Below are 57,671 nucleotides of genomic sequence, written 5' to 3' on the forward strand. Positions count from 1 at the left end.
GACGCCGGACCTGGTAGTGGATGAGCCGAAAGTGGTGGCTCAACCTGTTATCGGTTTGGCCGCGAATGTCGTGGCCGCGCTTGGCGGTGTGGATAACCTCAAGTCGCAACAGCCGGTGGCACTGACCCGGGTGCGGGTGGAGTTGCGGGATATGACGCGAATGGATCGGCAGGCGTTGACGGTGGCAGGGGTGCCGGGAGTGATGATGCTGGAGGATGGAGTGGTTCATCTGATCACCGGCCTTCAGCCATAACCGGACCTTTGTGGTGAGGGGGCTTGCCTGTGGCGAGGGAGCTTGCTCCCGCTGGGCTGCTGAGCGGATCGTTCCCACGCTCCGCGTGGGAATGCCTCAAGGGACGCTCCACGTTCCAGCCACACCGCCGCTGTCGAGCCAGACACCGATGTGACGCAGAGCGTCACGGGCTGCATTCCCACGCAGAGCGTGGGAACGATCATTCAGCAACGTTAGTCCGAAGGTCGAGTCCGCAACCGCCGCCCCATCACATCCAGCACATCGCACCCATCCCGTAACGGAATGGAGTGGGAATGATGGGATGCCCGGCACTGCCCGGCACTGACTAGAGTGCAGCGCTAGATTCGGAGGAGCGCAGGAAGGGGTTTAGCCAATGCCAGTCAGTTATGCTGACTGGCATTTTTTTGGGTGGAAAGCTCCGAAGCACGAGCTGTCGTTTTCAATGAGCGGCAAAGGCTGGCGTAGGTATTAGAGAAACTGCGATCGAATCAAATCCGTATCGAACGGCGTTGTCCCTTGATCAGGCGCAAACACCGCCTGTGCTTGCTGGGGCGAAGCCACTCGTTCCCCCCGTGCTCGTACATGTAAATCGAACAGAGTTTCCAAATCTGGCCGTGGTGTATGCACCAAAGCCCGCAGCATCAACGATATCCCACTGAGGTTGTTCTGGACGTTGTTCCACCGCGGAGATGAAGTGAGCCCCAGATCGGCCCAAATCATGCGTCGTTCCTGCAAGTCCATAACGAATGGCAGACAGATCCCTGTGTCGGATGCGATATCGATACGGTCGAACACGGATCGCGGCTCGAATACCTCACCCGACGCCGCGTCGGTGCGGGCCATCCAGCCAGCGAAGCATTCTGGGAGATCGCAGTACGGCTGCTCGGTGAATGAGTTGATAGACGTGACGACATAGCGGATACCTTTCTCGACGAGGACATCAAGGTCGAGGTCGATGAACTCCGAAGCCCCGTGGGGCGCGTCGATGATGTCGCCGCTGTGGCAGCCACCGAAACCCTTCAGATTGTAGTACGCGACCGTTTGTGTGAACACGAAGTTGGCGTCGAAAAATGCGGCGGACAAGTCGATGTCCGTGCGTTCACGACCGTTCTTCCACCACAGGAACAGGCGAATGAAACGTGTGTCAGGCATAGGCAACCGACTGCCCCGCACCAGCGTACGTAGCGACTTCGATGAGGCGCGCTGCGCCAGCGGCACCCTGTATTCGCGTAATACTGGATCGATGAAACAGCGGCCTAGTGGCGGCAGCGACGCAAAACGCATTACGAGGGCGTCCTCGCAGATTCGGGCTGCACGAGCCAACACGTCGGGTGTGAGAGGTTCGCGTCGATCCTTGATGCCATAGACTTTGGCAAATGCACCTTTCGGTGTGAATGCCCGCAGGGGCAGGGGGCGCGGTGCACGTACTTGGGCCAGCAACTGCAGCAGGACAGGCGAGGACACTTGTGTTGCAACAGCCTCGAACGCATCGAGAACCGACTCTGGTTCCGTCGCGCGCCGCAGGGTCGCGTCCAGCCGTCGTGCGAACTCACCAGGACGGCTCTGTAGTACGGGCGTAAGCTTGGCGATGTCACGCTGGGCAAGCAATGTTTCGACACGTGAACCAAATGAGGCTGGCGGTTCGTTGCGACGCGCTGCCGTGATGGCGGCTAGCGCTCGTGGGTACTTATCGGCGTAGTCGCCCGGATGCAGTACTTCAGCCAGGCGTTTCCAGCGCTCAGCATGTCGCAGCACGTCTTCTGCAGCGTTGGGTATGTGGTCGAGTAGGCGCAACAGCAGACGGCGCATCGAGCGCTTCATCGCTGTGAAACGTGTCGAAGCTGTCGTCAGTGACACGTCTCCTCCATTCAGCGCGACCGCGAGTCGTAGCACGTCAGTCGCCGTTTCGACGTTTCGCTCCAGGAATGCGTCCACCCCTACATCGCTGGCGACATGCAGGATAAGTGCGCCGCCAAGCTGTGCACGGATCTCCCGGAACGGGACGGCCTCAGGCAGCAGACGGAACACATCGCTTTTGTACTCTCGGACAAACCAGACGACATCGGCAGTTTCCTCTTCGGAGAGCGAGGTGCGCGATGAAACCAGCGGCTCGAGTAGTGACTCGAACTCAGAGACGCTTCCCGGTTCGATAACGCGGGATATGAAGTTGCCTTCAAGCATCGCAGGTCGAGAGTGTTCAGTCGGTGGTAAACGCCAAAGCGTGAGGTAGTGCATGACGGCGTTAAGGTACAATTCCGCCTCTGATGCCGTCAGTACTTGCTCCGGAAAGTCAGGATAAAACGGCCGGTGGTGCACATGAGCGCCAGTCTCCCGCCGAAGCACTCCGACAATGTCGCGCAGCCAGTGCTTGAGTTCTGTCGCTGACAACATGCCGATTCGCTCGATCAGAGGCTCTGATAGTACGCATCGGAACGCCGCGACTTCCCGGACAGCCGACGCGACCTGAGCGCGCGTGGCACCGCCAGTGCCCATCGGGACGTGAACTTTGGTACGACGACGCAGGAACAGCTCCTGATTCATGCTTGATTTTCTCCCTTGGCCGCCGTCGTGGACGAGCTGCAGCATCGTGTCTACAGCCGATGTAAAAACGCCTGCAAGAAGCAGGCGCGGTGTGGAGAGCGGAACCCCTAGGTCATCAGAGGTTTAGAAGGAAGGTGTTCCATAGCCACGAAGGCATTCTACGGTAGGTTTTCCCTGTTTGTCCGGTTGCTGCGCATCCCAACGGTAACAAGCTGCTTCACCGGAAGAATAGGGGGCTGATGAGCGACAAGTCGCTGGTCCACCGACCAGACGAGTGGCGGCATGATTGGGCAAGTGTGCCCTGCGGTCGGCGAAGTGCCGGCGTTGTTTATTGTCGCGGCGGTATTGGCGTTTTTTACGCCGTGCGGTGAAAGCGCGCACTGACTGCTCGACCAGTCCTCTTTTTCGAACACACGGTGGACAATCCCCACACGTTTTTTCATTCAGGATTTCTTACTGTTTCTCATCCGCAGGTGTATCGTATTCGCCTTTTGCAGGCCTCGCGCCTGTGGCTGATACGTGAGGTAGTTGAGTTCATGTCCTTTACCCGTCGCCAAATCCTCGGTGGCCTGGCCGGTCTTGTTGTCGTTGGTGTCGGAGCCGGTGGCGCGTCGCGTTACTGGTTGGGCAAAATGGCCGACGCTGATGCCGGCCACGACTATGAGCTGATCGCCGCACCGTTGGACGTCGAACTGGTGGCCGGGCACAAGACTCCTGCCTGGGCCTTTGGCCCATCGGCGCCGGGCACTGAGTTGCGCGTGCGTCAGGGCGAATGGCTGCGGGTGCGCTTCATCAATCACCTGCCGGTGGCGACCACCATTCACTGGCACGGCATCCGCCTGCCGCTGGAAATGGACGGCGTGCCGTACGTCTCGCAATTGCCGGTGCTGCCGGGCGAGTACTTCGACTATAAATTCCGCGTGCCTGACGCCGGCAGCTACTGGTATCACCCACACGTGAACAGCAGCGAAGAGCTCGGTCGCGGGCTTGTCGGCCCGTTGATTATCGAAGAGCGCGAGCCCACCGGTTTCAAATACGAAAAGACCTTGAGCCTCAAGAGCTGGCACGTCGATGAAGAGGGCGCTTTCGTAGCGTTCAGCATTCCTCGTGAAGCGGCCCGTGGCGGCACGGCGGGGGGCTTGTCGACCATCAACGGCGTCTCACAAGCAGTGATCGACTTGCCCGCCGGGCAGATCACTCGCGTACGGTTGCTCAACCTCGACAACACGCTGACGTACCGCCTCAATATCCCCGGCGTCGAAGCGCAGATCTACGCGCTGGACGGTAATCCGATTGAACCGCGCCCACTGGGCAAGGAATACTGGCTGGGTCCTGGCATGCGCATTTGCCTGGCGATCAAGGCACCGCCGGCTGGCGAAGAGTTATCCCTGCGCAATGGCCCGGTACGTCTGGGCACCTTCCGTTCAGTGGCGAACACCGATGCGCCAACCGAGTGGCCGCTAGCGCTGCCCGCCAACCCGGTGGCCGAGCCGGACCTGGCCAATGCCCAGAAACTCAACTTCAATTTTGAATGGGTAGGCTCGGTGTCGGTCAATGTCGAAAACGGCAAGCCGCCAAGCCTGTGGCAGATCAACGGCAAGGCCTGGGACATCACCGACAAGACCTGCGCCGATCGACCGATTGCCAAGCTCGAAAAGGGCAAAAGCTATATTTTCGAATTGAAGAACATGACTCAGTATCAACACCCGATCCACCTGCATGGCATGAGCTTCAAGGTCATTGCCTCGAACCGGCACAAGGTCATCCCGTACTTCACCGACACGTACCTGTTGGGCAAGAACGAGCGTGCGCAAGTGGCGCTGGTGGCGGATAACCCTGGGGTCTGGATGTTCCACTGCCATGTGATCGACCACATGGAAACCGGCCTGATGGCCGCCATCGAGGTAGCGTGATGCGTCAGATTCGCCCCGCAGCGATTATCGACCGCAGCCGTGATCGCGATTTCATGCGCGAAGCCCTGGCCCTGGCCGCTCAAGGCGCGGCGCTGGGTGAAGTGCCGGTGGGCGCGGTGCTGGTGCAGGACGGTGAAATCATCGGGCGCGGTTTCAATTGCCCGATCAGCGGCAACGACCCCAGCGCCCACGCCGAGATGGTCGCGATTCGCGCCGCCGCCCAGGCCGCCAGCAACTATCGCCTGCCGGGCAGCACGCTCTACGTGACCCTGGAGCCGTGCAGCATGTGTGCCGGGCTGATCGTGCATTCGCGGATTGCGCGGGTGGTGTATGGCGCGCTGGAGCCCAAGGCCGGGATTGTGCAGAGCCAGGGGCAGTTCTTTACCCAGGGCTTTTTGAATCATCGGGTGTTGTACGAGGGCGGGGTGTTGGCGGAGGAATGCAGCGCGGTGTTGACTGAGTTCTTCAAGGCGCGCCGAGCAAAACCTTCAGAGTAAACACCGATACCTGTGGGAGCGGGCTTGCCCGCGATAGCGGTGGTTCAGTCGACATCAATGTTTGATTTGCCGACGCCATCGCGGCCCGCTCCCACAGATTTATCTGGTGTCTGGGAGAGGCTACTTGCGGGCGACGATGACGGCACGCATCGGCGCTGGCAGCCCTTCGATCGTTTTGCTGTGATCTTCCGGGTCAAGGAAGTCGCTTAACGACTGATACTTCATCCACTCCGTCCCGCGCTGCTCCTCGACCGTGGTCACGCTCACATCCACGCAACGCACATTGCTGAACCCGGCGCGGCGCAGCCACAGTTCCAGCGCGGGCACTGATGGCAGGAACCACACGTTACGCATCTGCGCGTAACGGTCTTCGGGCACCAACACCTGCTGCTGATCGCCTTCGATCACCAGCGTCTCGAGCACCAGTTCACCGCCCTTGACCAGGCAATCTTTCAGCGCCAGCAAATGCTCGATCGGTGAGCGGCGGTGATAGAACACGCCCATGGAAAACACCGTGTCGAAGCCTTCCAGATTGGGAGGAAGATCCTCAAAGGGAAACGGCAAGTGCCAGGCATTGGGCTCGGACAGGTAACGTTGGACCGCCTGGAACTGGCAGAAGAACAGCCAGTTCGGGTCGACGCCGATCACACTGTCGGCACCGGCGCCGAGCATGCGCCACATGTAATAACCGTTGCCGCAGCCGACATCGAGGATGCGTTTGCCTTTCAGGTCCAGGTGCGGAGCTACCCGGGACCACTTCCAGTCCGAACGCCATTCAGTGTCGACATGCACGCCGAACAGGTCGAACGGGCCTTTGCGCCATGGCGATAAACCCATCAGCGCGGTGCGCATTTGCGCGCGGGTCTCAAAGTCGCAATCGGTGTCCAGTTTCAAGCCATTCAACAAGTCGACTTCGCTTGGCTGAATCTTCGGCAGCGCGTCCAGCGCACTCTGCCAGCGCTCGAGATCGCCGTGACCTTTTTCCATTTTCTTGTCGAGTTGCGCTTGCAGGGTGTTGGCCCATTCGGCCAGCGGAGTACCGGCCAGACGGCGGGCGAGGGGGGACAGATCAATCATGGCAAGGCAATCAACGAGGCAAAGTTAAGACACTGGAACCACGGCACGACTTTCGAGAACCCGGCGGCCAGCAGGCGTTCGCGGTGTTCTTCGAGGCTGTCGGGCTTCATGACATTTTCGATGGCGCTGCGCTTCTGGGCGATTTCCAGTTCGCTGTAGCCGTTGGCGCGTTTGAAGGCCACGTGCAGGTCGGTGAGCAGCGCGTGTTCTTCGGGGTCGTTGAAGCGCAGCTTCTCCGAGAGGATCAGCGCGCCACCGGGCAACAACGATTGGCGGATGCGCGAGAGCAGCGCGGTGCGCTGGTCCGGGGCGATGAATTGCAGAGTGAAGTTCAGCGCCACCACCGAGGCCGGCTGGAATTCCAGGGCAAGGATGTCGCCTTCAATCACTTCCACCGGCAGTAACTCCTGGAACATCGAGTCCTGGCCGTTGAGGTATTCGCGGCAACGCTCGACCATGGCTGCGGAGTTATCCACAGCGATGACGCGGCAACCGTCGGTGCGCACGTGACGGCGCAACGCTTGAGTCACGGCGCCCAGGGACGAGCCCAGGTCGTAGAGCACGCTGTTGGGCTGGGCGAACTGCGCGGCGAGCACGCCGAGGTTTTCCACGATGGTCGGATAACCCGGCACCGAGCGCTTGATCATGTCCGGGAACACCCGAACCACGTCCTCGTTAAAGGCGAAGTCAGGCACCTGGGTCAAAGGCTGGGCGAAAAGGCGATCGGATTCTTTGCTCACGGCGGTTCCAGCGGCGTAGGTGGAAAAGGCTGGCATTTTAGCCAAATTGACGGGGGGATGCGCGGGTTGTCTGATAAAGCGCCGGAGTGACCTCGGCCAAAAGGGAGAAACACCGTTATGGCGAGGGAGCTTGCTCCCGCTCGGCTGCGTAGCAGTCGTAATACCGGCTGATTGGGCGGGTCTGATAAAACTCGTTGAATGGGTTTGGGGCCGCTTCGCAGCCCAGCGGGAGCAAGCTCCCTCGCCACAGGATTCAGCGCGATTTTGGGTTGAACGCCGACGCCGCAATCCCCCATTGCCCCAGCCAATAGCTGAGGATGATCACGTAAGGCGCGGCATGGAATGGCATCACAAACCGGTTAATGCCAATCACACTGTCAGAAAACACAAGCGCCAGCGCGCCCGCCGCCGCCAGCAGCGCCGAGCGTTTGGGCACGTCAGTGCCGAGTCGGGCCAGGGCGCGCCAGAGCATGGCGCTGATGGCCAGCCCGTAGACGATCACCGGGATCAGCAGCGGTCCCAAACCATTGGAAATCAGAATCCCCAGCAGCACCGCACCCACGCTCAACGCGAGGATCAACGGCAGCAGCGCCAGACGCCGACAATCGCTCAAATAAGCCTTCAGATACGCCAAATGCGCGACCAAAAACGCCCCAAGGCCAAACACGAACAAATCCCCCGGCCATGCCAACAACACGTCGCCGACCAGGGAGAAAATCAAACCCAGGCTGATCCAGCGTCGATAGTCACTGGGCGGTGCATCGTGCAACCAGCCGAGCAGGGCCAACACTGGCAACGGTTTGACCAGCAAGCACAGCAACGCGGCATGCACGCTCAGGCCATACAGAAAGGTCACCGCGCCCATCAGCGCCAGAATCAGCCAGCCCACAATCAGTTAACCGCGATAGCGCAGTCGAAGGTTTTTACCGCCGGTACTTCGGGTGCCCACGGCAGTGAATAAGTCAGCCGCAAGCGGCCAGTGCCGCTGGCAAAGGCCTGGAAGCGCCAGGTTGAGATGCCGGCGCTGCCAACAATCCCGGCATCTTCCGGGTTGCTATAGACCTCGGGGCTGAGCGCACGCAACACGCCACCAGCCGAGTCCTGAATCGCCCAGCGGTAACCCGTGGTCGGGTTGCTTGGCAGGGTCAGGATCAGGTTTTGCCCGTTGTTCAGTTGCACCGGGCATTCGCTTTGTTTTTCCACGGTCACGTTCTGTTTCGATTGCGTGGCGCAAGCGCTCAGCAGGGCGAGGGCGAGGGGGATCAACAGGCGGGTGGGGGACATAAGATCAGTGGCTCCGGCATTTACGACGAACGGCGAGCATAACTGAAGATGAGACAAAGTGTGACAGCCAGACCGGGATGGCCATGAGGGATGCTGTCGTCAGTACCGACGTCATCGCGGGCAAGTCCACTCCCACAGGGATTGCGATAAACCTGTGGGAGCGGGCTTGCCCGCGATGGCGGCCGTGCAGGCACTACATAACTATCAGAACAATATCTTCGCCACATCCGCAAAGCGCTTGGCAAAGTGCACGGTAATCCCTTCTTTCAGATAATCCGGTAACTCTTCAAAGCTTCCACGGTTGGGATCCGGCAGGATCAACTCGAAAATCTTCTGCCGCCGCGCTGCAATCACCTTCTCGCGCACGCCACCAATCGGCAGTACATGCCCGGTCAGCGTCAGTTCACCGGTCATGGCCACGCCTTTTTTCGGCGACTGGTTGCGGGCGAGCGAGAGCAGGGCGCTGGCCATGGTCACGCCGGCGCTCGGGCCGTCTTTCGGTGTGGCGCCTTCCGGTACGTGGAGGTGAACGAAGGCTTCGTCGAAGAACGTCGGATCACCGCCAAATTGCTTCAGATTGGAGCTGACGTAGCTGTAGGCAATTTCTGCCGATTCCTTCATCACTTCTCCCAGTTGCCCGGTGAGTTTGAAGCCACGGTTGAGGGTGTGAATGCGCGTGGCTTCGATCGGCAGCGTCGCGCCGCCCATGCTGGTCCAGGCCAGCCCGGTGATCACGCCAATGCCGGACAGCACTTGCTCGTTGCGGAATACCGGTCGGCCGAGTGAGGCTTCCAGGTCTTTCGGGCCGAGTTTGATCACTGCTTTCGGCTCGTCGAGCAGCTTCATCACGGCCTTGCGCACCAGTTTGCCGAGGTTTTTTTCCAGCTGCCGCACCCCGGCTTCCCGGGCGTAGCCGTCGATCAAGGCTTTCAATGCGTTGTCGCTGATGCTCAGGCTGCCCTTGGATACGCCGGCTTTCTCAAGCTGTTTCGGCCACAGGTGACGCTTGGCGATCGCGACTTTCTCTTCGGTGATGTAGCCCGACAGGCGAATCACTTCCATCCGGTCCAGCAACGGGCCGGGTATTGAATCCAGGGTGTTGGCGGTGCAGACGAACAGCACTTTCGACAGGTCCAGGCGCAAATCCAGGTAGTGGTCGAGGAATTCGACGTTCTGTTCCGGATCAAGGGTTTCCAGCAACGCCGAAGCGGGGTCGCCCTGGTAGCTCTGGCCCATTTTGTCGATCTCGTCGAGCATGATCACCGGGTTCATCACTTCGACGTCTTTCAACGCGTGGACGAGTTTGCCCGGTTGTGCGCCGATGTAAGTGCGGCGGTGGCCCTTGATCTCGGCTTCGTCGCGCATGCCGCCGACGCTGAAGCGATAGAACGGCCGGCCCAGGGTTTCGGCGATGGATTTACCGACACTGGTCTTGCCCACGCCCGGCGGGCCCACCAGCAACACGATGGAGCCGCTGATCTCGCCTTTATAAGCGCCGACAGCGAGGAATTCGAGGATGCGGTCCTTGATGTCGTCGAGGCCGGCGTGGTGTTTGTCCAGCACCTTGCGTGCGTGTTTGAGGTCGAGTTTGTCCTCGCCGTACACGCCCCATGGCACCGAGGTCGCCCAGTCGAGGTAGTTGCGGGTCACCGCGTACTCCGGTGAACCGGTCTCGAGGACCGACAGTTTATTCATTTCCTCTTCGATGCGTTTCTGCGCCTGAGGCGGCAACACCTTGCCCGTCAGACGTTGCTCGAATTGCTCGATGTCGGCGCTGCGGTCGTCTTTGGTCAGGCCCAGCTCTTGCTGGATGACCTTGAGCTGTTCCTTGAGGAAGAACTCGCGCTGATGCTCGCCGATCTTGCGGTTAACTTCGGCGGAAATTTCTTTCTGCAGGCGCGCGACTTCGACTTCCTTGCGCAGCATCGGCAGGACTTTTTCCATGCGCTTGAGCATCGGCACGCAGTCGAGCACTTCTTGCAGCTCGCTGCCCGTGGCCGAGGTCAGCGCGGCGGCGAAGTCGGTCAGCGGCGACGGGTCGTTGGGGCTGAAGCGGTTGAGGTAGTTCTTCAGCTCTTCGCTGTACAGGGGGTTGAGCGGCAGCAGTTCCTTGATCGCATTGATCAGCGCCATGCCGTAGGCCTTGACCTCGTCGGTCGGCTCGGTGGGCTGATGCGGGTATTCGACTTCTACCAGGTACGGCGGGCGATGGTGTTTGAGCCAGGTTTTGATGCGTACGCGGGTCAGGCCCTGGGCGACGAATTGCAGTTTGCCGTTTTCGCGACTGGCGTGGTGGACTTTGACCAGGGTGCCGTATTCCGGCAGGGCTTTGGTGTCGAAGTGGCGCGGGTCTTCCTGGGGAGCGTCCATGAAGAACAGGGCCAGGGAGTGATGATCGGATTGGCTGACCAGTTCGAGGGTTTCGGCCCACGGCTCTTCGTTGACGATGACCGGCAGTACTTGCGCCGGGAAGAAGGGCCGGTTGTGAATCGGGATGATGTAGACCTTGTCCGGCAGGTTCTGGCCAGGCAGGGCGAGGCCTTTGCCGGTGGAGTGGTGTTCGACGTTGTCTGTTTCGGCGTATTCGCTCGTGTCTTCGGGGAATTCTTGCTGGTCGGTCATGGGGCACCTGCGCAATAGGGTATGGGTCTTAGATGGGGCAGGTGGGGGGTGGTTTCAATGGCTCTGGATATTTCAGCATGTGTGTTCAGGGTTTTGACAGGTCTTGGCGGCCTTAGGGCCGACCATGCTTTGGTTGGGTTGTGTACATATCCGTTGCTGCGGTAACGGCGGCTTATGGTTTCGCCCTTACGGCGAGTCCCTTTTGGCAAACGCCCCAAAAGGAACCAAAAGGTCTCGCCCCAAGCGTACGGCCCCTCGCTAAGGCTCGGCGTTCCTTCGCTCCGGTATCCATCTGGGGGCATCGCCCTACGGTTGGCTTCGCTTCAACCTACATGCGATGAGTTCGACTGCGTCGAACGGCGCTGCGCGCCAATCCCCAGATGAACACCTCCACTCAGCCTCCCGAAGGGGCGGGCAGATCAAGATCAAAAGCCAGATCAAAAGCGGCAGGCGAGCTAACGCTCGACCTGTTGAGTGGCGAGGGGCGGGTGTACGCCGCTCCACTGTGGGAGCGGGCTTGCTCGCGAAGGCGGCCTGACAGCCGGCCAATTTCTCTCAGACATACGCCGCCCCATTTGTAGGAGCGAGGCTTGCCCGCGAAGGCGGCCTGACAGCCAACCAATCTCTCGCAGATGCACACGGTTCAATTGTGGGAGCGAGCCTGCTCGCGATGGCGGCGTGTCAGGCGATCTCAATGTTGAATGTCAGACCGTCTTCGCGGGCAAGCCTCGCTCCTACAGGGGATTAGCTGTGTGGCGCAGGTTTTGAGATGGCAACGTTATTCAGCATCCGGTTTACCGCCAGTTCTGCCAGCATGACGATTTGTTGAATCGCCATTGCCGTGTGCCGGTGCGGCCCCTCCAGATACCCTGCAAAATCACTCGCCATCACACTGGCCTGGGCCAATGACTCACAGGTATGAACCAACAGGTCTTCGTCTTTGATATCCGGCGCAACCATATACATCGTGCTCGGTTTGCGGGCCACGGGGGATTTGAGGGCGGACGGATTGAGGTAGTGATCGAGCGCGCGGTTAGCGGCGTCGTGGAATTTTTTTGAATCGTTGGATTCGTAGGGCGAAACGTTCTCGGTTTCAGGGGGATTCGGTGTTTCTTTGAACATGATGAAGCTCCAAGTAAGTAATGGAGCTGCCACTGATCGCCGCGACGCGATGGAGGGTGGCAGCTGTACGCAGGTTCGCGGACCGAGCTACTTGGAAACTCGGCATACCCGAAGGTATCCCGCGCACAGCCACCATGAGACCAAACGACAGGAACGTCGATTGGGGCCGGTGATTATGCACCAAGTAAGCTAATTCAGGCCGCGACGCCCGGTCGCTGATTTGCAGCGACCCCCAAAGCCTATACACCGCTCTTCCGAGCGACAACCGTCAAAACCTGTCGGAAAGTTCTCAAAAAATCACCACATCTGTAGGACCTGCGCGGATATCTCTGACGACCACAATCAACTGTAGGAGCGAACTGTGACGAGGGGGCTTGCCCCCGTTGGGCTACGAAATAGCCCCAAAATCACTGATGTACCAAAGATCTGGTGAGTGCTACGCACTCAAATGGGGCAAGCCCCCTCGCCACAGTTCGCTCCTACAGGGATTTTGGATATGGCGGGGATTGCCCACAAAAAAAGGCGACCCCCTCACAGGAGTCGCCTTTGTTTTAACTGCCGCTACCGCTTATTCCGACAGTTTGTACGCAATCACATAGTCACCTTGCTTGGTGCCCAGCGATCCGTGACCGCCAGCAACAACGAGCACGTATTGCTTGCCGTCTTTGCCGGTGTAGGTCATCGGTGTGGTTTGCGCGCCGGCTGGCAGGCGGCCTTCCCACAGTTGCTTGCCGTTTTTCACATCGTAGGCGCGCAGGTACTGGTCGAGGGTGCCGCTCAGGAAGGCCACGCCACTGGCAGTGGTGAAGGCCCCGCCCAGGCTCGGTACGCCCATGCTCAGAGGGATTGGAACCGGCGAGCTGTCGCGCACGGTGCCGTTCTTGTGCATCCAGATGGTTTTGTTGGTGGTCAAATCGACCGCGGCCACGTAACCCCAGGCCGGTGCCTGGCATGGCAGGCCCATTGGCGACAGCAGAGCTTCGAGGATCACGCCGTAAGGCGCGCCTTTGTTTGGTTGCACGCCTTCGGTTTCGCTGACGCGAGGGCCTTGTTTGGCGATTTCGGCGGCCGGGATCAGTTTCGATTTGAACGCCATGTAGCTCGGGTTCACGAAAGCAATTTGACGAACCGGGTCAACCGACATGCCGCCCCAGTCGAACACGCCGAAGTTACCGGGATAAACGATCGAGCCTTGCAGCGATGGCGGGGTGAACATGCCGTCGTAACGCAGGGACTTGAAGTCGATCCGGCACAGCATCTGATCGAACGGGGTCACGCCCCACATGTCGCGTTCCTTGAGGGTCGGCGGCACGAAGTTCAGGTCGGACATCGGTTGAGTCGGCGAAGTGTGGTCGCCTTCCACTGCGCCTTGCGGCACCGGGATTTCCTTGATCGGCACGATCGGCTGACCATTGCTGCGGTCCAGCACGTAGATGCTGCCTTGCTTGGTGGACGCGAGCACCGCCGGTTTCACACCGTCTGCGGTTTTCAGGTCCATCAGGGTTGGCTGGCCACCGACGTCCATGTCCCACAGGTCATGGTGAGTGAACTGGAAGTGCCAGCGCACTTTGCCGGTGGCGATGTCCAGAGCGGTCAGGCCGGCGGCGTGCAGTTCCGATTCAGGGGTGCGCGCGCCACCGAACTGATCCGGGGTCTGGTTGCCCATCGGCAGGTAGATCATGCCGAGTTTTTCGTCGACGCTGAAGATGGACCACATGTTCGGCGAGTTGCGGGTGTAGACCTTGCCTTCGGCAATCGGCGTGGTGTCGTCCGGGTTGCCGCTGTCCCAGTTCCACACCAGTTTGCCGGTGTGCACGTCGAACGCGCGGATCACACCGCTTGGCTCGTCGATCGAAACGTTGTCGGTCACGTGGCCGCCAATCACCACCAGGTCTTTGGTGACCGCCGGTGGCGAAGTGGAGTAGTAACCGCCAGCGGTGAATTCACCGATGTTAGTCGTCAGGTCAACCTGGCCACCGTTGCCGAAGTCTTCGCACATTTTGCCGGTGTCGGCGTTCAGGGCGATCAGACGGGTGTCGGCAGTCGGCAGGAAGATCCGGCGCGGGCAGACGCTGGTCACTGGCGCGTTGGCCGTGCCGGTCGGGCTCTGCTCGGGGGCATAGGCTGCGTCATCGTGATAGGTCACGCCACGGCAGGTCATGTGCGCCCAACCCTTGAAGTTCGCCGCGTTCTGCGTGGAGAGCTTCGGATCGAAACGCCAGAGTTCCTTGCCAGTGTCTGGGTCCAGCGCGATCACCTGGCTGTGCGGCGTGCAGACATAGAGCATGCCGTTGGCTTTGAGCGGGGTGTTTTCGGCGGTGGTTTCGCCCGGGTCGTTCGGGCCAGGCAGGTCGCCGGTGCGGTAGGTCCAGGCGGGCACCAGTTTGCTGACGTTCTGCGGCGTGATCTGCGCCAGTGGCGAGTAACGATCGCCATGGGCGCTGCGGCCGTAGGAGTTCCAGTCACCATCGGGCATGGCCGGAGCGGTGTTGGTCATGCCAGGCACGGCGTCACGATCCAGTTCGCCTTTGATTTCACCCGGGTTGGTGAACAGGCTGGCCAGCGCGGCGATACCGGCGATGACCACCGCAGCGCTCAGTACACCGGTGCCGATCGGGTTGAATTCGCCGGTACGCAATGGGCGACGAAACCATGGCAGCAGCATGACGATACCAAGGGCAAAGAGCAGCGCCAGACGTGGCACCAGTTGCCACCAGTCCAGGCCGACTTCCCACAGTGCCCAGACCGTACTGGCGAACAGCACCACCGCATACAGGCTCAGCGCCGCATAACGGTCGGCCAGCAGCAGCCCCCCGGTCAGCATCAGGCCGATACCGGCCAGCAGGTAATACAGCGAGCCGCCGAGCATGCTCAGCTTGATCCCCCCGGCCAGCAAGGCCAGGCCCATTAGTAGAAGCACGATACCGAGCAAGCTCGGCAGCAGACGGCTTCGACTGAAAGCACCATCAGCGCTCATAGTGTGGTTCTCCGTGACGTTTTAAGTAGTCCCGCGCAAGTTCACTGTAGATGACGATCTGGCGCGGGCATGGTTCAGTTAAGAAAGGTGCGCGGTTAATGCAATCCCTGTGGGAGCTGGCTTGCCTGCGATGACGGTGTGTCAGTTGGCAAAAGTATCGGCTGACCCACCTCCATCGCAGGCAAGCCAGCTCCCACAGGTGTTGTGGTTTTAATTAGAAAGACGACTGGATCTTGATTCCGCCAATCAGCGCGTCATCGACCTTGTCCACGCCACCGGGGTGGCGGATGTATTGCAGGTTCGGGCGCACGGTCAGCCAGTTCGTGACGTGCACTCCGTAATAGAGTTCGGCGCTGTATTCGGTGTCTTGCGGCGGCAGGAACGACGGATCGTCGTAGTCGAAGACGGCGCGGGCCTGATTGGTGGCCTCGGCGTTCTTGCGGTAGGCCGGGTTGACGTGGACACGGGCCAGGGCAAAACCGATGTCGTCCCTGGCGCGGGCATCGAACAAGCCTTTGTAGACGACGCCAGCCTGGACGTAGTTGTCGATGGCGTTGGTCTTTTTGTCGTGCATCGTGCCGTTGGCGAACACGCTCAGGCCCCGAGAGTTGTCACTGGCGCGGCTGGTCAGCTGCTGCTGCACGCCTAGCCACACGCCGTGCTTGCTCGATGCGCTGCGATAAGCCTCGCCGCTGAGGGCTGCCGGCTGGCCGTTGCTGTCCTTGTAGACGTCGGTGGCCTTGGCATTGCTGTAGTAATAGCCGGCACGGTATTCACCCGGCAGGCCATTGAATTTTGGAGTCCAGACCAGTTCCACCGGCAGGATCGCGCCCTGCGTGCCGCTGCCGCTGAGCTTGAAGCCGTTGTCGCGATCAAGGTTGGACGGGTTTTGCTCGTAAGCCCCGACTTGCGCGTAGAGCTCCGGCGTCAGGTGATATTTGACGCGCATCGCCCACTGGCTGACCGGCCAGTTGTACCAGATGTCGCCAACCCAGTTGCCGACCTGGGAGCCGCAAAACGCCAGGTTCTGGAAGTCGCAGGGAAAGCTATTGAAGTCTTCGCCCTCGCCGAAGCGGCCGACTTTGATATCGAGCTTCTGATCGAAGAATTTCTGCTGATACCACATCTGCGTCAGGCGCCAGGTCTGGCCACGGCCCCAGACTTCCTGAGCCGAAGTGAAACCGCCAACACGCGGGTCGTTGATCCGGTCGTTGCTGATGTTGTTGCCGTTGCGTTCGGTGATGGTCAGCTGAAATTCAGCGTCGTCCCAGCCGAGAATCTTCTGCAAGTCCAGATGGGTGCCAAAGCCGAACTGGTCGCTGTAGCGAGCGGTGCGGTCATGGTCGTAGCCGCCGTGCAGGTTGCTGCCCATTTCACCGGTGTAATCGACCTTGAAGTCGTAGCCTTTTTCCGAAAGTTCGGTGCGCGTGCCGTTCCAGTCGCCGAGCATCCACGGCGAATCGCCATCGAAGGCCGGCGCAGCCTGGGTGCAGGTGGCGAGGCTCAACGCGGTGAAACCGCCGATCAGGTTCAGGGCTTTTCGACTGGCCACAGGGAGTAAGACAGCGCTGTCTCGCGGAGTTTGAAAATCAGGCATAGAGAAGGAATTCTTGGTCTTTTTCTAAAGGGGGTGAACTGAACGCAGCAGGAATGAAGCAGGGGAGAAGCGTTTCAGCTGGACGGGCGTAAGGATAATGTTCTGTTACACATAGAGAAAGAGCTTTTACTGACATGGATCATTTCGGATTTGGTAATAGTTGGTTAAAGACCGGCACCGTAGCACCGGTCGGGGCTGTGGGCGGTGTTAACCGGCATGTATCAGAGCGCGATTGATGCACCGTGGCGAGCCGTGGAGATGCACTCGCTGCAAGTGTCGGGTGCATTGCGAAGTGAACGCGCGGCGTCCATGCAACAGCGAGAAATTATCGGCAATCAGCAGGTCGCCGGGTTGCCAGGCGTGGGCATAAACGAACTGCGGATCGCACAGGCGCCGGTGCAGATCCGCGGCAAATTCGTTGATCTCTGGCGTTTCAATACCGTGATACTCCAGTGAATGACGATTGAGCACCTGGCGTTGGATGACGGGCGGTTCGCAGTAGCGCAGCACCCACTCGCGGTCTCGAGGATCATGCACCAACAGAGGCGACCGGACTTCGCCGCCATAGTGGGCGACTTTATCGATACGGTAGGTCACCTCGATTGCCTGCCATTGCGCGAGTCGCTGTGCAGGCACCTGCCGGATCAGCGCGCGGGTATTAACGAAGGTTGTCTGCCCGCCAGCCTCAGGGTGAGGTGCTTGCAGGCAGTGAAACAGCTGGAATTCCGGGACTGTCGGCATAAAGGCGCCGTCCCAGTGCAGGTGCATGTCATGGTGATCGAACACATGATCCTGCGCATCCCGGTGTTCGCGCACTTCAAGTATGTCGCCATACGAGCCTGACTGAATTTCGCCCCATTGCCTGGCGTAGTGCACCAGCGCCGTGGGGGTGTGCAAGTCATGGCTGAAGTTGCGCAGGATTACCAAGTGATGTTGTCTGGCGAGCGCGCGCAATTCGTTGATCGGCAAGCGGGACAAGGATTGCCCGCTGAAAGCCGGCATGATCGTCAGCCCGAACGGCTGATTGAGTTTTTTTTCGATGCATCCTTGCATGAAAATTCTCCTGTGGTTGTGGGTCGTTGCAGGCACTTTAGCCTGCGGCATACAACCACGTCGAAGACGCAGTTCGGAGGATGTTTTACCGGTTTTTTCCTGGGGGATATTTTGCGAATGAGCCTGCTTGCACGCAGGAGTTCTCCTACAGTTAACTCAGGATCTGTCCCGGTATTCGAACAGACACTTCCACCTGACCACACCCTCGGCTAAGGTGCGCGGCTTCCATTCCTTTCATCGCTCGAAGGCCCGGCATGACCGAACAGAACACCAACCCGCTGCACGGCGTGACGCTGGAACAGATCCTCAACGCCCTGGTTGAACACTACGAATGGTCGGGGCTGGCCGAACGTATCGATATTCGCTGCTTCAAGAGTGACCCGAGCATCAAGTCGAGCCTGACTTTCCTGCGCAAAACCCCATGGGCGCGGGAGAAGGTCGAACGCCTGTACGTGAAGCTGATGCGCACCAAGCGACCGGTCTGAGCGTGGTCATACCCTCGACGCCAGGTTCTGCCGCGAGGCGTCGTTGTGTTGCCGTGGCTGCGGTTTTGGGCTGGGCGGGCTTAACCATTCAGATGTACCTGATTCTTTACCTACGCTGGAGTGTTGCGGCCAGTCTGCTGGGTGGGCTGGTGAGTTTTTTCAGTTTTTTCACCGTGCTGACCAACACGCTGGTGGCGGTGGTGCTGACCTGTGAACTGACGTCCCGGGAATCGGCGGCGCGGCGCTGGTTTTTGCAGCCGTGGGTGAGCAGTGGAATTGCGGTGAGCATCGCCGTGGTCGGTGTGGCGTACAGCCTGTTATTACGCCATTTGTGGCATCCCGAAGGCTGGCAATGGCTGGCCGATGAGCTGATGCATGACGTCATGCCGCTGCTGTTTCTGGTTTATTGGTGGTGCTGTGTGCCCAAAGGTACGTTGCGGCTGCGGCACATTGCGGTGTGGGTGATCTATCCGCTGGTGTACTTCGGCTATGCGTTATGGCGCGGGCATCTGCTAGCGGTTTATCCCTATCCGTTCATTGATGTGGACAAGTTGGGTTATCCACAGGTGTTTGTGAATGCAGGTGGGGTATTGGCGGGGTTTGTGCTGATTGCGCTGCTGGTGGTTGGGCTGGATCGGTGGCGCACAGGTCGGAAGTGAACACTGACTGTGGCGAGGGAGCTTTGTGGCGAGGGGGCTTGCCCCCGTTCGGCTGCGAAGCAGTCGCGAAATCAGCAAACTCGGTGTGCCAGCTATCACTCCGTTGCTGGTTTTAGCGCCGCTACGCAGCGCAACGGGGGCAAGCCCCCTCGCCACATTTGATTTGTGGTTACTCCTCGTCACTGTCATCCAGTCGCCAGTAACCGACAGCTTTCACAAACTGCTCGTTCAGGCCGTGCTCATCGAGCAATACCCGGCGAATCTGCCGCGACACCTTGGACTCAGTCGCCACCCACGCATACAGATTGCCATCGGGCACCTCGATCTGTTGCACGGTGGTCAGCAGGTTATTCCTGCCACCTTCACGCAGTACCCAAATCACATCGACCTGCGCTGCGCTTTCCAGGCGTTGTTGTTCGGCGCCGTTCTCCACTTCCACGATCACCAGTGCACACCGATTGGCAGCCAGGCCTTCGAGGCGGCGGGCGATGGCGGGCAGGGCGGTTTCGTCGCCGATCAGCAGGTAGCTGTCGAAGATGTCCGGCACGATCATCGAGCCCCGGGGCCCGCCGATGTGCAGGAACTGGCCGGGTTTGGCCTGCTCGGCCCAGGTCGAGGCAGGGCCATCGCCGTGCAGCACGAAGTCGATGTCCAGCTCCTGCGTGTCCAGGTCGTAACGACGAGGTGTGTAGTCACGCATCGCGGGCATCGGTCCGTTGTCCTTGCCAGCACCGAGTACCAGCGTTTCCAGCGCCGCGTGTTCCGCTGCATTTTGTGGGAACAGCAGTTTGACGTGGTCGTCCGTTCCGAGGCTGACGAAGCCAGCCAGCTCTGGGCCACCCAGGGTAATCCTGCGCATACGCGGGGTCAGGTCGACCACTCGCAGTACTTGTAGACGACGGCGTTTGATCTCGTGGCTGACACGGTGAATGGATTGGGATGGCACGATAACGTCGGTCATTCGGCGTTCTCCGAAGTAGATGGAACGGCGGGGCCGTCGACGATGGCTTTGGCCGTGTTGTTGAGCAGGTCGCGTACCCGCAGGATTTCTTCCGGGCTCCAGCGACCATGGTGCATTTGCAAGGCATGGCGCAGGTTGTGCACCGCTTCGTGAATTTCGGCGGGACGGTCATGGCCACGCAACGAGCGCTTACTGACTTCGATACGCATGCGTACGCCGTCCAGGGCAATCGCTTGTTCACTTAAAGACAGACGTCCGGCGTCGGTGATGCTGTAGCGTTTTTTTCCGCCCTCGGCATCGCCCAGGATCATTTCGCTTTCTTCAAGGAAGGTCAGGGTCGGGTAGATCACGCCGGGGCTGGGGCTGTAGGCGCCGTCGAACATGCTTTCAATCTGGCGGATCAAGTCATAGCCATGGCACGGCTGCTCGGCGATCAGCGCCAGCAGCAATAATTTCAGGTCACCGGGGGCGAACACCCGTGGCCCGCGTCCACCGCGCTCGCGGCCGGGTCCTGGGCGTTTCTCGAAGCCGTCGCGGCCGTCGTGGGGGGAATGATGGTCTCTCATTTTTGCTTTCTCTCGTCGTGTTTAGATACAACTTAAGATATATCTTAAGGCGTGAGCAAGACGTTTTTTGGGAGCCGTTCAGTCCGCCGACAAGCGGTGCATGGGTTGGCAACCTGACTTTTTCTTTCGAAAACAGGACTGGAAAGTTAAAGTTATCGCTCTATTAGTGTCGTACCCTCTATTCTATAAGCCCTGAAGTCCCGTGTTGTATAGTTAAAACTGCTGTATGGTTTTTTTAATAAAACTGTATGTAGGGCATAACTTACAGTCGATGTTTTGTATTTTGCTTTTTTGTTCTTTTTTCTTGCTTGTCATGAGGGTGTTTAACTACGTGATCATCGGAAGTTACTTGCTTACTTTCCAGAGCGAACAGCCGATCATGCCTCGGCGTTGAAAGTTCAAATCAACACGAGCCCTTACCGGTGTGCGTTGTGTGGATTTTCAATGAATCGATCCTTTCAAGAAGACAGGTACTGAATGATGTTCAAAAAATTCTCGATTGCCGCTCCACTGGCTGTTTTGGCTCTGAGTTCTTCCGCCGTGTTTGCCGCGAGTGAAGCCCGTCACTCGATCAGCTTGGTGGCTGATGTGCCGGGCAACGGCTTCTATGTAGTCCCGGCCGATCCGGACCTGGTCAACAAGGATCAGGACATGAGCTATAGGCCCACTACCGGAAAAATGGGCGAGGTCAACGGCTTCTTTGACATGATCAACAATAATGGGTCTGTGCATGCCAGCCTTGAAAGCGTACCGCAGCTGTACTCTGGTTCTAGCGCGATCAATCTGCAAGTGGCGGTTAATGGTGTAGTCCTCACCACGACTCCGCAAATGGTGGTTGGCGAGACCGAGTCGAACGTCAACTTCCGTGCCCCACTCAATATCAAGGCTATTAGCCCCAATATTGCGCCCGGGTATTACACCGGCGCAGTCACCATGACGTTCGACGCTGTTCCCCCTGTTGCTCTTTGAACTTGATCAGGAGTCATAAGCGCTTACTTGCTTAAGTAACGTGACCGGCCGGCATGCTTCCATCTGTCGGTCGGGATTCAACTTCTTCGTAATCAGAGTACCTGTTCATGTTCCCGATGACGCCCATCGCGGCAGCGCTTGCGTTGCTGTTATGTAGCAGTGCATTTGCGGCGCCCACTTCCGTTGATAATACGCCGCGAAGTTTGCTGGCTCAGGCCAAAGGCTTGCCGGCAGAGTTTGAGGAGCATTTCTTTGATGTTCCGCTGGCGGTTCGGGTAGAGCTCGATCAACAACCGCTCGGCGAGGCAATGGTTGTGTTGTCCCGTGATGACCGCGTGACGTTGCTCGATTTCACCGATACCAGCGAAAGCCGATTCGGCGCAAGTGAGCGCGAGACCTGGGCCGATATCCTCAAACCCGGTGTGGCGCTGGGCAGCTGCACAGGTCAATGCCCGGAGCAAATGCTGGCGGTTCACTACAACCTCGAAAATTCATTGGTATCGATCGTCACCGAAAACGCTGAGCGCGATTTGGATGCCAAGCGTTACTACGACCAACCCGAAGGTGGCAGCAGCGGCCTGATGGTGCGCAATCAGCTCAACCTCAATGGGGGGCAGGATCAGGATCTGGGCGGTCGTTTCGGCCTCGAAGCCAGCGCCAGCCTGGGCAGTTGGAGCCAGACGTTCAACATGCAACTGGCTCGCCTCGGCGGGCCGGACGAGAAGCTATATCACGCAGTTCACGAGCTCTACACCCAGCGTGAATTGCCCGGCAGTTTCGTTCGCCTGGGCTACTTCACCCCCAATTCCGAAGGCCTGACGCGTCAGCCCCGTTCGTTCGGCACCAGTCCCGACACAGCCGTCGGCTTGATGTACGGCAGTTCCGACAGCCTGGCGATCGACAGTTCCCGGCCCAGCGTGTACCCGGTTTATGTGACCGCGAACCGCCAGGCGTCCGTGGAGATTTTCCGCGATGGCCTGTTGATCAATACCCAATCGGTGCCTGCCGGTTTGCAAACCCTCGACACTCGCCCGTTGCCCGGTGGCATTTACGAGGTGGAAGTACGGCTGATCGAGGACGGTCAAACCACCTCGAGTACTCAGGAGCTGATCTACAAACCGAACAACTGGCGCAACCTCGATGAGCGCTGGCGCTACAACCTGTTCGCCGGGCAGGAAACCAAACTGCTCAGCAACTGGGATCAACAGGCCAGCGGCGATTCGACTGCTGGCGCGTCGCTCAACTACCTGCTGCACCCGCGAGTGATTCTCGGGCTGTCGGCCCGTCAGGTGCGGGAAAAACTGCAATACGGCAGTTCCATCGACTGGACGTTGGCGAACAGCACCAGCCTCTATGCCAATCTTTACCAGACCGAAGATCACGGCACCGGCGCCGATCTGCAGGGGCTCTACAACTATGGCTCCGGCAGCCTGGTGATCAGCCACAACCGCAGTTGGCTCGACACCCGCAACAGTTACGACACGCTGCCTGACGGTACTCGGGTACGTCAGCGCAATGTGTTCACCGGCCAGACCAGCAATTCATCGCTGGCGCTGAACCATCGCATCAGCCGCAAGAGTTCACTCAATGCTCGGGTGTCCCACAGTGACGGCAACACCGAAGGCGTGGGTGTGGATCTGGGCTGGTCGCAACGCACTGTGATGTTCGGCAGCGACGCCAACTGGCGCCTGTCGCTGTTTGATCGTCCTGGCAGTTACAGCAGTGGCGATGCGCGCAATCGCGGGGTCGACCTGAGCATCAACATGGCGCTGGGCGGGCCGGACCAGCAGGTTTCCGGCAGCATCGGCACTCGCACTGCGCGGAATGGCAGCCGCGACAACAACGCCTCGATCGGTTACCGCAAGACCCTGCGGGACCACGTTTTGCAGAACGTCTCGGTGACGGCGCTCACCGACACTTACGGCATTGGTCTGTCGAGCCTGGCGAACTTTCGTACTGACGCGGTCAATGGCGACGGCTTCGTCCAGCGCTCGTCTTATAACGGCAACTTCACCGGTGGCCTGAATCTGGACAGCACGCTGATCGTTGGAGGCCAACGCATGACGTTGACCAGCCAGCATCAGGGTCGTGGTGCCGGGATGATCGTCGATGTCGAGTCCGATATCGATGGCATTGCCTTGCGCGCCGATGATTTGAGCGGTGGCAGCGCGGCGTTGCGCCCAGGGCGCAACTTCATTCCGATTACCGCCTACAGAAACGGCTCGGTGAGCTTCGACTTCGAAGGCAATCACGCGCCGGCGGCCAGCATCGAACCGGCGCGTACCCGCTATCACCTGAACAAGGGAGGCGTCGAGTACCGCAAGGTGCGAGTGATGAAAACCCTCACCGTGCTGGGCCGTCTGCTCGACGCACAAGACCAGCCGCTCAAGGGCCACCACGTGATCAACCACGCCAGCCGTGGGGTCAGTGAGGTCGATGGGTTCTTCTCGATGGAAATGAATGCCGGCTCTCCAACCCTGGAAGTTCGTTATGCCGACCAGTTGCTGTGTCAGTTCCGACTCGATGTGGATAGGCACCGCAGTGAAAACGATGTGCTGATGATCGGTGATTTGCGTTGTTCGCCGGACACCTTGGCAGACGCTACTTTCAAGGACGCTACGGCGAGCTGACTGACATGAAGATATTGACCAGGCTTGGAAAAAACCTCAGTCGCGCGATGCCGCTGGCAGCGTTGTGTGGATTGAGTTCATTACCGGCGAATGCCGCTGTCTTGAACATTGACGCTACGTTTTCGCCGGACTCGGCGGCTCCGCATAAAAATGAATTCGTGAATAAGACGCCGTCTCAGGGTTTCTGTCTTCAGGTGCCAAGGGCCTGTGAGTCGGAGGGTCTATTCAGTCTGATTGCGCCGATTTCATTTACTGCTAATGCACCGATCCGTGCCAATCATGTCGATCCTCGGCAAGGTGGAATGGCCAAAGTGCCCTCGGACTGGCGGGATGTGCAGGTTACCCATTCATCCGGAGAAGTCCAGACCGTCAAGGTCCGGATTGCGGGAATCGGACATGAGTCGCAGCTACCGGTGTCGGTCGCCGAATTGACCGGGGTGGCGGGCGGACCGGGATGGGACAGGCTTTGGAACGGCGGATCCTGGATGTATGCCCCTCCACCCTGTCAGGGAGTCGGGTGGTCGACCGTGGGTAATATTGGTTTCAACAGCTTCTGGAAAGTGCCCCTCGGCGCGGGGGTGTGCTCAAAGCAACCTTTGTTCGAGATACCACTGTCCTTTCGATACCTGTACTTCGTGTTCGGTTATCAATTGATAACGCCGAACCCACTGACTATGCAGAGTGGGTCTTACAACGGATCGATTACCTTTGGCGTCGGGCCGAATCAGGATTTCGACATGGGTGATGTAATGCAACCCGATGATTCTGCATTGACCCTGAACTTCAATCTCGACGTGCAGCACACCCTGAAAGTCGATATTCCTCCCGGTGGCGAAAAAATCGATCTGGTACCAGCCGGTGGCTGGCAAAGCTGGCTGCAAGCCGGGCGCCGGCCCGTGCGTTTGTTCCGCGATCAGACCTTCAATATCTCGGCGTCTTCGCGCTTCAAGATGCAGTTGGAGTGTGAGATTGCGGGGTTCTCTTACGACTGCATGATTAAAGACCCGGTCTCGAAAAAATCGGTTGAGTTGCAGGTCAGCGTCAGCCTGCCCAATGGCCTGACCGATCTTGCCGGACAACCCGTCAAGCGCCAGCGCCTGAGAGCGGGAGCGGCCAATGCACAACAGTTTCAACCCGGCTTCTATGTCGATAGAGCACCCGGAGTTCTGCATTTCGAAATTCCGCAAAACCAGATGGAGTTCATGCTGGAGCCCGGTAGCGGCGGCACCTATTCGGGCAGAGTGACGGTGATCTGGGACTCGGAAATCTGATGGGCTGCGCATCGATTATTCGAGCCAGTGTTGTGTTCAATAGTATGAGGTTCAAGGGTATGAAACGTCTGTGGGCACTGTTGGGTTTGAGCGGATTTTCTCTGGCGATTCAGGCCGGGCCGCAAATCAATGTGGGAACGGTTTACGACTATCTGGATGGCGATAAGAGCACGTACCTCAAGCGCGTATTCAACAGCGGCGACAGCACGGCCTTCGTCAAGGTCAATATTCTGGAAATCATCTACGACGCGGATGGCACGCCTCGCGAAGTGCCGGTCAAGGCTCAGGCCGATGCCAGCGCTCGCGACGGGCTGATGGCCAGCCCGGCGCGTTTGATCATCCCGGCCACCGGCATGCAGGGCACGCGTCTGTTGGCCATGGGAGAGCGGGAAACCGAGCGCTATTTTCGTGTGCGTTTCGTGCCAGTGGTGCCGGAAAAGGAAGACGAGTTCGCGATGTCCAGCGAGGAGCGCGAGGACTACAAAAAGACCCTGTCGGCAGGCGTTAACGTTATGACCGGTTTCGGCACGGTGTTCTTCGTCCGGCCGCAGAACAGTCGCTATGACAGTGTGGTCGACGACAGCGCCGAACGTTACAGGCTGCGCAATAACGGCAACACGGTGGTGGTGATCGATGAGTTCCGTAACTGCTCGCGCAAAAACGAAACCGACTGCGAGCCCACCACCAAGCACCACGTGCTGGCGGGCAAGACGTTTGAGTTCGACAAGAAACCGGGGCGTGAGTACCGCTTCAACCTGATCGAGGGCGGCTCGAAAAAGGCGTTGCACATCGCCGGCCGGTGACCTTCGACCACGCGGGTAGCCGCTGGCGCTCGTGGCCTTTTTTTGACGCAACAGGTATCTGACATGATCAAGCAAGCGGCCATCGTCCTGTGGATGGGCAGCGTGGCACTGATGAGTGCGTCGGCGTTCGCGGCGCGGGAAGAACACACGTTCGAAGTGTCGGTGAATATTCCGACGCTGGGGTTTTACGTGATCCCGGCCGAGACGGACTGGATTCATCGGGAGCAGATTCTGGCCTGGAACATCCACACTTCAACCCTGGGCGGGCTGCGCAAAAACTTCGATGTCAAACACGACACCAGTGCCATTGAGGCACGACTGGAGAGCGAACCCTATTTGTCCAATGGGCATGACGATCAGAACATCTACTTGCGGGTCAGCTTCAACGGCCAGGAGTTGAGCCACGATCCGCAATCCCGGGAAGTGGTATCGGCGGCGCAAGCGATGGCGGGCGGCCGCTTTCCCCTGGAGATACGACCGAAAGTGCCTGCCGGTGGCTACAAACCGGGCACTTACTATGGAAATGTCCAGCTGATTTTCAATGCTGTCGCGCCCTGATCTCGAATATGTCCCACGAATGACACCAACACGTATTCGCCTTGTTCGAGATGGGTAATGAGGGGCTCGTTGAAGAATGGGGCCGGTAGATGGTTAACGTCAGTCTGACGGCGGTTCCGCCGTCGGACTTCATCTTGCAACTTGAAGCGTGGCCGTTTTACTGCCCGGCTCTTCTCAATGCTTCGCGGGTCAGACGTCTCGACAGTTCTTTTTCCTCATCGCCCATGTCGACCAGCCACCGGTCGAAGATGACATCGCTTATCGGCTCATCGGCAAACACTACAGTCTCTGGCACCGATAGATCGTTCATCAGTTCCTTGAGCCGGTTTCTCAGCACGGCACGCTGGGTGTCGCTCAACTGTGTGGCGTCGGCCCATTCCCGCTGGACACTGCGCAACGACACAAACTGTTCGGATTTATTCAGGTACAGGCGCTTGTTGGTTTCAATCCGCACCGGCCAGGTTTCGTGCAAATACTGTTCCCAGAAATCCTGTTCAAGCATTTTGTTCACCAGACCATCGCCTTCCTCCAGTTCCAACACCGTGTCACCGGCCTGGTCGATCATGGCATCGGTGACGCCGGACACGCCTCGGTAAAGCATCCCATCTGATTGCCAAGGCAGGCTCAGGCGTTGTGCCAGACCCGTCTGGTAAGCCAGATAGACTTCGACATCGTCAGGGTTGCTGTCGCGACCGCCAATATCGGCCCGGGCAATATCGTTGACCCACTCCAGGCGCGCGGCGCCTTTGGCCAGGGTTACCAGCGATCGTTCCAGTTGCGGGGTATCGGTGGAATACGAATACGCCTCGGAGGCGAGCACATTGATGCCCATGTGATTGAACAACTGTGCACCGGCATCGGCGCAATCGACCGGGGCGATGGCCATGGTGAACAGCTTCTCCCTGAGCCGGGCATCGATATGCACGGCGTCGAGCATCCGCCATACGCGCTGCAACAGTTGCGCCTGAGCCTGGCCGCCCGCCCGATAGTCGGCCGAGTTTTGGGTGTCGATCAGCACGGCCATGAACCGTTGGGCATCGGATTCGTCGAGCAGCTCAGACCATAAGGTGGCTCGATCCACCCCCCAGCCTGGCACGTCGTTCCAGTGCGAGGCGCTGTAAGTCGAACTGATCATCGGTGGGACCAGCGTGCTTGAGGGTTCGACAGGTTCGGCAGGCAACTGCACGGATCGGCGCAGTGCCTGATAAGTTACCTGATGCACCTCGTTCAATTGGCCGACATCCAGACGTGTACGCGCCACCACCCATGCATCCGGCGAGCCGGATACCACGTCGGGGAGCTGATCGATCGGGTTTTCGCGCAGGTCCATAAAGAAACCGCGTGGGCGGGGTTTGGCCAATGTGCCTTCCGGCCAAGTACTGAGCCCGGTATTTTTCAGGGCCACGACCTTCAGTCTGGGCATGCGCCCGATGTCCGGCAGCCTGCCCAGAGGATTATCCTCAAGCCTGAGGATCTCCAGGTAGGTCAGATTTCTCAGCTGCTCAACCGCCGGCGCGTCCAGCACGATGCGGTTGCTGCTCAGTCGCAGACGTTCCAGCCTGCGCAACTGGCCGATGCCGTAGGGCAGTTGAGTCAGTTCACAGTTTTCGGCGCTGAGTTCTCGAAGGTTGGGGAAGTCTTTCAGCAGGCCATTCCGCTCGCTGTAGAACCGCGTGTTATCGAGCTTCAGGACCGTGATTCGATTGAGAAACTTCTTCAGTTCCGGGCGTTTCGACCACCAGGTTTCCAGATCCACCGGCCACAATTCTCGGGAAAGGTCGAGGGCATAGTGGGCAGGGTCGGTGCGGTTGCCGAGCTCCAGGTTTTTGCGCTCGAAACACTCAATGAGGCGTCGGGAAATGTGCTGCCCGCCACCGTTCATGAAACCCTGGCGATCCGGGCCCCAGTATTGTGGTTGCTGGTATTCCCAACGGTTCAGGATCACCCGCAGTTCATCAAGATCGTCTTCTTCCTGCTCCATGGCTTTCAGCGGCTCACCCTTTTCGATCAGCGCGTTGGCGAACACATCGACCTCGCGCTCACTGAAATGCGGGTACTGATCGCGAATACGATCATGCACCGTCTCGCCATCCTTGCTCAGTCCGCCGCCGCGTACCAGCAACAGCGTTTCGTGCTCGGCAACGGGGCGAACGGGGGGGCGGGCGAGCAGAGTCCTGCGCTCGCTGGACGGGGCGGTCTTGGCAATGACCCACTGCCTGAAGGACTCGGCGTCACCCGGTTTATAGCCCAACGCATTTTGTCGATCCCTACCCATGGCATGCAGGATCGCTCCAAGAAAACCCTCGTCCTCATGGATCGGTTGATCCGAGGCATCCCGTACCCGGTACTTTCCGGCCTCGTTTCGAATCAATACCCGAACCTGCGTCGCATCCTCGGGGCCCGCACTGCAACGAAGCTCCCCATCAAATGCACCCTCACGAATTTCAATGCGCAAGTCGCCGAATGTGTCGGTGTAGGTTCGCAACGTCCCCAGCAGCAGGCGTTCGGTATCAATGTTGATCAAAGCATCCTGGTACAGGCCCTGGGCAGCCCGAACCGATTGCGTCTCGAACTGAAGCTCCCGTGCCCGGGTTTTCAGGCGCAACGGCAGACGTCGTTGTTGCGTCATCTGTTGTTGTTCTTGGAGTGTGGCGCCCTTGATGATTTTTTCCGCAACAGGTGTGGGGAGGTCGGGGAAGTCGATGAGCAGCAGGGTGACGTCGGGGGATACTACTTCGGCGACTTTTGCGGATGCGCCGAGGCGCTGCAAGGTATCGGTCAGCAGTGCGGGGGACGGGGCGCGATCAACGTGTACCCTGCGCAACACGGTTTCATCGGTGCTGCTGATCTGGCGAATCTGTTCCAGCTGCGTGTCGGTAAACGTGTCGACGCGGTGACCGATGCGACGCATCAATGTCGTGCCTTCCCAACCGCGCGGGTTTTCCGTTTCGCTGATCCAGGCGCCTTCACCGTTGTGGGTGAGCGCCGGACCATAAGCATCGGGGCGTTGCGGATGCTTGATGCGGTGCTGGTCGCTGTCCGGGGCTTTTTCCACCTCAAACAATTGACCATCCAGCGGTAGCAGGCGCTTGCCCTGGTGTTGATACAGGCCGAGCGTATCCGGCCGGGTGTCGCTGGGCAAAGCCACGCTGGGTGGTTGTTGATAGGGCGCGAGATCCGGGTTCCACAAGCGGGTCTTGCCATCGGCCAGTTGCACCGGTTTCAGCCCTTCGACAAACGACGAAAGCTTCTGGTTCACCACCTTGCCCACTGCTGCACCCGCGGCGAAAGCGCCCAGCTGAACAATGCTTTCAAGCACCCCGATGGCTTGTTCACCGGCTTCGGCCAAATGGCCTTCGGCCAGGTCGACAATGCCCTCGACCACTTCATCCGTCAGTTGATATGCCGTGTACGCCAGCATCAGTTCGCCCAGGCCGGGCACCAAGGGCGTCGCCACCAGCAACGCGACATTGAGAATATCCGAGAGCATTTTTTCCAGATTGTCCCACCAGGCCCAGCGCGCCATGCGATCGGCATAGTCGGTGGAAATCACGATGTCTCGCGCGTCATTGAGAATCTTGTTCAGCTTCTCCTGGTAGAGGTACTTCCACAGCTCGCCGTCGAAGCGGGTCTGGCGATCATCCTCGATCTTCGACAGGCTGAACTGCAGGTTCGGGCTGTCCACCGGTGTCTCTCGCCAGCTCGGCGTGTTCGGGCCGGGGGCAGCCTGGTGCCATTTCACTTGGCTCAAACGTGCGTTCAGCCTGGCGAAAAAAGCACCGCGCTGCGAGTGAGTAATGAACTGACTGAAAAATGTTTGATAGCGTCCTGATCCCGGTGTTGGCGAGGCTGGATCATCCCGTAACTGGCGGGTCAGCTCGGCCATGAATTCGATGGATGAAGGGTATTCCTTGAGCGGATGTTCGGGGTCGTTGGGGACATAGGCAATCAGTGGCTCGGGAACTTTGCTGGTGAGCACATCGGCTGTGATCAACACGATGCCGGTCAGGGCAACGTCCATCATCGCCAGGTTGTAGTAGCTGACGGCTTTACCGTTCCATGTCGGTTTTTTTTGCTCATTGAGCATGTCCTGTACAACGGCGTAGGCGTGTTGGCTGAGGTCTTTTTTCATCAGTGCCATGCGCGCGGCAGCTTTTAATGCACTTTTCTGGCTTTGAGTGACCCGGTAGCGCAGTACATTGCTGGCCAGCCTGTCGGCCGGTAGCAGAAACGATTTGAGATGTCGTTCGTATTGAGCACCGAGGTTCAGATCGCGACAGAGTGTCTTGAACTGATCGATGCGCATTTTGTGCTTGATGGGTTTTGTTCTGAAATGCCCCCGGTTGTCTGGGCGGGTAATGAACTCGGAATCCGTGGTGAAGATTTCGCTGCTCGAAAAGTTGTGCAGCGCCGCATCGAGCAGGGACACCGTGCGGCTTTGAGTGCCGGCCGCGAAGTCATGCACCCACCAAGACGTTTTCACTGGCGCATACAGGCGCAGCCAGGTTTCCTTCACATCTTCTTCCAGGCCAAATCGGTCTTTCAGGGCTTTTTTCAGAATCGGTTCGGCGAAGGCGTGGACGTCTTGCAGGCCGCTGAGCGCCTTGTCCACGCTGTTCTGCGCGACCCAATAATCCTTGATGTCTTCCTTCAAACGCTGGTGTTCGGCTGCCGAGGCGGTTTTGTGCCAGTCGGGAAGATTCAGCCTGACAGTTTTCAGCGCACTGACGCGTTGCAATGATGCATCGGTGAGCCACGGGGGTATGGCATTACGGATTAATTCGTGATGAGTACTTTCAGGTGTAAGCGGGGTAATCGGCATGAGGTTGTCGTCCAGTCATCCATGATAGGACGACCAGACTAGGCAAGGGGGAGCGCTGAAAAAAGCGCAAATATAAGCAGGATTCGGGCAGCGTTTACGAAGCGATGCTTTCAATAATCAAGAGCGAAAAATACATAGTTAACACCACGCTTGAAACAGCGGCTGAAACGCCCCGTTAGCGTTCAGCCGTTGTCACCGTGCCCTGGCACAACGTATGAGTGCCGGGTTGCAGGTAAGGCGAAAGAATCGGCGCCATGCCCTTGAGCACTTGCGTAGGTAACGCGGAAGTGAACTTGAAATTCTCGGCCGTACGCCCGGGGACATAGGCGGTGAGGGTACCGAAATGCCGGTCGCCAATGTAGAACACGAAAGTCGCGGTACGGTTGATCGATTTCGAGCTGAGAATCCGCCCGCCGGAACCGATGGCCTCAATGCGGTTGTCGCCAGTACCGGTTTTGCCGCCCATGGCCAACGGGCTACCGTCAGCCAGTTTGAAACTGCCCGCCACGCGTTTGGCCGTGCCGGCATCCACCACTTGCGACAAAGCCTCGCGCATGGCCGTTGCCACCTCGGAAGGCATTACCCGTTTGCCGACATCCGGGTCATTGATCAGTTTGGTTTCGTACGGTGTATTTTCCGCAAAGTGCAGGCTGTCGATACGCAGTGTCGGCATGCGCACACCGTCGTTGAGGATGGTGCCGATCAGTTCAGCCAATGCCGCCGGACGGTCACCGGAGCTGCCGATGGCGGTGGCCAGCGAGGGCACCAGATGATCGAACGGATAACCGACTTTCTGCCAGCGCTGGTGAATGTCGAGGAATGCCTCGATCTCCAGCATGGTGCGGATTCGGCTGTCGCGGGCACCCTTGTGCCGACTCTTGAACAGCCAGCTATAGACTTCCTGGCGCTCGAACTGGCTGGCTTTGACGATCTGGCTGAACTTGGCGTCGGGGTTGTTCAGCAAGTAGCCGATCAACCACAGATCCAGCGGGTGCACCTTGGCGATGAAGCCCTGGTCTGGCAGGTCATAACTGCCAGGGCCATAACTCAGGTAGAGGCGCTCGAGGCGTTCGTCAGTCAGTTTTTCATTGAGCTTGGCGCCTTTGAGGTGCGAGCGCACGAAGGTGTTGAAGCTTTCCTGGCCGGCCTGGGGGAATAGATAACGATGCACGGCGGCCATGCGAATCGGCGTCGGGCGCATGCCGTCGAGAAAGGTTTCGAGCCGCGCCTGGGTGTCTTTGTTGCGGTATTTCTTCCAGAACTTCAGCAGGAACGAGGTGCCTTCTTTGTCGGCGAATGAGGCCAGGTATTCCTGACGCCTAGGGTCGCGATCGTCCTTGAGCAATTCGGCGCTGTTGTTGGGACCGGAATAGGTGGTGTAGCGCACCAGGTCACGCATCAGCCGAATGAACGGCAGGTTGATCGACTCACGAATGGCATCACGCAGGGTCGGCAGGCGACCGTTGTCTTCCTTGCGAAAGTTATTGAAGGTATGCAGCCCGCCACCCGTGAAAAAGGCCTCGCCAGGGCTGGCGGAGTATTTGCGATCCAGCGCGGCATTCAGCATGTTCGGCAGGTTTCGGTCTTTGTTCTGAATCAGGTAATCGACGGCCCAGCGGCTCAGACGGTCCTGGTCCGGGACCTCGACTTTTTTCAATTCAGGGACGCTCATCGCTGCGTACTTATCGTGCAGCTCGGCGATGATTTGCAGGTATGTGGTGAGCACGCGCATTTTTGCCGTGGAGCCCAGTTCCAGCTTGCTGCCTTCATTGATGTCGAACGGCTGGTCGGTGCTGTCGGTCTGCACCCGCACTCGCGAGCCGTCCGGCGTCAGTTCGAACAGGGTGAAGCTGTAACGCACCTGCGCGGTGCTGGTGGGCGTGAGCAGGCGTTCGCCAATCAGACCGATTTCCGCTGCATAGGTTGGATCGGCCAAATGCTTGAGGTACGCGGTGGCCTGGGTTTGCAACTCGCCTTGCAGCGTACTGGTGGCTGACAGGTCGAGGCGGTCGAGGTCATACAGCGGACGGTTGAGCAACCCGCCCAAGCGGCTGCGCGCCACACTGATGCCCTTGTTGGTTTCGATTGGCTGAATGGTGGGCTGGGTGGCCCAGTCGCGGTAAGTCACTTTACTGGCCAATGCTGCTGTCGCGAGTGGCGCATCAATCACGCCATTCTGCGCCAGCAGGCGAATATGGCTGTCGGTGAGACTGGCCAGTTCATCACGGCCTTTGGTCAAGTAATGGGAAGGGCGACGCTGAGCGATCATCAGTGACAGCATTTCACGCAGGGCCAAGCCTTTTTCCGACAGGCTTTTCGGATCGCTGTTGGTGCTGGCCAGCCGTTCGTTGGCCTGGTTGAAATCGGCGCCGTACCAGACGCGCAAACCTTCGGCCATGCCATGCACTTCACCGTGGCCCGGTACTGCCGACAGCGGAACACTGTTGAGATAGTCGCGAATCACATTTTGCCGGGCCTGGAGTGTTTCCGGGCCCGCCTGATAGGCCCGCACACTGGCGGAAATCATTTGCCGGATCTTTTCCGCGCCCGACACGGTCAAGCCATCGGGCGAGTGTCGATATTTCTCCAGCTGAGTGGCCAGCGTGCTGCCGCCCGCCGACTGGCCTGGCAGGCGCAACAACTTGGCCACCTGGGACCACGCCGCCATGCCGAACCGTGGCCAGTCAACGGCCGGGTTGGCCAGAGGTTGACGGGGATCGAGCAAAAAGCGGTTTTCGATGAACAGCAAGCTGCTGACCACTACCGGAGGGATAGCCGCAAAGTTTGAATAGAGTTGTTGTGGATATTTGTACTGGTACAGCGGTGCCGCGCGGCAATCGGTGATCGACAGCCCGGCCTGGATTTTTTCTGCATAAGGCACGAAAAAGCCTCTGTCGCTGTACTTCATCAGCGCCGGGGAAAAGCGGGTTTGTGCCGACACCACGTAGTTGCGCTTGAGCAGGCGCGGCAGAAATTCATCCAGGGTGCTGTAACCCAAACGCTGATCGAACGGGCCTGCACCAGGATAGCGAATCGCATCGCTGGGGCCGGGTTGCAGCTCGTACTTCAGCGAGGCGGCATATTTGCTGATTTCCCGGGCCTGAAATTTGGAAGTGCGCATTTCCTTGGCCGCGGCGAGGCCGAGGACAATCAGAATAATCAACAGCAGCAACCAGAAAGCCCCCCAGCCGTGTCGGGAACGACGGGGTTTCTCAGGTAAAGGCGCTTCATCCACACGTTCAGTCGGAACCACAGTTTCACTCGAATCGGTTTGCCACAAAGCGCCCATAGTCGACTGATCCATTCACGCAGATTGATCGGACTTGTTTGAAGCTTAGACGGTGGTTGGCGTTGGTGAAAAAATTGTGAATAACCAAATATCGGGTATGCACAGTTCCTTGTGGTGAGGGAGCTTGCTGTAGTCAGGGAGTTTGCTGTGGCTAGGGGCTGCTGTGGCGAGGGGGCTTGCCCCCGTTGGACTGCGCAGCAGTCCCCAAAACTAGCAGCACTATGTTTGTATCAGGCATACCGCGTGCAACGGATTCACGACTGCTACGCAGCCGAACGGGGGCAAGCCCCCTCGCCACAACAGCCCCCTTGCCACAGAATTCCCTCACAGATGTGCTGTTCAGCGTTATAGCCAGCAGGCATCCCACAGCGGGTAATCGCCAATTTTTTCCACCAATCCTGCCCGTAACGGATTGGCAACAATGTAACGAGCAAAAGGCAGAAGCTCTTCGCCATCACGGATTGCTCTGTCGTGGTAGCCGGTTTGCCATAGCGGGCCACTTCGACCGGTCATTTTGTTCACTGCCTGGGTGCAGCGTGACTTGGTAGAACCGACAACACTGCCCAGATTGTTGTCTTGCAGCTGCATTAGCCAATGGAAGTGATCGGGCATCACAACCCAGGCGATTGAATCCACTAAACCCGCGTCGTGAACCCGGCGCAGTTCTGCGACCAGCAGACGTCCTAATTGCCAGTCAGAAAATATAGGTTGGCGTTCGTGAATAACAGCGGTGATGAGATAAGCGCGGCCGTTTTCGGAGGCTCTGCCAAAGCGCAGGCGATGAGAGTTTGGTTGAGTAGGCAATCCATTGCTTCCTTGCGTAAGTAGTCAACTTGACGCTTCTCAGGCTAGTTGCCGATTTCCTGGATCGGGGCCGTAATTATTGAGTGAATATTCTGATTCTTGCGAAGGATTAACTGCGGTGAGGGTGCAGTTATGCCCAGAGAGCTGTTGTGGCGAGGGCTTGCTGTGGCAAGGAGAGCTGTTGTGGCGAGGGGGCTTGCCCCCGTTGGACTGCGCAGCAGTCCCCCGAAACTTGAACCCTCGATGTTGTGTCAGGCATACCGCGTGCAACGGATTTGCGACTGCTGCGCAGCCGAACGGGGGCAAGCCCCCTCGCCACAACAGCTCCCCCCCCACAGGAGGGGAGTATCGTCTGAAATAGCCGAGCTAGACGCATCAAAGAGATAAATGCTGCCTAGGTAGGGGCATGACGATGCACCATTGCTGTGCAATACTCCGCGCCGTTTCAGTGGCGAATAATCCTACATAAGTCAGGTAATGCCACTCCGTAAACCGCGCTTTTGCCGAGAGTTATGGCTGAATGTTGTGGTTTATAGAGTGAAAAACCCTGCTGGAAGCTTTTTATACTGCATGCCCGCTGATCTTGCAGGTTTTGGTCCTGCAAGACGTGTCTGCCCATGAAGCAGGCCCGGTTTCGCAGGCGCTGGCTTATCGGTCGGTGCTTCGAGACTCGGTGGTCACATCCAATAACAAGACGAGGTTGTACCTATGCCAGTCGGCAATCACCTGCCTCACGGCGAGACCGCTCAGGGCGGCCCGCTTAAACGCGAACTCGGCGAACGGCATATTCGCTTGATGGCGCTCGGTGCCTGTATTGGCGTCGGCCTGTTCCTGGGTTCGGCCAAGGCCATTGAAATGGCCGGTCCGGCCATCATGCTCTCCTACATCATCGGCGGTCTGGCGATCCTGGTGATCATGCGAGCCCTCGGCGAGATGGCCGTGCACAACCCGGTCGCCGGCTCGTTCAGCCGTTATGCACAAGACTACCTTGGCCCATTGGCAGGCTTTCTGACCGGCTGGAACTACTGGTTCCTGTGGCTGGTGACCTGCGTCGCGGAAATCACTGCGGTGGCCGTGTACATGGGCGTCTGGTTCCCCGACGTGCCGCGCTGGATCTGGGCATTGGCGGCGTTGATCAGCATGGGCTCGATCAACCTGATCGCGGTGAAAGCCTTTGGTGAGTTCGAGTTCTGGTTCGCCCTGATCAAGATCGTCACCATCATTGCGATGGTGGTCGGTGGCATCGGTGTGATCGCGTTCGGCTTCGGCAACGACGGCGTGGCGCTAGGGATTTCCAATCTCTGGGCTCACGGCGGCTTCATGCCCAATGGCGTGCAAGGCGTGTTGATGTCCCTGCAAATGGTGATGTTCGCCTACCTCGGCGTCGAGATGATCGGCCTGACCGCCGGTGAAGCCAAGAACCCGCAGAAGACCATTCCCAATGCGATCGGCTCGGTGTTCTGGCGGATTCTGCTGTTCTACGTCGGGGCCTTGTTCGTTATCCTGTCGATCTACCCGTGGAACGAAATCGGCACTCAGGGCAGCCCGTTTGTGATGACCTTCGAGCGTCTGGGCATCAAGACCGCCGCCGGTATCATCAACTTCGTGGTGATCACCGCTGCGCTGTCGTCCTGCAACGGCGGCATCTTCAGCACCGGGCGCATGCTCTACAGCCTGGCGCAGAACGGCCAGGCCCCGGCCGGTTTCGCCAAGACCTCGAACAACGGCGTGCCCCGTCGTGCGCTGCTGCTGTCGATCGGTGCCTTGCTGCTGGGCGTGTTGCTTAACTATCTGGTACCGGAGAAGGTCTTCGTCTGGGTCACCGCGATTGCCACTTTCGGCGCGATCTGGACCTGGGTGATGATCCTGCTGGCCCAGCTCCAGTTCCGCAAAGGCCTGAGCGCGAGCGAACGTGCCGGCCTCAAATACCGCATGTGGCTGTACCCGGTCAGTTCTTACCTGGCACTGGCCTTTTTGGTGCTGGTGGTCGGCCTGATGGCGTACTTCCCGGACACTCGCGTGGCACTGTATGTCGGGCCTGCTTTCCTGGTGCTACTGACGGTGTTGTTCTATGTGTTCAAACTGCAACCGACCAATGTGTCGCAAGGTGCGGTGCGTTCGGCTTCGTAAGTCGTAATGCCAGAAGTGCAAAAGCCCCGGTCGAGATGACCGGGGCTTTTTATTGGTTGGCGCGATTCCTGTGGCGAGCGAGCTTTTGTGGCGAGGGGGCTTGCCCCCGTTGGACTGCGCAGCAGTCCCCAAAAACCAGCAGCACATTTTTTATCAGGCATATCGCGTGGAACGGATTTGCGACTGCTTCGCAGCCGAACGGGGGCAAGCCCCCTCGCCACAAAAGCCCCTCCTCACAAAAGCTCCCCAGCCCAAAGGTTTGCTTGTCTCAATATCAGACGACGGAGATTTGAGTTGGCCGATTCAACCGTTTGTTGAAATCCAGCCAAGCCCCCAGCAACGCCATCAACCCGACCCCTAGCATTGCGCTGAATATCTGCATTGCCAGTGTGTTCCCGCCCAAGGCGTTGAGCATGTCTGCCAACGGCGCGAGCAACACGCCAAAGCAGAATATTTCCAACGAATAACGACCCATGCGACAGCTTTGTTGCGCCAGCCAGTGTCGCGTCCAGCCTGTGTCCGGCAACAATCTCGCGGTGACGTAGGCGAGGGCGAGGAAATGCAGCAGGCGTGCCGGCGAGAGGTTGGTCTTGCTGATCGGATAGAGCGATTCGCCGAGCCATTGGGGCATGAAGGCGTCATGCACGCTCGGCCATTTCCACGACAGTGCGATCAGCCCTGTCACCATCAGATAGGTCAGCGCTGCAATGAAAACCGGCTGCCGAGTCAGCGCTCGAGGTTGCGATACCAGAGGCCTTTGCCCGTGAATCGCCACCGCGCCACCGAGAATAAACAGTAGCTGCCACGCCATAGGATTGAAAAACCACACTCCACCGTCGGTGCCCGCCAGGTTCCACTGAAGCCATGGCGCCAGCAGGTACAAAACCACCGACAACCCCACCACATATTTAGCCTTGCGCAGCAGCAGCATCGGCAGCACCAGCGGCAGGCCAAGCAGCAACAAAATATACAGCGGCAACGGGTCCATCAGGTTCGGCTTGAAGCGCAGCAACAACTCATCCATCAACGCCTGCTGCGGATTGCTGAGGAAATACTGCAAGCCCATTTCCTGCACCAGATCACGGGTTTCCACGTGACTGTTGGCGAAAAACACAATGCCCATCAACAGCGCCAGCAAAAAGATATGCACCACATAAAGCACCCAGGCGCGACGCAGGATTTTTACCGTGGCGACCATGAAACCGTCGCGCCGGGCGATCTTTCCGTAGGCCAGTACTGCCGCGTACCCGGCCAGAAACACGAAAATCTCCGCCGCATCGCTGAACCCGAAATTGCGCACCGTGAACTGGGCGAGCGGGTTTTGCGGCACGTGATCCCAGAAAATGAAGATCAGGGCCAGGCCACGAAAAAAGTCGATTCGGTGATCGCGTTCAAACGTCATGACGGTGGCTCTTGAACGGGTTGTGGATAAGAAGTGGCCGGCGAGCAAAAGATTCGCCGCACATTGGCGGCGCGCAGGGTGGCGTGATTCGCGGGCAATTGCAAAAGACGGATATTACTGAATGTCTCAGTTGCCTATAGCGAACGAATTGGGACGGCATGTCCGTTGGTCTGCCGGGCAGTTCGCGCGCCAGAACGCCCCCTGATGGCGGCCTGACGAACATCTACACTTCGTTTTTCAGGAGTGTGAAACGTGAAAGTTTCGCTGATTGTTCCGGTATTCAACGAAGAGCAGGCGATCAATCTGTTCCATCAGGCGGTGCGTCGCGAATTGAAACTCGACCCGTGTGAGGTCGAAATCGTGTTCATCAACGATGGCAGTACCGACCGGACAGCTGAGCAGGCCAAGGCGCTGGCACAGATCGATGAACAAGTATTGCTGATCAACTTCTCGCGCAACTTCGGCAAGGAGCCGGCATTGTTTGCCGGGCTGGAATACGCCACAGGCGATGCGGTGATTCCCATGGACGTGGACCTGCAGGATCCGATCAGCGTCATCCCGCAGTTGATTGCCGAGTGGCAAAAGGGCGCCGATGTGGTGCTCGCCAAACGCCGGAATCGTGACAGTGACAGTTATTTGAAACGCCACAGCGCATCGCTCTTCTATCATTTGCTGAACAGGATTTCCTACACCCGGATTGAAGAAAACGTCGGGGATTTTCGGCTCATGGACCGCAAGGTGGTCAATGTGATTCGCGCGCTTCCCGAGCACCAGTTGTTCATGAAAGGCGTTCTGTCCTGGGCCGGGTTCACCACGGCAGTGGTGGAATACGAGCGGGCTCGGCGAGTGGCAGGACGCAGCAAGTTCAATGGCTGGAAACTGTGGAACCTGGCGCTGGAAGGCATTACCTCGTTCAGCACCGTGCCGTTGCGATTGTGGACTTACATCGGTGGCGGCATTTCGATCTTCGCGGTGCTGTATGCGGTGTACATGGTGCTGGACAAGATTTTCTTCGGTAACAGTGTTCCCGGTTATCCGTCGCTGATGACGGCCATTCTGTTTCTCGGCGGCGTACAGCTGATCGGCATCGGCATCCTCGGTGAGTATGTCGGTCGCATCTACATCGAAGCCAAGCACCGGCCCCGTTATGTGGTCAAAGACGTCATTGGCGGCAAAGACCGGATAGGGCTTTAGCATGGGCAGACTGGGCGACTTTTTCAGCAAAGAACTCGGGCGTCGCCGGGTCTGGTTGTTTTTTTTTATCGCGACGCTGGTTTATGTCTTTCCGCTGATCCTCGCGGACTATCCCTACATCGATGACAACTGGCGCTCGCTGTCGGCGGGTACTGCCTGGGCAGGGCAGGGGCGATTGTTCACCGAGCTGTTCTACAACCTGCTGACGTTCAGCGACGGCGCACCAAACATCTTTCCGTTGCCGCTGTTGATCGCCACGCTGGCCATGGCTTTTGCGTTGACCAGCCTGACATTCCATTACTACCCGCAGCCGACGATATCCTGCTGCCTGGTGCTGTTACCGCTCTGGTACAACCCGTTCTTCCTGCAGAACCTGTCTTATCAATACGACGGGCCGGCCAATGCCTTGAGTCTGGTGGCGGTGATCTACGCGATCACTTTTCGTCACCCCTCGCGCATTCTGCAATGGCTGGTGCCGGCCTTCCTGATTGCGCTGGCGCTGGGGCTCTATCAGGTGAGCCTGAATGTGTTTCTGGGCCTATGTTGCCTGGAGCTGCTCAGGGGCGCGAATGACAAGTGGGCCTGGCGGCAATGGTACGAATTGATCGGCTGGAAACTCGCGCAGGTGGGGCTCGGCGGGTTGATCTACAGTGTCACGGCTTATCCCTACATGAATCACGATCGCGCCTTATTGCTGAACTGGGCAACGAAGCCTTTGCTGCAACTTGAAATCAACATCGGTCGGGTGCTGGAAAAAGTCGCGCTGCTGTTTCACGGAGGATTCACTTGGGTGTTCGCCGCGCTGCTGTTGTGTGCCCTTGTGGGTGGCGCACAGTTAGCCCGGAACGTGATTGAACGCCACGACACCGGGCTGAGAAAAATCGTGATGGGCCTGGTGTGTGTGCTGACGGTGCCGGTCGTGACTTTACTGGTGTCGGGGGCTGCGCTGTTTTTTCGCGACTTCAATGAAGGCGCCAGAACCTTGATGGGTTTCGCGGTCCTGTTGGTGCTGTTGTTCTATTTGAGCCATCTGGCGCTAGCGTCCATTCATGAGCGGCTACCGCTGCTGTTGGCGGTGCCTCTGCTGGCCATGCTTTCGTTGTCTTACGCCTATGGCCGCGTGCTGACGGTGCAGAATACCTTCGCGTCCAGCGCGTTGTTTTCCCTGGGGCATGACATTGCGGCCCATCGGCAACTGCACGAGGCCAAGCGTATTTACCTGGCGGTGAGTTATTCCGATCACTGGCTGGTGGGGGCCGCGGGTTCGTTCAAGCAGATGCCGGTTTTGCATTATCTGCTGAACATCAACTTCTTCATGCTGGCTGAAAACCTGCCGAAGGCGGGCATCACCAACGTGGAGGTGGAGAGGGAACGGCGTAACGCGACCCTGGTCGGTTACCAGAATTATCCACCACTGGTGGAGAGCAAGTTCTACCGCCTCTATCTGCTGGGCGATTACGGTTTTATCGTCATGAAAGAACCGACCCCGATCACCACGCTGCAGTGGTGAGCCTGGTGATTACCTCTTCGATCCCTCCCGAACGTTTTCCATCCCGGATGGCCGATAGGGCAGGTCTGGTGGCGGTGATCGTCCTCGCGTTGTTCGCAAGGTTTCACTCCATCACCGTGCCGGTCATCTGGTATGACGAGGCCTACAGTCTGCTGCTGGCCGAGGGCTCGCCTGCGTATATCTGGGCTACGACAGCGCGCGATGTTCATCCGCCGCTTTACTATGTCTTGCTGCATTTCTGGATGTTGCTGTTCGGTAATGGCGTGTTGGCTGCGCGATCCCTGAGTGCACTGGCCGATGTCGGCACGCTGTTGCTGTGCATTAAATTGATGAGCCTGGTGACAACGCGAAAGGCGACCTGGATAGCGGCAGTGTTGTTGGCATTGCTACCGATATCGGTGCGTTACAGCCAGGAAGTGCGAATGTACACCTTGCTCGGCTTCTGGCTGATGGGCGCGACCGTGGCGCTGGTGTGCTGGGTCAGGGCCCCGGATCAAAAACGTTATCCGTTTTTTTACGTGCTGCTGATGACGGCTGCTTTCTACACGCATTACTTCGCCGCGCTGTGCGTTTTGGTGCATTGGCTTGGTTGGTGGCGAGTGCGAGATGGCGGTCGGTCCACGGCAATACCGTTTCGTGCATGGGTCGTGGCCAACAGTGCAATCGTTGTGTTGTACCTGCCATGGCTACCCGATTTCATCGATCAATTGCTGCGAATGGACGGGCTCGAGTGGATACCGCCGCTCACCTGGCAGACGGCGCCGACCTTCGTTTGGCAACTGGTGATGATGGAGGGAGCGGTCAGTCATTCATCCTTATGGCGGGTGTTGCCCTCGGTGTTGATCGTTGTTTGCGCCGCTGCGGCGCTGCTCAAGGCACGCCATGAGCGACCTTTCATCGTCTTGCTGGTGGGCTATTTCTTTGTGCCGGTGCTGACCGTTTTTCTGGTGTCGCTGATCGTGCCGGTTTTCAATGCCAGATACCTGGTGTTCGCTGCCGCCGCGTTGCCCCTTATCATTGCGCTCGCGCTGGATGCATGGAGCCAACGCCACGCCGTTCTTGCCGCTGTCGCCATGGCTTTGGTTTTATTGGCAGAAGTACACGGGCTTTCGGCGGTCTACGCGCAAACGGATGAGATGAACGGGACAAGCATTCGCAAAGACGCAAAACTGGACGCCGTGATCGCAGGTCTTGGCCGCGAAGTTCGTCCGGGTGACGAAATCATCGTGGATAACCTGTATTGGTACTTGCCGTTCACGTACTACAACTCGACCGGTATTCAACCGAGGTTATACGCCTTCAAACCACCGACAGGCACCCTTTGGGGAACCGCCGAATACGGTGGTTGGGCACTCATCCCTCGTCATCTGCATTCGATTTTCTTCGACGATTTTTCAACCTTGAAACTGAATGCCAAGCGGATCTGGTGGGTAACGGGCAACGCTCGCCCTGAACATGACGCCTTGTTTCCCAAACACTGGAAACAAGTGCTGATGCTAAAGGCAGGGGACAGTGAAGCCCGCTTGTTCATTCTTGATGTAACGCCAACCACCCTTGAGGCTGGCGTCAGAACGCATCCATCAGCACAACAATACAATCCCTCGCCTGGTAACCGTTGATCTGCGGCACCAGACGCCGAAAATGCTCAGACTGGCAATGAGCATCCAGCGCCGCCTTATTCGGCCATTGTTCGACGAAGATAAAGTGCCCCGGGTCTTTTTGATCGATGAACAGGTCGTAAGCAATGCAATCAGGCTCCAATCGAGTCTTCTCGACCAGTTCGGCGTACCACGGGCGAACGGTTTCAATGTATTCGGGTTTGATGAAATCTTGAGCGATTACTTTCAGCATCGTGTCCTTCCTTGGTGTTAAGCCAACCATCCGATGAGGTTGGCGTTCGCTTGCCCCCGTTGGACTGCGCAGCAGTCCCAAACGATTCACTGCATTCTTCCTGACAGTCTCATTTGCAGGTTTTACGGCTGCTTCGCAGCCGAACGGGGGCAAGCCCCCTCGCCACAGAGATCTCCTGTGTTAGAAACAGGATGTCAGGCATTCTGCGCCTGGAGAAAAAACGAAAACAGCCCGGATTGAGATTTGATCCCTTGTTCGGCTGGTCAGACAGCCGCTTTCGATTGCCGTACCGGCAACTCGACCCGAAAGGTGCTGCCTACCCCGACTTCGCTACGTACCGAAATATCGCCCCGGTGTTTTTTCACGATGCCATAGGACAGGGACAACCCGAGCCCTGTCCCCTGGCCCACCGGTTTGGTGGTGTAGAACGGGTCGAATATTTTTTGCAGGTTGTCCGGCTCGATGCCTATTCCCGTGTCCACGATCTCGATTGACACCGTTTCACCTTCAAGCCCGGTGCGTAGCGTGATGGTGCCCCGTTCCGGCCCTATCGCCTGAGAGGCGTTGACGATCAGGTTCATGATCACCTGATTGATTTGCGACGGCAGGCATTCAATGTCGGGCAGCTTTTGAAACTCCTTCACCACATCGGCCTTGTACTTGAGTTCATTGGCGACGATGTTCAGGGTCGACTCGATGCCTTGTTGCAGATTGGCCCACTGCCATTCCTGATTGGAGTCCACGCGGGAGAAGTCCTTCAGGTCTTTGACGATCTGCCCGACCCGGCCAATGCCTTCCTTGGACTCCTTGATCAGCAGCGGAATGTCTTCGCGCAGAAAGTCCAGTTCCACCCGTTCACGTAACTGACCGAGACGGTCGATGACCTCGCTTGAGCCAATGGCGTTTTCCGCCTCCCGATAGGCATCGAGCATTTCCTGCAGATGCTTGAAGTAGCCATCGAGGGCGCCGAGGTTGGAGGAAATGAAGCCGATGGGGTTATTGATTTCATGGGCGACGCCCGCCGCCAGTTGCCCCAGCGAGGCGAGTTTTTCCGACTGCACCAGTTGGCTTTCCAGTTGTTTGCGCTCGTCGATTTCCCGCTGCAACGCCTCGCTGGCCTGCTTGAACTGGTCCGTGCGCTGATCCACCAGATGCTCCAGATGGCTCATCTGAATAGACGCCCGCTCGGTCATTTCCCATTTGGTGAGCAGGGTGTTGGCCATTTGCTGGACTTCAATGTTGTCGAACGGCTTTTTCAGAATCAACAGGCGGTCGTGGGCGTGCAAGCGTTCCAGCAGTTCATCCCAGGAATAGTCGGAATAGGCGGTACACACTACAACTTGCAGCTGCGGGTCTTGCTGCCACAGGTGTTCGATGGTCTGCGCACCGTCCCAGCCTTCAGGCATGCGCATGTCGACGAAGGCCAGCGCGTAGGGGCGGTTTTCCTGTAATGCCTGGATGAGTTTGCCCAGACCCTCCTGACCGCCATAGGCCGAATCCAGCTCGAACAGCAGGCTGGTGGGTTTCACTTCGCTGCCGAACAGCGCGGCCTCCATTTCGTCCAGTTCTACATGCTGCGCTGATGTCGGGGTGAGGATCTTGCGAAAGTCTTCATGGATGGACGGCGTGTCGTCGATCAGCAGAATGCGTCGGTTCGAAAGATCGCTCATGCTTCCTCCAAGACGGTTTTCAACGGGATCTGCAACGTGAACAGTGCACCTTTGCCTGGCCCGTCGCTGTGAGCGGTGAGATGGCCGTTCATCTCGATCGCGGCCAGGGCACAACTGTGCAGGCCGAAGCCGTGTCCTTCCTTGCGGGTGGTAAAACCGTGGGCAAAGATCCGTGTCATGTTCTCCGGCTCGATGCCTTCGCCGTCATCCTTGACGCTGATTTGCAGAATCGTGTCTTCGACGACTTTCACCCCAAGGATCATTTGCCGAGGGCGGTTGCTGAGGTCGGTCATGGCGTATTTGGCGTTGCTGATCAGGTTGATCAGGATCAGCAACAATCGGTGTTTGTCGCCCATGATTTGCGGTACGTCGCCGTACTCCTTGATCACCGTGACGTGATGCCGGGTCAGAGCGCCGGCGTTCATCCGCAGGGCGTCCTCCAGCAGTTCGCTGATGTACAGCGGTTCCACCAGGCTGTTGGCACCGGCATAAGACTGCTGGGTGGCGACGATGTCCTTGATGTGGTCGACGCTTTTGCTCAACTGAGCGAGTTCGTCGGTCATGCCCTGTTGTTCAAGGGCAATGGCGTCCACCAGTTGGTTCAGGTAACCGGGCAGCAGTTTTCCTTTCTCGTCCTGAGTCAAAAAGGTGCCCAGGTCGCCTTGATGCTCGTTGATCAGATGCATCGCCTTGGCCAATCCCTGGGCCTTGCTGCTCCGCAGTTTGCGGGTGACCAGGTCAGCCGAGATGTTTACGCTGTTGAGCACATTGCCGACGTTGTGCAGCACGTTAGTGGCGATTTCAGCCATGCCGGCCTGGCGTGCGGTGTCGAGCAATTCGCTCTGAGTATCCTTGAGTTCGCGGGTGCGCTCTTCGACCCGTTGTTCGAGTACGTCGTTGGCAGTTTGCAGTTCTTTGTTGACCCGGTTGATCTCCCCGAAGCTGCGCATCAGGCGAATTGCCATGTACACCAGCACCAGTACCAGCAGCGTCGAAAACACCAGCATGTAGAGGTGGTAGCGCCGGTTGGCCGCCTCGGTTTGCTGCTGATCCTTGTTCAGCAGAGCAGTAATGTCGTCCAGCCGTGCGGCTACAGGAACGGCTTCGATGTTTTGCAGCAGCCGATTGACCACGGGTTGTTCCCGCAGGATCAGCGCGATGTGATTGCTCAAGACATCGATCGGGCTATGAAACTGCTCCGGTAATCGTTCCTTGTTCACCTTCAGTTTGTTCAGCCCGACCAGGATATCGGCCGCTTTGTCGTCGGAGGTGACCTGGGCGAACTCCAGGCTGCTGAGCAGCAAGTCGTAGGTGTCGGTGGCAATGTTCTGGAGTTGCAGTTTGTCTTCGTCGAGCAGTCGGGTAAGCGGTTCCTGAATGTCGTCTTCGGCAGTGGGCAAAAACGCCAGTGAGTTGCGCAGCACCGCGTTATGGGATTTGAACTGCTCCACCAGCCGGGTTTTTTCCTGAATGGCGGCGTGGTAAGCATCATGGCTGGCACGCCAGGTCGGCGAGTCATTGCGGCCATGAGTGGATTCCATGGTCTCGAACCGCTCCCACAGGTGTGTTATCTCGGTCAGCGGTGCCACCAGCGGATCGTAATTGTGGCTGATGGCAATTCGGGATTTGAGAATCTCGGTTTCCCACTGCGCGTTGAACTGTTTGATCTGGCCGATCAGGCCCCGGGACTCGGCGTACGTCGAGGTCTGGTCGGAGCTTGATTTGAGGTACAGAAACAGCAATGTCGAAGCCAATAGCAAGGCCACGCCACTGAGCAATGCCAGGTTGCGACGGTGGTACGTTTTCATAAAGGTTTGCCTCCCCACTCACCGGTCAGGGTCTTGAGGAATTTGATAATCAAGGTCTTGTCCTGGTCAGAGGGCACGCGACCGAGCTGGAACTTGAACATCACGTCTACCGCGTCTTCGAGCGTCTTGGCCGAGCCGTCATGAAAGTACGGCGCGGTCACGGCGACGTTACGCAGGCTCGGAACCTTGAACACGTTGCGGTCCTCTTCAGCCTTGGTGACCAGATAGCGGCCCAGATCGGCTTCGGTGGGGTTGCCCCGCACCTGGAAGTAGTCGCCCATGACTCCGAATTTCTGGAACATGTTGCCGCCGATGTTCACCCCCTGATGGCAGGCGATGCAGCCATAGTCCTTGAAGCGTTGGTAACCGTATTTCTCCTCGGTCGTCAGAATCTCGGTATTGCCCAGCAGGTATTGATCGAAACGTGAGTTGGCGCTGATCAGCGTGCGCTCATAGGTGGCCAGGGCTTTTTGCACATTGTTCATGGTCACGCCGTCCGGGTAGGCCTGGGCGAAAGCGCTTTTGTAAGCCGGGTCAGCGGTGAGTGTCTTAACGACATGCTCCCAATGACTGCCCATTTCGCTGGGGCTCTGCACCACTTCGTGAACTTGTGTTTCCAGCGTGTCGGCGCGACCGTTCCAGAATTGGCGGAAATTCAGACTTGCGTTGAACACGCTGGGGGTATTGATCGTCAAGGGGGCGCCGTTGAAGCCGATGGAAAACGCCAGGGCGTCGGCGCCTCCGCTTTCCAGCCGATGGCAACTGGCGCACGACAGGGTGTTGTTGACCGACAGGCGTGGCTCGTTGAACAACCGACGCCCCAGTTCGACTTGCAAGGGATTCAGCTCGGGCACCGTGGGCAAGGGCTTGAGCGGTTCGTCCAGCGGTGCGCCGTTGGCTATCAGACAACATCCGAGTAGAGGTGCAAGAAGCAAGTAGTAGAAGGGGCTCGACATCTTATGATTCCTTGGCGCAGGTGGCCTGGGTGTCGTTGCACATCATTCATTTGGTGCCGGATGGAGCGGACTGCACAGACGTCAGGTATTTCACGAAGGCATCCGGCTCCACGGCTTTGCTGAAGTAATAACCCTGGCCTTCCTCGCACTGGAGGGCCTTGAGAAAATTCAATTGTTCGAGGGTTTCCACCCCTTCGGCAATGACGGTCAGTTTGAGGCTCTTGCCCAGGCTGATGATGGCGCTGACCAGAGCCGCGTCATTGCTGTCACGGCTCAGGCCACGAATGAATGACTGGTCGATTTTCAGCACATCGATGGGAAACCGTTGCAGGTAACTCAGGCTGGAATAGCCGGTGCCGAAGTCATCGATGGCCAGCCGTACGCCCAATGCCTTGAGCCGATTCAGCGCGACCATCGTGGCATCGACATTCTGCATCAATACGCCTTCGGTAATTTCCAGCTCCAGCAAGGTGGGGTCCATACCGGTTTGCTTGAGTATCTGTTCGATACCTTCGACAAAATCCCGCTGACGGAAATCGATGGCCGACACGTTCACCGACATGCAGAGCTCAGGCAGGCCTTTCGCCTGCCAGGCACGGGCTTGTTGACAGGCCTGGGCCAGCACCCATTTGCTCAACGGTACGATCAAGCCGCTGTCCTCGGCCACACCGATGAAGTCTGTCGGGTAAATCCAGCCTTGCCCCGGCTTTTGCCAGCGGATCAATGCCTCGGCGCCGACCACCTTGCCGCTGCCCAGGTCGAGTTTGGGCTGGTAGTGCAGGACAAATTCGTTGCGTTCCAACGCCAGGCGAATACCCGATTCGATACTCTGCTGTTCCCGGGCGCGCTGGTTCATCTCATCGATGAAAAAGCTGAAATCGTTCGGGCCGCTCTCCTTGACGTTGCGCATGGCGGTTTCGGCTTTCTTGATCAGTGCGATGGCATCGAAACCGTCCTCGGGATAGATGCTGATGCCCAGGCTGGCCGTCACGCTCAGGTCGTGGCCGGCGATGTGTTGAGGCGCACGTATGGCGTTCAAGAGCTTTTCAGCGATGCCCTTGGTCTGTTGGGGGTGGTGGATGTCAGCCAGGATCACTACAAACTCATCGGAGCCGTAGCGAAACACCGAGTCGGACTCGCGCACGCAGGCCACCAGATTGTGCCCGACACGTTTGAGCATCTCATCACCGGTCGGGTGACCCAAGGCATTGTTGATGCGCTTGAAGCGATCGAGCCCGAGAAACATCACCGCCAGTTGTTTGTCATGGCGTCTGGACAGGGCCAGTGACTGGTTCAGCCGGTCGCCCAGCAAGGTGCTGTTGGGCAATTCGGTCAATACGTCGTACTGCAACAAGTGCGATACCTTGAGCAGCTCATGGACCCGGGCCTCAATGGTTTGCTCCAGGGTCTGCACTTTCATGGCCGCGTCCTGCGCCATCTGCCACTTCCAGGTCAGGGCGCTGGCCATCTGGCGGATTTCCAGGCTGTCGAAGGGTTTTTTCAACACCAGCAACTGGTCGCCGAACTCCAGTCGTTCGGCCATGGCTTCCCAGGTGTAATCGGAAAAGGCCGTGCACAGCGCGATTTGCAGGTGAGGATCAGCCTTCCAGAGCTGTTCGATGGTTTCCAGACCGTCCCAGCCCGGGGGCATGCGCATGTCGGTGAACGCCATGGCATAAGGGCGACCTTGAGCCTGGGCGCGCTTGACCAGTTCGAGCGCTTCCTGGCCCTGATAGGCGGAGTCGAGCTGGAATATCAGCCGGGTAGACTGCTGGCTGCCGAACAGCGCTGCTTCAGTGCCGGCGATGGTTTGTTCGTCGTCGGTATCCGGGCCGAGAATCTTGCGAAAGTCCTGATGGATCGAAGGCGTGTCGTCGATGATCAGAATGCGCCGGTTAGCCTGGGCGAACGAAGTTTTCATTCCTTGTCCTCCGTGGCACGCCGCGGGTCGTCGGGCATCGCTCCGGTTCCGTGGCTGGCATGCACGATGCTCCCGGCCTTCAGTAACTCGGCGGCCTGTTGGCTGCTGACCGCTTGGCTGAAGTAGTGACCCTGGGCGTTCATCGGTGAGCCGGTGGCCATCAGCGAACTGCGTTGCTCCTGGGTTTCGACGCCCTCGGCGATAATGCCGATCCCTACCTCACGGGCGAAGTTGATGATCGCCCGCAAGGTGGTCGCGCTGGCCGGGTCGCGTGCGGCCATGTCGATGAAGGTCTGGGCGAGTTTCAGGTGATTGACCTGATAAGTCTTGAGGTAATCGAACGAGGAGTATTCGGTGCCGAAGTCGTCGATGGCGATTTTCACCCCGAGTTCACGCAGGCGCGGCAGTACATCGTTGTGCGTCCACTTGGTCTGGGCCAGGGTCGCTTCGGTGACGTCGAAGCGCAGGTCCCACGGGCACAGTTCCCAGCGCGCGGTGGTGCGCAACACGTCATAGATCAGCTCGGGACCGCTCTTGAGCTGGGCCAGGGACAGTTTTATCGCCACCACCGGTGGCGCCATGCCTTCGTCACGCCACTGGCGCATTTGCCGACAGGCGCGCTCCAGCACCCAGTGACCGAGGGCGACGATGGTGCCGGTTTTTTCCGCCGCGGGCAGAAACGCCTGGGCTTCCAGCAACCCGCGCTGAGGGTGGTTCCAGCTGACCTGCGCTTCCATGCCGAGGATCTTGCCACTGCTCAGGTCTACTTCCGGCCAGTAACGCAGTTCGAGTTCGTCGTGTTCGATGGCGGTTTTCAAGTCGTTGGCGATGGTCATGCGCTCGACCACTTCCTGATTGATCTCCTCGGAATGGAAGTGGTACTGATTGCGGCCCTTTTCCTTGGAGCGATACAGCGCCATGTCGGCCTGGGTCAACAGGCTGTCGGCGCTGAGGCTGACCGGTGCGTAGCTGCTGATGCCGATGCTGACCGAGACCCGCACATCATTGCCGGCCAGGGAGTAGGGCAGCACCAGTGCATCGCGGACCTTGGCGGCCAGGGACGCTGATTGGGTCGGATCGCCGACATCCAGTTGCAGTATCGCGAACTCGTCGCCACCCAGGCGGGCAACCACGTCGTTTTCGCGCACGCAGTTTTTGATGCGCCTGGCGACCTCCTGCAACAGCAGGTCGCCCACCGGATGGCCCAGGGTGTCGTTGATGCGTTTGAAGTGATCCAGGTCCAGATAAAACATGGCAAAGGGGGTGGCCCCGCGCCGGGCGGCGGCGAATGCCTGGTGCAATCGTTCGATCAGCGTCGCGCGGTTGGCCAGCCCGGTCAGCCCGTCGGTGCGGGCCAACAGGGCGATTTTTTCCTCGGCCAGTTTGCGTTCGGTGACGTCGATGATGATGCCTTCGACTTCCAGCAAGCGGCCTTCATCGTCGCGCACCGGGATATAGCGGTTTTCGACCCAGCGCCAGTCGCCGTCGCCGGTGCGCATCCGGAATTCGATGGAAGCACCTGCCGCATGGCGGTCCAGCACCCGGGCCATGGCCGTATCGACTTTCGATTGATCGTCGGGATGGATCAGCTCCTGCGCCCAGTTGGACGAAGCCACCAGGGCTGCCGCGATGTGGCCGTATTTGGTGATGTTGTGGGAGATGTACATCAACGGAAACGACGGTTCGCCCCGCAGCCGATACAGAATGGTCGGGCTGTTCTGCACGATGATGTTGGCGTCGGACAGCTCCCGGGTGCGCTCTTCGACCGCGAGCTCCAGCAAGGACATTTTCAGCGCCGCGTCTTCGGTCATTTGCCACTTGGCGGTCAATGCGCTGGCCATCTGGCGAATTTCGATGGCATCGAAAGGCTTTTTCAGGATAAGCAGGCGATCGCCCAGCTCCAGACGCTCGGCGATGTCTTCCCAGGAATAGTCGGAATACGCGGTGCAGAGCGCCACCTGCAACTTGGGATCGACCTGCCATAGGCGTTCGATGGTTTCCAGACCGTCCCAGCCCGGCGGCATGCGCATGTCGATGAAGGCCATCGCGTAGGGCGAGTCATTCGCCAGCGCGCTCTCGACCTTGTCCAGCGCTTCGCGGCCCTGAAACGCGGAATCGATGACGAAATTTTGCAACGATACCGACACCGGGGTACCGAACAGGGCGTTTTCGGCGCTGATCAGGCTGTCGTCTTCGATCGATGGCGGGCTGAGAATCTTGGCGAAATCCTCATGGATCGACGCCGTGTCATCGACGATGAGAATCCGACGATTAATGCGCGCAAGCAGCGTATTCACTGACATGCGCCTGTGCCGACAGCAGGTTGGTGCAATGAGCTCATAGAGGGTATCCCTTCCCTGATCGCTGGATGGAGCGGGTATCGTTCTGGATCCGAGTGATCTGAGCATAGTCGCCCGTCCGGCACTTCGCCCGGTTGACTGAAACGAATCATTTCCGGGGGCAGGCTGAAAATCATCTAGCCTGTAAGTCAGGCGCGGGAACGCCAGGACGTTTGCCCCGCGCGCGACATAAAGACACACGTTTTCTTGAGGTAATGCCATGGAAGAGCAACTCCCCACGACTGTGACCTATAAACCCAAGTTACTGCTGGTCGACGATGAGGAGTCGATTCTCAACAGCCTGCGCCGCCTGCTGCGCGGCCAACCCTACGAGGTGCTGCTGGCCACCAGCGGTGCCCAGGCGCTGGAAATCATGGCGCGTCAGCCGATCGATCTGGTGATGAGTGATGCGCGCATGCCCAATATGGATGGCTCGACGCTGCTGGCCCACATCCATCAGCGCTACCCCGACACCCTCCGGATCATGCTGACCGGTTATGCCGATCCGTCGGCCATTATCAAAGCCATCAATGAAGGGCAGATTCATCGTTACATCAGCAAACCCTGGCACGATGAGGAAATGCTGCTGACCCTGCGACAAGCACTTGCCTATCAGCATTCCGAGCGTGAGCGCTTGCGTCTGGTGCAAGAGACGTGGGATCAGAACGAGAAACTGAAGCAGCTCAACGCCACCCTGGAAAAACACGTCGCGGCCCGCACCAGCGAGCTGCAACAGACTGCCGACATGCTGGACCTGGCCTACGAAGAGCTCAAGCGCAGCTATGTCACCGGCACGGAAGTGTTTTCATTGCTGGCCAACCTGCGCCTGCCGCCCGCCAAACAGACCAACCGGCAGATCATCGAATTGGTGCGGGTGTACTGCAAACTCCATGGGCTGGACGAAGGCAGCAGTCGTGACCTGACCATGGCGGCGGCGCTCTACAACATCGGTAAATTGAGCTGGACCGACAGCATGATGAGCACGCCCTCGGACCTGCTGCATCACAATGACCGCGAGCGCTATCGGGGTTATCCGAAGCAGAGTGAGTCGCTGCTGATGACGCTCGATCCGATGAAGGATGCCGCCCGGCTGATCCTGCATCACCAGGAGCGTTGGGACGGCAGCGGTTTTCCTGATCGGCTCAAGGGCGAAGCGATTCCGTTCGGTTCGCGGTTGCTGAAACTGGCGGTGGATTTCATCGAGTTGCAGCGCGGGTTGATCCTCGAACGGCAGATGAACAGCGATGAAGCCCTGGTGTATATCCGCCAATACGCCGGTCGTCTCTACGATCCGGAACTGGTGGAGGATTTCATTCAGGTCTGCGCGGCTTATCTGAGCGACGTGACGCTGGCCGATCCAACGGTCAAGGTGCTAACCACCCGGGATCTGGTGCCGGGCATGATCCTGGCGCGCAATCTCAATGCCGACAACGGCATGCTGCTGCTCAATGCCGGCAAGGTGTTGAATGGGCCGCTGGTGGAGAAGTTGATCGCTTTCGAGGCGATGGAAGGTGCCAAGTACAGCATTTTCGTGAAAGTGCCGGAGGAAGTGGAGGGCGCACTTCTCGAGACGAGTTGAGCTTCCTGGCCTTTGCACAGATCCAATGTGGGAGCGACCTGTGGCGAGGCAGATAAGTTTTCGGCGTGACGAAGAACCGGCGCTCATGTGATCCTTGCTGCCTTTACCCAAGGCCAATCCCGATCCATGACGCATTCATCCGCCGCTTCCCCCCGCCTCATCCGCATTGCCGCTGCCCTGCTGATCGGCCCCGACGGCCGCACCCTGTTGGTGCGCAAGCGCGGCACCCAGGCGTTCATGCAGCCGGGGGGCAAGATCGAGTCCCATGAGCAACCGGTCCATGCTCTCGCCCGTGAACTGGAGGAGGAACTCGGCCTGGTCATCGATCCGGCGCATGCCGCCTACTTGGGGCAATTCTCGGCGCCGGCCGCTAATGAGCCGGGTTATGTCGTACAGGCCGAACTCTTTCAGCTGACCATCGATTCGCACGTTTCCCCGGCGGCGGAGATCGAAGAGGTGCGCTGGATCGATCCGGCCACCGACGGCGATGTCACGTTGGCGCCATTGACACGGGACCTGATCTTGCCGTTTTATCGAGCCTCACTGATCGAAACTGCCTGATCGTCCAAGGACGGAGGATGCCCATGATCCCGCTTCAAGACTTGCTGATTTTCGCCGCCGCGGCACTGCTGATGGTACTCACGCCCGGGCCGAACATGATCTACCTGATCTCTCGTTCAATCTGCCAGGGCCGCAAGGCCGGGGTGACTTCGTTGCTCGGCGTGGTCGCGGGATTTTTAGTGCACCTGTTCGCGGCCGCCGCGGGTTTGACCGCGGTGTTCGTGGCAGTGCCGATGGCTTACGAAGTGTTGAAGTGGGCCGGCGCGCTGTACTTGCTGTGGCTGGCCTGGCAGGCGGTCAAGCCTGGTGCGCGCTCGCCGTTTGAGGCGCAGCAGCTGCCGGCAGATTCGTCGCGCAAGTTGATCACCATGGGCTTTCTCACCAGCGCCCTGAACCCGAAGATCGCGGTGTTTTACCTGTCGGTGTTTCCGCAGTTCATTACTCCTGAGCACGGTTCGGTGTTCACCCAGAGCATCGTCCTCGGCCTGACCCAGATCAGCGTGAGCTTCAGCGTCAACCTGCTGATCGCGCTGTTTGCCGCGGGCATTGCGTCCTGGTTCGTCAACAACCCGAACTGGCTGGCGATGCAGCGTTATTTCATGGGCTTCGTGCTGTCCGGGCTGGCGGTGCGCTTGATGGTTGAGCAGCGGCGAGTGGCCTGAAGATGTGGATTGAACGGCTTGATGCCAGTCATGCCCTGGATTATCGGGCGCTGATGCTTGAGGCCTATGACTTGCATCCCCAGGCGTTCACTTCCAGCGTGCGCGAGCGCGCGGTGATGCCGCTGAGTTGGTGGGAATCGCGGCTGACCAGCAAGCTGGACCGGGTACTCGGGGCGTTTGAGGAAGGGAAACTGGCGGGCATCGTCGGCTTGGCTTTTGAAGCGCGGGAGAAGGCTCGGCACAAGGCGACGTTGTTTGGCATGTACGTTTCGGGTGAGGTTCGGCAGCGCGGGCTCGGCTACCGGCTGGTCCAGGCCGCGTTGGCTGAAGCGCAGACCCATCAGGGCCTGAGGCTGATCCAGTTGACCGTCACCGCCGGCAATGAAGCTGCCTTCAAGCTGTATCAGCGTTGCGGCTTCGTGCAGTTCGGGCTTGAGCCGCTGGCAGTGCGGGTTGGCGAAGACTACTTCGACAAGATCCATATGTGGCGTGAGCTCTGAAAGCACCCCGCTCCCTTGTAGGAGCGAGGCTTGCCCGCGATGAGGCCTGAACAATCACCCTTCAACTTTGATCAGAATCGACAGGATTTCAGCGAACTGCACTAACCCCATCCAGCGTCGAAAACGACGTGTCCTTGGCCGTCAGCAAAAAGTCGCGCATGTACGGCGCATCCAGCATATCGGCGCGAATCCCGGCGTAGAGCGTTGCGAACAAGCCTTTCTCGCCCAGTCGCTTGGCCTTCACATAACCCCGTGAACTGTATTCATGCAGCGCCCAATGGGGCATGCCGCAGACGCCGCGACCGCTGGCCACCAGTTGCATCATCATCACCGTCAGTTCCGAGGTGCGCACCTGGGCCGGTTCGATGTCGGCCGGTTCCAGGAAGCGGGTGAAGATGTCCAGCCGATCACGCTCCACAGGGTAGGTGATCAAGGTTTCCGTCAGCAAATCTTCGGGCACGATGTACGGCTTACTCGCCAGGCGGTGCTGATTAGCCACCGCAAGCATGGCTTCGTAGGTGAACAACGGCACGTAAGTGATCCCGACCAGTTCCAGCGGGTCGGAGGTCACCACCAGATCCAGGTCGCCCCGGGCCAGCGCCGGCAGCGGGGCGAAGGAGAACCCTGAGGCCAAGTCCAGCTCGACTTCCGGCCAGGCATCGCGGAACTGGTCGATGGTCGGCATCAGCCACTGAAAGCAACTGTGGCACTCGATCGCCATGTGCAGACGCCCCGCAGTGCCGCCGGCCAGCCGTGCAATGTCTCGCTCGGCGCCGCGCAGCAATGGCAGGGTGGCGTCGGCCAGTTGCAGGAGGCGCAAGCCGGCACTGGTGAAGCGCACCGGTTTGGTCTTGCGCACGAACAGCGGCATGCCCATGCGCTCTTCCAGCTCCTTGAACTGGTGGGACAGCGCCGACTGGGTCAGGTGCAGGCGGTCGGCCGCATCCACCAGGCTGTCGGCTTCGCGCAAAGCGTGCAGGGTTTTCAGGTGACGGATTTCAAGCACCGGGGGCTCCATGAGGAAAACTTGTGATCAACACGAAAAGGTTGAGTTTGTCTCATGTTGGGTGAGCTGTCGACAATAGCACCATGTTTTATAGCGTCCTTTATAGAGAGAACTCTTACCATGGCCTTGGCCCACACTCTTGGTTTTCCGCGCATCGGCGCCGACCGCGAACTGAAAAAAGCCCTCGAATCCTACTGGAAGGGTGATCTTGACCAGGACGCACTGAAAAGCGTCGGCCGCCAATTGCGTGCCACCCACTGGCAATTGCAAAAAGACGCCGGCATCGACCTGCTCCCCGTGGGCGACTTCGCCTGGTACGACCAGGTACTGACTCACTCCCTGACCTTCGGTGTCATCCCCGAGCGCTTCGACAGTGCCAAAGACTCCCGTGGCCTGCCGACACTCGACACCCTGTTCGCCATGGCCCGTGGCGCTAGCGCGGCCTGTTGCGGCGGGGAACATGGCAAGGCGCAATACGCTCAGGAACTGACCAAGTGGTTCGACACCAACTACCACTATCTGGTCCCGGAATTCACCGCAGACCAGCAGTTCAAACTGAGCTGGGAACAGCTGTTCGACGAAGTCGAAGAAGCCAAGGCCCTGGGCCACAACGTCAAACCGGTGATCATCGGCCCGTTGACCTATCTGTGGCTGGGCAAGGCGAAGGGTGATGGCTTCGACAAACTCGACCTGCTGGAGCGCCTGCTGCCGATCTACGGCGAAATCCTCGGTCGCCTCGCTGCCCAAGGCGTGGAGTGGGTGCAGATCGACGAACCGATCCTCACCCTCGACCTGCCACAGGCCTGGAAAAACGCCTTCGAGCGCGCTTATCACATCCTCCAATATTCGCCGCTGAAAAAACTCGTGGCGACTTACTTCAGTGGCCTGGAAGACAACCTTGGCCTGGCTGTCAGCCTGCCAGTGCAAGGCTTGCACATCGACGCGGTGCGCGCGCCGGATCAACTCGGCCAAGTGCTGGATCGCCTGCCGACCTACAAGATTCTCTCGGTAGGTCTGGTTAACGGCCGCAACGTCTGGCGCTGCGAACTGGAGCAAGTCCTCGCGCAACTGCAGCCGGCTCAGGAGCGC

At 58.7% G+C, this 57,671-nt stretch carries 42 protein-coding genes (2 of these 42 running past the window's edge); 19 read left to right on the top strand and 23 right to left on the bottom strand.

Translation table 11 applies throughout. The annotated features are described in order from the left end of the window. Window positions 1–253, top strand: partial view of a PTS transporter subunit EIIB gene (locus JFU11_RS09580; protein WP_123719407.1) — the 3' portion only. 38 nt of this gene lie to the left of the window's left edge; the window shows 253 of its 291 coding nt (coding positions 39–291); the start codon falls outside the window, past its left edge; its stop codon occupies window positions 251–253. Window positions 254–721: 468 nt separating this feature from the next. On the opposite strand, the gene JFU11_RS09585 is transcribed toward JFU11_RS09580, so the two are convergent. Next, entirely contained in the window at window positions 722–2,794 is a 2,073-nt protein-coding gene (locus tag JFU11_RS09585) for a TerD family protein (protein ID WP_123719406.1), read from the bottom strand. 536 nt (window positions 2,795–3,330) lie between these two features. Between JFU11_RS09585 and JFU11_RS09590 the strand changes: the two genes are divergently transcribed. Together JFU11_RS09590 and tadA are read left to right on the top strand one after the other, a co-directional pair. Next, window positions 3,331–4,707 (top strand): multicopper oxidase family protein, encoded by a 1,377-nt coding sequence (locus JFU11_RS09590; RefSeq protein ID WP_123719545.1) that lies wholly within the window; start codon window positions 3,331–3,333, stop codon window positions 4,705–4,707. Further along, entirely contained in the window at window positions 4,707–5,204 is a 498-nt protein-coding gene (tadA, locus tag JFU11_RS09595; protein ID WP_123719405.1) for a tRNA adenosine(34) deaminase TadA, read from the top strand. The genes JFU11_RS09590 and tadA overlap by 1 nt, the downstream gene beginning before the upstream one ends. A 120-nt stretch (window positions 5,205–5,324) precedes the next feature. On the opposite strand, the gene cmoB is transcribed toward tadA, so the two are convergent. The 9 genes from cmoB to JFU11_RS09640 all read right to left on the bottom strand — a co-directional run bounded on the left by cmoB (window position 5,325) and on the right by JFU11_RS09640 (window position 17,676). Beyond that, entirely contained in the window at window positions 5,325–6,281 is a 957-nt protein-coding gene (gene cmoB, locus JFU11_RS09600) for a tRNA 5-methoxyuridine(34)/uridine 5-oxyacetic acid(34) synthase CmoB (protein WP_123719404.1), read from the bottom strand. Further along, window positions 6,278–7,057, bottom strand: a complete 780-nt coding sequence (gene cmoA, locus JFU11_RS09605) for a carboxy-S-adenosyl-L-methionine synthase CmoA (RefSeq protein WP_177409423.1) — start codon at window positions 7,055–7,057, stop codon at window positions 6,278–6,280. The genes cmoB and cmoA overlap by 4 nt, the downstream gene beginning before the upstream one ends. A gap of 217 nt (window positions 7,058–7,274) precedes the next feature. Continuing rightward, entirely contained in the window at window positions 7,275–7,910 is a 636-nt protein-coding gene (locus JFU11_RS09610) for a lysoplasmalogenase (protein ID WP_201060496.1), read from the bottom strand. 2 nt (window positions 7,911–7,912) lie between these two features. Continuing rightward, the gene (locus JFU11_RS09615) at window positions 7,913–8,305 is read right to left on the bottom strand and encodes a protease inhibitor I42 family protein (RefSeq protein ID WP_201060497.1); all 393 of its coding nucleotides are present in this window, start codon (window positions 8,303–8,305) and stop codon (window positions 7,913–7,915) included. 204 nt (window positions 8,306–8,509) lie between these two features. Beyond that, window positions 8,510–10,927, bottom strand: a complete 2,418-nt coding sequence (gene lon, locus JFU11_RS09620; RefSeq protein WP_123719400.1) for an endopeptidase La — start codon at window positions 10,925–10,927, stop codon at window positions 8,510–8,512. A 744-nt stretch (window positions 10,928–11,671) separates the two neighbouring features. Then, window positions 11,672–12,049: a DUF6124 family protein gene (locus JFU11_RS09625; RefSeq protein ID WP_123719399.1), complete on the bottom strand. Its 378-nt coding sequence runs from the start codon at window positions 12,047–12,049 to the stop codon at window positions 11,672–11,674. Between the two features lie 568 nt (window positions 12,050–12,617). After that, window positions 12,618–15,026 (bottom strand): glucose/quinate/shikimate family membrane-bound PQQ-dependent dehydrogenase, encoded by a 2,409-nt coding sequence (locus JFU11_RS09630; RefSeq protein WP_201060498.1) that lies wholly within the window; start codon window positions 15,024–15,026, stop codon window positions 12,618–12,620. 214 nt (window positions 15,027–15,240) lie between these two features. Continuing rightward, window positions 15,241–16,623, bottom strand: a complete 1,383-nt coding sequence (locus tag JFU11_RS09635; RefSeq protein WP_201060499.1) for a carbohydrate porin — start codon at window positions 16,621–16,623, stop codon at window positions 15,241–15,243. A 207-nt stretch (window positions 16,624–16,830) separates the two neighbouring features. Then, a complete protein-coding gene (locus JFU11_RS09640; protein WP_201060500.1) occupies window positions 16,831–17,676 on the bottom strand; it encodes a TauD/TfdA family dioxygenase in 846 nt (281 codons plus the stop codon). 254 nt (window positions 17,677–17,930) lie between these two features. Between JFU11_RS09640 and JFU11_RS09645 the strand changes: the two genes are divergently transcribed. Both JFU11_RS09645 and JFU11_RS09650 read left to right on the top strand, forming a co-directional pair. Continuing rightward, a complete protein-coding gene (locus JFU11_RS09645; protein ID WP_007941719.1) occupies window positions 17,931–18,161 on the top strand; it encodes a VF530 family protein in 231 nt (76 codons plus the stop codon). Window positions 18,162–18,163: 2 nt separating this feature from the next. Next, the gene (locus JFU11_RS09650) at window positions 18,164–18,820 is read left to right on the top strand and encodes a Pr6Pr family membrane protein (RefSeq protein ID WP_123719394.1); all 657 of its coding nucleotides are present in this window, start codon (window positions 18,164–18,166) and stop codon (window positions 18,818–18,820) included. Between the two features lie 169 nt (window positions 18,821–18,989). Here the strand turns inward: JFU11_RS09650 and JFU11_RS09655 are convergent, their stop codons facing one another. Together JFU11_RS09655 and JFU11_RS09660 are read right to left on the bottom strand one after the other, a co-directional pair. Continuing rightward, complete coding sequence (locus tag JFU11_RS09655) at window positions 18,990–19,781, bottom strand: siderophore-interacting protein (protein ID WP_201060502.1); 792 nt, start codon at window positions 19,779–19,781, stop codon at window positions 18,990–18,992. Further along, on the bottom strand, window positions 19,778–20,347 hold the full coding sequence (locus JFU11_RS09660) for a PadR family transcriptional regulator (RefSeq protein WP_201060503.1): 570 nt from the start codon (window positions 20,345–20,347) through the stop codon (window positions 19,778–19,780). Before JFU11_RS09660 ends, JFU11_RS09655 begins: the two co-directional genes overlap by 4 nt. 477 nt (window positions 20,348–20,824) lie before the next feature. Here JFU11_RS09660 and JFU11_RS09665 point away from each other — a divergent pair, with 477 nt between their 5' ends. The 5 genes from JFU11_RS09665 to JFU11_RS09685 all read left to right on the top strand — a co-directional run bounded on the left by JFU11_RS09665 (window position 20,825) and on the right by JFU11_RS09685 (window position 26,578). Further along, window positions 20,825–21,316 carry a CS1 type fimbrial major subunit gene (locus JFU11_RS09665; protein ID WP_201121281.1) on the top strand — a complete coding sequence of 164 codons (492 nt, stop codon included), beginning with the start codon at window positions 20,825–20,827 and terminating at the stop codon, window positions 21,314–21,316. 107 nt (window positions 21,317–21,423) lie between these two features. Then, window positions 21,424–23,946 (top strand): CS1-pili formation C-terminal domain-containing protein, encoded by a 2,523-nt coding sequence (locus tag JFU11_RS09670; protein WP_201060505.1) that lies wholly within the window; start codon window positions 21,424–21,426, stop codon window positions 23,944–23,946. 5 nt (window positions 23,947–23,951) lie between these two features. After that, window positions 23,952–25,217 (top strand): hypothetical protein, encoded by a 1,266-nt coding sequence (locus tag JFU11_RS09675; RefSeq protein ID WP_201060506.1) that lies wholly within the window; start codon window positions 23,952–23,954, stop codon window positions 25,215–25,217. 59 nt (window positions 25,218–25,276) lie between these two features. Then, window positions 25,277–26,020: a molecular chaperone gene (locus JFU11_RS09680; protein WP_123719390.1), complete on the top strand. Its 744-nt coding sequence runs from the start codon at window positions 25,277–25,279 to the stop codon at window positions 26,018–26,020. A 63-nt stretch (window positions 26,021–26,083) separates the two neighbouring features. Next, window positions 26,084–26,578: a CS1 type fimbrial major subunit gene (locus JFU11_RS09685; protein WP_123719389.1), complete on the top strand. Its 495-nt coding sequence runs from the start codon at window positions 26,084–26,086 to the stop codon at window positions 26,576–26,578. A 157-nt stretch (window positions 26,579–26,735) separates the two neighbouring features. Here the strand turns inward: JFU11_RS09685 and JFU11_RS09690 are convergent, their stop codons facing one another. The 3 genes from JFU11_RS09690 to JFU11_RS09700 all read right to left on the bottom strand — a co-directional run bounded on the left by JFU11_RS09690 (window position 26,736) and on the right by JFU11_RS09700 (window position 35,493). After that, window positions 26,736–31,400, bottom strand: a complete 4,665-nt coding sequence (locus JFU11_RS09690; protein WP_201060507.1) for a DUF6543 domain-containing protein — start codon at window positions 31,398–31,400, stop codon at window positions 26,736–26,738. 175 nt (window positions 31,401–31,575) lie between these two features. Beyond that, a complete protein-coding gene (locus tag JFU11_RS09695) occupies window positions 31,576–34,689 on the bottom strand; it encodes a transglycosylase domain-containing protein (RefSeq protein WP_201060508.1) in 3,114 nt (1,037 codons plus the stop codon). Window positions 34,690–35,034: 345 nt separating this feature from the next. Continuing rightward, complete coding sequence (locus tag JFU11_RS09700; protein WP_123719386.1) at window positions 35,035–35,493, bottom strand: transposase; 459 nt, start codon at window positions 35,491–35,493, stop codon at window positions 35,035–35,037. Between the two features lie 708 nt (window positions 35,494–36,201). On the opposite strand from JFU11_RS09700, the gene JFU11_RS09705 reads away from it, so the two are divergent. Next, on the top strand, window positions 36,202–37,623 hold the full coding sequence (locus JFU11_RS09705) for an amino acid permease (RefSeq protein ID WP_201060509.1): 1,422 nt from the start codon (window positions 36,202–36,204) through the stop codon (window positions 37,621–37,623). A 274-nt stretch (window positions 37,624–37,897) separates the two neighbouring features. Here JFU11_RS09705 and JFU11_RS09710 read toward each other — a convergent pair whose 3' ends face one another. Then, on the bottom strand, window positions 37,898–39,025 hold the full coding sequence (locus tag JFU11_RS09710) for an OpgC domain-containing protein (protein ID WP_201060510.1): 1,128 nt from the start codon (window positions 39,023–39,025) through the stop codon (window positions 37,898–37,900). A 252-nt stretch (window positions 39,026–39,277) separates the two neighbouring features. On the opposite strand from JFU11_RS09710, the gene JFU11_RS09715 reads away from it, so the two are divergent. From JFU11_RS09715 to JFU11_RS09725, 3 genes are read left to right on the top strand one after another with little or no spacing between them, the layout of a single operon-like run. Next, window positions 39,278–40,219 (top strand): glycosyltransferase family 2 protein, encoded by a 942-nt coding sequence (locus tag JFU11_RS09715; RefSeq protein ID WP_201060511.1) that lies wholly within the window; start codon window positions 39,278–39,280, stop codon window positions 40,217–40,219. Between the two features lies 1 nt (window position 40,220). Further along, a complete protein-coding gene (locus tag JFU11_RS09720) occupies window positions 40,221–41,729 on the top strand; it encodes a glucosyltransferase domain-containing protein (RefSeq protein WP_201060512.1) in 1,509 nt (502 codons plus the stop codon). Between the two features lie 47 nt (window positions 41,730–41,776). Continuing rightward, window positions 41,777–43,348 (top strand): glycosyltransferase family 39 protein, encoded by a 1,572-nt coding sequence (locus JFU11_RS09725; protein ID WP_201121293.1) that lies wholly within the window; start codon window positions 41,777–41,779, stop codon window positions 43,346–43,348. On the opposite strand, the gene JFU11_RS09730 is transcribed toward JFU11_RS09725, so the two are convergent. The 6 genes from JFU11_RS09730 to JFU11_RS09755 all read right to left on the bottom strand — a co-directional run bounded on the left by JFU11_RS09730 (window position 43,296) and on the right by JFU11_RS09755 (window position 52,238). Then, a complete protein-coding gene (locus tag JFU11_RS09730) occupies window positions 43,296–43,580 on the bottom strand; it encodes a putative quinol monooxygenase (protein ID WP_030129588.1) in 285 nt (94 codons plus the stop codon). The genes JFU11_RS09725 and JFU11_RS09730 overlap by 53 nt on opposite strands. 263 nt (window positions 43,581–43,843) lie before the next feature. Further along, entirely contained in the window at window positions 43,844–45,250 is a 1,407-nt protein-coding gene (locus JFU11_RS09735) for an ATP-binding protein (protein WP_201060515.1), read from the bottom strand. Further along, window positions 45,247–47,058: a DAHL domain-containing protein gene (locus JFU11_RS09740; protein ID WP_201060516.1), complete on the bottom strand. Its 1,812-nt coding sequence runs from the start codon at window positions 47,056–47,058 to the stop codon at window positions 45,247–45,249. The genes JFU11_RS09735 and JFU11_RS09740 overlap by 4 nt, the downstream gene beginning before the upstream one ends. Next, window positions 47,055–48,014, bottom strand: a complete 960-nt coding sequence (locus JFU11_RS09745; protein ID WP_123719379.1) for a cytochrome c peroxidase — start codon at window positions 48,012–48,014, stop codon at window positions 47,055–47,057. The genes JFU11_RS09740 and JFU11_RS09745 overlap by 4 nt, the downstream gene beginning before the upstream one ends. A 46-nt stretch (window positions 48,015–48,060) precedes the next feature. Continuing rightward, window positions 48,061–49,935, bottom strand: coding sequence for an EAL domain-containing protein (locus JFU11_RS09750; protein WP_123719378.1), 1,875 nt, complete (start codon window positions 49,933–49,935; stop codon window positions 48,061–48,063). After that, window positions 49,932–52,238, bottom strand: a complete 2,307-nt coding sequence (locus JFU11_RS09755; protein WP_201121282.1) for an EAL domain-containing protein — start codon at window positions 52,236–52,238, stop codon at window positions 49,932–49,934. Before JFU11_RS09755 ends, JFU11_RS09750 begins: the two co-directional genes overlap by 4 nt. A 256-nt stretch (window positions 52,239–52,494) precedes the next feature. On the opposite strand from JFU11_RS09755, the gene JFU11_RS09760 reads away from it, so the two are divergent. The 4 genes from JFU11_RS09760 to JFU11_RS09775 all read left to right on the top strand — a co-directional run bounded on the left by JFU11_RS09760 (window position 52,495) and on the right by JFU11_RS09775 (window position 55,576). Continuing rightward, window positions 52,495–53,853 carry an HD domain-containing phosphohydrolase gene (locus tag JFU11_RS09760; RefSeq protein WP_201060518.1) on the top strand — a complete coding sequence of 453 codons (1,359 nt, stop codon included), beginning with the start codon at window positions 52,495–52,497 and terminating at the stop codon, window positions 53,851–53,853. A 126-nt stretch (window positions 53,854–53,979) separates the two neighbouring features. Beyond that, complete coding sequence (locus JFU11_RS09765; RefSeq protein WP_201060519.1) at window positions 53,980–54,414, top strand: NUDIX domain-containing protein; 435 nt, start codon at window positions 53,980–53,982, stop codon at window positions 54,412–54,414. A 23-nt stretch (window positions 54,415–54,437) separates the two neighbouring features. Further along, the gene (locus tag JFU11_RS09770; RefSeq protein ID WP_123719374.1) at window positions 54,438–55,076 is read left to right on the top strand and encodes a LysE family translocator; all 639 of its coding nucleotides are present in this window, start codon (window positions 54,438–54,440) and stop codon (window positions 55,074–55,076) included. 2 nt (window positions 55,077–55,078) lie between these two features. Next, the gene (locus JFU11_RS09775; protein WP_123719373.1) at window positions 55,079–55,576 is read left to right on the top strand and encodes a GNAT family N-acetyltransferase; all 498 of its coding nucleotides are present in this window, start codon (window positions 55,079–55,081) and stop codon (window positions 55,574–55,576) included. A gap of 88 nt (window positions 55,577–55,664) precedes the next feature. On the opposite strand, the gene metR is transcribed toward JFU11_RS09775, so the two are convergent. Further along, the gene (gene metR, locus JFU11_RS09780) at window positions 55,665–56,582 is read right to left on the bottom strand and encodes a transcriptional regulator MetR (protein ID WP_007898547.1); all 918 of its coding nucleotides are present in this window, start codon (window positions 56,580–56,582) and stop codon (window positions 55,665–55,667) included. A 120-nt stretch (window positions 56,583–56,702) separates the two neighbouring features. Between metR and metE the strand changes: the two genes are divergently transcribed. Next, window positions 56,703–57,671: the 5' portion of a 5-methyltetrahydropteroyltriglutamate--homocysteine S-methyltransferase gene (gene metE / locus JFU11_RS09785; RefSeq protein ID WP_201060520.1), read on the top strand. It continues 1,344 nt past the right edge of the window; only the first 969 of its 2,313 coding nucleotides appear in the window; its start codon is at window positions 56,703–56,705; the stop codon falls past the right edge of the window.

The organism is Pseudomonas sp. TH37, from assembly GCF_016650735.1.
Taxonomy (GTDB): Bacteria; Pseudomonadota; Gammaproteobacteria; order Pseudomonadales; family Pseudomonadaceae; genus Aquipseudomonas; species Aquipseudomonas farris.

Bases quoted from the DNA above. Each gene is read 5' to 3' on its own strand.
- JFU11_RS09615 (WP_201060497.1), bottom strand. From the start codon at position 8,305: ATGTCCCCCACCCGCCTGTTGATCCCCCTCGCCCTCGCCCTGCTGAGC.
- JFU11_RS09730 (WP_030129588.1), bottom strand. From the start codon at position 43,580: ATGCTGAAAGTAATCGCTCAAGATTTCATCAAACCCGAATACATTGAA.
- JFU11_RS09735 (WP_201060515.1), bottom strand. From the start codon at position 45,250: ATGAGCGATCTTTCGAACCGACGCATTCTGCTGATCGACGACACGCCG.
- tadA (WP_123719405.1), top strand. From the start codon at position 4,707: ATGCGTCAGATTCGCCCCGCAGCGATTATCGACCGCAGCCGTGATCGC.
- JFU11_RS09645 (WP_007941719.1), top strand. From the start codon at position 17,931: ATGACCGAACAGAACACCAACCCGCTGCACGGCGTGACGCTGGAACAG.
- JFU11_RS09725 (WP_201121293.1), top strand. From the start codon at position 41,777: ATGGCCGATAGGGCAGGTCTGGTGGCGGTGATCGTCCTCGCGTTGTTC.
- JFU11_RS09590 (WP_123719545.1), top strand. From the start codon at position 3,331: ATGTCCTTTACCCGTCGCCAAATCCTCGGTGGCCTGGCCGGTCTTGTT.
- JFU11_RS09625 (WP_123719399.1), bottom strand. From the start codon at position 12,049: ATGTTCAAAGAAACACCGAATCCCCCTGAAACCGAGAACGTTTCGCCC.
- JFU11_RS09690 (WP_201060507.1), bottom strand. From the start codon at position 31,400: ATGCCGATTACCCCGCTTACACCTGAAAGTACTCATCACGAATTAATC.
- cmoB (WP_123719404.1), bottom strand. From the start codon at position 6,281: ATGATTGATCTGTCCCCCCTCGCCCGCCGTCTGGCCGGTACTCCGCTG.
- JFU11_RS09585 (WP_123719406.1), bottom strand. From the start codon at position 2,794: ATGAATCAGGAGCTGTTCCTGCGTCGTCGTACCAAAGTTCACGTCCCG.
- JFU11_RS09685 (WP_123719389.1), top strand. From the start codon at position 26,084: ATGATCAAGCAAGCGGCCATCGTCCTGTGGATGGGCAGCGTGGCACTG.
- JFU11_RS09705 (WP_201060509.1), top strand. From the start codon at position 36,202: ATGCCAGTCGGCAATCACCTGCCTCACGGCGAGACCGCTCAGGGCGGC.
- JFU11_RS09630 (WP_201060498.1), bottom strand. From the start codon at position 15,026: ATGAGCGCTGATGGTGCTTTCAGTCGAAGCCGTCTGCTGCCGAGCTTG.
- JFU11_RS09755 (WP_201121282.1), bottom strand. From the start codon at position 52,238: ATGTCAGTGAATACGCTGCTTGCGCGCATTAATCGTCGGATTCTCATC.
- JFU11_RS09680 (WP_123719390.1), top strand. From the start codon at position 25,277: ATGAAACGTCTGTGGGCACTGTTGGGTTTGAGCGGATTTTCTCTGGCG.
- cmoA (WP_177409423.1), bottom strand. From the start codon at position 7,057: ATGCCAGCCTTTTCCACCTACGCCGCTGGAACCGCCGTGAGCAAAGAA.
- lon (WP_123719400.1), bottom strand. From the start codon at position 10,927: ATGACCGACCAGCAAGAATTCCCCGAAGACACGAGCGAATACGCCGAA.
- JFU11_RS09660 (WP_201060503.1), bottom strand. From the start codon at position 20,347: ATGAGAGACCATCATTCCCCCCACGACGGCCGCGACGGCTTCGAGAAA.
- JFU11_RS09695 (WP_201060508.1), bottom strand. From the start codon at position 34,689: ATGGGCGCTTTGTGGCAAACCGATTCGAGTGAAACTGTGGTTCCGACT.
- JFU11_RS09635 (WP_201060499.1), bottom strand. From the start codon at position 16,623: ATGCCTGATTTTCAAACTCCGCGAGACAGCGCTGTCTTACTCCCTGTG.
- JFU11_RS09670 (WP_201060505.1), top strand. From the start codon at position 21,424: ATGTTCCCGATGACGCCCATCGCGGCAGCGCTTGCGTTGCTGTTATGT.
- JFU11_RS09655 (WP_201060502.1), bottom strand. From the start codon at position 19,781: ATGACCGACGTTATCGTGCCATCCCAATCCATTCACCGTGTCAGCCAC.
- JFU11_RS09675 (WP_201060506.1), top strand. From the start codon at position 23,952: ATGAAGATATTGACCAGGCTTGGAAAAAACCTCAGTCGCGCGATGCCG.
- JFU11_RS09720 (WP_201060512.1), top strand. From the start codon at position 40,221: ATGGGCAGACTGGGCGACTTTTTCAGCAAAGAACTCGGGCGTCGCCGG.
- JFU11_RS09760 (WP_201060518.1), top strand. From the start codon at position 52,495: ATGGAAGAGCAACTCCCCACGACTGTGACCTATAAACCCAAGTTACTG.
- JFU11_RS09770 (WP_123719374.1), top strand. From the start codon at position 54,438: ATGATCCCGCTTCAAGACTTGCTGATTTTCGCCGCCGCGGCACTGCTG.
- JFU11_RS09745 (WP_123719379.1), bottom strand. From the start codon at position 48,014: ATGTCGAGCCCCTTCTACTACTTGCTTCTTGCACCTCTACTCGGATGT.
- JFU11_RS09750 (WP_123719378.1), bottom strand. From the start codon at position 49,935: ATGAAAACTTCGTTCGCCCAGGCTAACCGGCGCATTCTGATCATCGAC.
- JFU11_RS09710 (WP_201060510.1), bottom strand. From the start codon at position 39,025: ATGACGTTTGAACGCGATCACCGAATCGACTTTTTTCGTGGCCTGGCC.
- JFU11_RS09740 (WP_201060516.1), bottom strand. From the start codon at position 47,058: ATGAAAACGTACCACCGTCGCAACCTGGCATTGCTCAGTGGCGTGGCC.
- JFU11_RS09665 (WP_201121281.1), top strand. From the start codon at position 20,825: ATGATGTTCAAAAAATTCTCGATTGCCGCTCCACTGGCTGTTTTGGCT.
- JFU11_RS09640 (WP_201060500.1), bottom strand. From the start codon at position 17,676: ATGCAAGGATGCATCGAAAAAAAACTCAATCAGCCGTTCGGGCTGACG.
- JFU11_RS09765 (WP_201060519.1), top strand. From the start codon at position 53,980: ATGACGCATTCATCCGCCGCTTCCCCCCGCCTCATCCGCATTGCCGCT.
- JFU11_RS09775 (WP_123719373.1), top strand. From the start codon at position 55,079: ATGTGGATTGAACGGCTTGATGCCAGTCATGCCCTGGATTATCGGGCG.